The following is a 57,671-nucleotide window of genomic DNA, read 5'->3' on the forward strand; positions in this document are numbered from 1 at the left end:
AGTCCTCCGGCAAGACACAACGGCGGCGCCTAAACCGCGGTGGCCACCGCCAGGCCAACGCCGCCCTCTACCGGATCGTGCAGACCCGCATACGCTGGGACGAACGCACCCAGGAGTACCTGCGGCGACGCACCGCCGAGGGTATGTCCAAGCGCGAGATCATCCGATGCCTCAAGCGGTACGTCGCCCGCGAGCTCTACCGGCACATCCAGCCCCGGGCTACCAACCAGGCACCTTCTGCGGCTTGACGAAACTTAGGGGCTTCTGGGCCACCCACAACACCGCCGAGATCAGGACGTGGCTCGGAAAACACCCACGCTTCCACGTCCATTTCACCCCCACCGGCTCCTCATGGATGAACCAGGTGGAGCGGTGGTTCGGCCTGCTGACCGACAAGCTCATCCGCCGCGGCGTCCACACCTCCGTCAAGGCACTGGAGGACGACATCACTGTATGGATCGACAACTGGAACAAGAACCCGCGGCCCTTCACCTGGACCAAAACAGCCGACGAGATCCTCAACTCCCTCGCCGACTACCTCACCAAGGTCGGAACCACCGGCCAGAAAACAGAGCAGAACTAACCTTCAGGACTTCTGGTGCATCACACTAGGTTGGTGACTGCCTCAGCATGCATCACTGGTCTGACAGCCTCAGGCGATGCCCGGGGCCACAGTCTTCCAGGGCTACCGGACGATGCTCCAACAGCCGAGGGACGCGAGCCAGCTTCCGAGGTTGGCTCCCAAACGGCTCCCTAGAGGCCCGAGAAACGAGTCAGGGGCCTGATCCGCTCTCGCGGATCAGGCCCCTGACCTGGTACTTCAGCTGTCGGGGTGGCGGGATTTGAACCCACGACCTCTTCGTCCCGAACGAAGCGCGCTGCCAAGCTGCGCTACACCCCGATGCCGCCACTCACCGTGGCGACGTCGATTACTTTAGCCCACCGGTGGCTGGAGACGAAATCCGGTTTTGGCGCGGTGCCGGACGGGGTTCGGGCGGATGTGATCCAGCGCGACCAGCACCACGGCGGCGGCAAAGAGCGCGAGGCCCAGGAGCAGCGCGTTGGCCAGGACACCCCGGTAGCCGTGCTGATCGACGTTGAGGAAGGGGTAGAGGTACCGGCCCGCCGTCCCCGGCAGCAGAAGCTCCCCGCGGCCCAGGGAAAAGGCCAGGTAGGCGAGGGGATAGAGGAGCCACGGAGCCGTCTGGCGCAGATGGAGCCGCCCCGGCGTGGTGAACAGCAGCCAGTCCAGCAGGGCCAGGATCGGCGTGACCGTGTGCAGCAGAATGTTCGCCGCCGTCGCCCAGCCCGTAGCCTGCGGCTGCCCCACTACTCCAGCGACTCCCACTGCCCCCGTCGCCCCCGACGTGCCCGCCGCCCCCGGAGTCGCCGAGGTCCCCACCGCCCCGGTCATCCCGAACCCGCTCGCCCCAGGCTCCAGCAGCAGGTGGTAGACGAGCGAGGTCGCGACGATATAGAGGAGCGCCGCCCCCGACACCCCGCCGGAGAGCGGGCGGCGGGCGCTCCACGCGCGGCGGGCCGACGCCAGCATGACCAGGGCGAGCAGGACGTTCGCCTGGACGGTGAAGTAGCTCAGGACCCGGAGCGGATCACCGAGCAGGAGATAGACGGCGATGCCGGTGGCCACGGTCGACGCGACCAGCACACGGAAGGCGGCGGCCAGCGGACGCCGGACCGGCGCCACCACCGCGGCGGCCGGAACGGGCGACGGAAACAGCGAGGGCACACCCGGGACCGCAGGAAGGTCGGGCATGTCCCGGGGTATCGGGGCGGTCATGCCCCCAGGCTAGGCAAAACGGAAATATCGGGCGACACGGGTAGGTGATACGGGTGAGCTGAGCCGAGCCCAGCCGAGTGCGCTACGACTTCCCCATCACCCGCGCCGAACGCCGAACGCCGCCCCCTCGAGCCTACGCCGCCCCCCTCACCGAACGCCCCGCAGACCTCCCCAGACGCCCCCTCCACTCCCCGCTCCCTCCCTACTCCCGCCCCACCAACGTCAGCAACGTAGCCTCCGGCGGACAAGCGAACCGCACCGGCGTATACCGATTCGTCCCGCACCCCGCCGACACATGCATGTACGCCGTCCGCCCCTCCGCCGTATGCGTGGACAGCCCCTTCACCCGCCCCGTGTCCAGATCACAGTTGGTGACGAACGCTCCGTAGAACGGCAGACACAGCTGCCCCCCATGGGTGTGCCCGGCGAGGATCAGCGGGTAGCCGTCCGCCGTGAAGGCATCCAGGCTGCGCAGGTACGGCGCGTGCACCACGCCCATCGAGAAGTCGCCCGACCCGGAAGGACCGCCCGCCACCTGCTCGTACCGGTCCCGCTTGATGTGCGGGTCGTCCACGCCCGTCAGCTCCACCGACACCCCCGCGGCCTTCAGCACACCCCGCGTGTTCGTCAGGTTCAGCCAGCCGGCCTCGTCGAAACCGTCCCGCAGCTGCTGCCAGGGGTTGTGGATCGCGCCGACGGCCGGGGGGTTGCCGTTCAGCCCGTAGCGGCCCTGGGCCTTCTCGAAGAGATAGCGGGCCGGGTTGCGCAGCTTGGGGCCGTAGTAGTCGTTCGAACCGAAGACGTACGCGCCCGGGAACTCCAACAGCGGACCCAGCGCGTCCAGGACCTCCGGGACGCCCTCCGGGTCGGACAGGTTGTCCCCGGTGTTGATCACGAAGTCCGGCCGCAGCCCGGCCAGCGCCCGCAGCCACCGCTGCTTCTTTCGCTGCTCGCTCACCATGTGGATGTCGGAGACATGCAGTACGCGCAGCGGACGCATCCCCGCGGGCAGGACCGGGATCGTCACCCGCCGGAGGCGGAACGAGCGGGCCTCGAATCCCGCCGCGTAGAGCAGTCCGGCGGCACCCGCCGCCGTGATTCCCAGGGGTACACCGTATCGAGCGCGCATACGACCCATCGTGTCAGAAGCGGCCCGTACGCCGACGCCCGCCCGCACCCACCGACGACCGGACGCCCCCACCCTTCCAGCCGACCTGACGCCCCCGTCCCACGCCCCCGGCCGACCCGACGCCCCCGCCCGTCCCCGTCCCCCCGGCCGATCCGACCTCCCCGCCCCGAAAACCCCCCGCACCCCTCACCCCGCACCTGCGACAATCAACCCCATGACCACGCTCAAGTCGAAGCTGAAGGATGACCTCAACGCCGCGATCAAGGAGCGCGACGAGCTGCGCTCCTCGACGCTGCGGCTGACGCTCACCGCGATCACCAAGGAGGAGGTCGCGGGCACGGCCAAGCGTGAGCTGTCCGACGACGAGGTCCTCAAGGTGATCACCCGCGAGGCGAAGAAGCGGCGCGAGGCCGCCGACGCCTTCGCCAAGGGCGGTCGGGCCGAGCAGGCGGCCCGGGAGGCGGCGGAGGGTGAGCTGCTCGCCGAGTATCTGCCCAAGCAGCTCGCCGACGCCGAGCTGGAGCGGATCGTCGCCGAGGCGGTGGCGGAGGCCAGGGCCGCCGGAGCGGAGGGGCCGCGGGCCATGGGTGCGGTCATGAAGATCGTGAACCCCAAGGTCGCCGGCCAGGCGGAGGGCGGCCGGGTCGCCGCCGCGGTCAAGAAGCAACTCGCCGGCTGAACCAGCTCGCCGACCGAGGACCATCTCGCCGGCTGAGAAGGCAGCTCGCCGACTGAGCAGACAACTCGCCGACTGAGCAGACAACTCGCTGGCTGAGGAGCCAGGTACCGGCGCCCGGGGTTCCACCACCCGGGCGCCACCACACTCAAGTTCCCCACACAGGGCTTCCCACGGCCCCCGGAAGCCACTAGAGAACCCCCTACAGAACCCCCTAGAGACCCCCCGGAGTCCCCTGGGCCCCCCTAGGGCCAGCTCCCCCCACTCCCACTCCCATCAGTCCCCCCGTTCTCGTTCCCCTCGATCCACCCCTCAGGAATCGAGAACGACGGCGAGGGCACGGTCCCGCCGCCCCCACCACCGTCCGCGCCGCCGCCACCCCCACCGGTGGGCCACCCTCCGATCACCCCGGAGATGTCCCCCTGGTCACTGTCACCACCATCCCCGTTGTCCCCGTTGTCCCCGTCATCGTTCCCCCCGTCGTTCCCGCGGTCGCGGTCCCGCTCGGGAGCGTCCGGGATGTTGATGAGGTTGAAGTCGGGTGCCGCCTTGTCGGCCAGCGCGCCGGACATCATGTCGCGCCAGATGGGACCGGGGACCTGGCCACCGAAGACCTTGTCGTGCCAGACACCGCCGATGGTGATGTCGGACATCTGACGGTCGTGCGCCGGGTCGCCGACCCAGACCGCGCCGGCCATGTTCGGGGTGTAGCCGACGAACCAGGCGGCGTACCGCTCGTCCGTCGTACCCGTCTTGCCGGCGCTCGGACGGCCGCCGAGACCGGCCTGCGCGCCCGTACCGTCCTCGACCACACCGCGCAGCAGGGTGTTGATGGTGTCGGCGGTCGTCTCGGACATGGCCCGGGTGCATGTCGACTTCGGGACCGCCAGGGACTTGGTCTGCTCACCGACCCGCTGGCTGATGGACTCGATGGCGACCGGCGAGCAGTACGTCCCGCGCGAGGCGAAGGCGGCGTACCCGGCGGCCATGGTCAGCGGGGACATCTCCTGGCTGCCCAGGGCGATGGCGGGACCCTGGTCGATCGGCTCTCCGTCGGCCCGGCCGATGCCCATCTTCTCGGACATCTCGATCACCGGGCAGACACCGATCTCGCTGATCATCTGCACGAAGTAGGTGTTGACCGACAGTGCGGTCGCCTCCTTCATGGCGTACGGCCCTTCCTCGGACTCGTTCTCGTTGGTCAGCTCGACGCCTTCCTCGTCCCACATCTTCCCGTCGCACTGGGCGACCGGAGTCGGGTAGTCCATCTTGTACGGCGAGGAGTACGACTTCGTGGCCGGCATTCCGCCCTCTATGGCCGCCGCCGCCACGATCGGCTTGAACGTCGAACCCGGCTGGTAGCCCGCGCCACCGCCCATCGACTGGTCCACCGAGAGATTGATCTGCGTCTCGTTCTTCCCGAAGCCGTACGGCCGGGACTGGCCCATCGCGAGGATCTTGCCGGTGCCCGGCTCGACGATGGTCGCGGCGGTCGCCACCTCGTCGTTCTGGTACACGTGGTCCTTGATCGACTCCTGGACCGATTCCTGCGCGGTCGGGTCCAGCGTCGTACGGATGGTCAGACCGCCCTGGTTCCAGGTCTTGGCCCGTGCCTCCTTGGTCTTGCCGAAGGCCGGGTCGCTGAGGAACACCGCGCGGACGTAGTCACAGAAGAAGCCGGCGCCCTTGACGGCGGTGATGCAGCCGTTCTTGGGCTGGCTGACCTTGAGGCCCAGCGGGGCCTTCTGGGCCTCGGCGGCCTCCGCCGGGGTGATGTCGTCGACCTCGGCCATCCGCTGGAGCACGGTGTTGCGGCGCTTGGTGGCCTCCGCCTCGTCGTTGACCGGGTCGTACCGGCTGGGCGACTGGACGATGCCGGCCAGCAGGGCCGATTCCTGGAGGTTCAGGTCCTTGGCGGACTTGGAGAAGTAACGCTGGGCGGCGGCCTCGACGCCGTACGCCTGCTGGCCGAAGAAGGTGATGTTGAGGTAGTTCTCCAGGATCTTCTTCTTGCCGAGTTCCTCCTCGACCTGGATCGCGTACTTCAGTTCCTTGATCTTGCGGCCGAGGGTCTGCTGGGTGGCCTGGGCGACCTTCGTCGGGTCGTCGCCCGCCTCCTCCACGAAGACGTTCTTCACATACTGCTGGGTGAGCGTGGACGCGCCCTCGGCGACGCCGCCGCTCTGCGCGTTCCGGTTCAGGGCGCGCAGCACGCCCTTGAGGTCCACCGCGCCATGCTGATAGAAGCGCGCGTCCTCGATGGCCACGATCGCCTTCTGCATGTACGGCGAGATCTCTTTGAGGTCGACCACCGTGCGGTCGCGTGAGTACACCGTGGCGATCTGGCCGCCGTCGGCGTCGAGGATGGTGGTGCGCTGGCTCAGCGGCGGGGTCTTCAGGTTGGCGGGCAGCTCGTCGAAGCTCTCCACCGAGCCCTTCGCCGCGAGGCCGAGGGCGCCGACGGCGGGGAGCGCGATCCCGGCCATGACGGCACCTGCGAGCACACTGACACCGAGGAACTTGGCGGCCTGCTGCGTCGGCGACAGACCACCGCCCGAGCGGTTCTTTGGCATGGGGGCAGCCTACGTTCTCATTCGCCGGACACGCGTATATGCCTTGGCCTAAGCTGCTCTCAACTGTCACAGCAGTAGGGCTACGTATCAATACGTCCGGTGACCCCGAATCGTTCCGGAGGTTCCCCGAAAATTTCCGAGGGGGCGTGTCCGAAACCGCCTTGAGTGTCAGGTGGCGTCCGTTGTGACTCAGTAGAAGTGCCCCGCTTTGCCGGGATGATCACGCATGTCGTCCGCTCACTCCCCCGGGTGATCTGCCGCTTACGCATAGTCCGTTCGGGCCATTCAAGATTGGGCCCGAAGGGGGTGTTGCGCTGTCCCCGCCTTCCGTAACGTCCTCAACTGGCGGCGGTGAATATGCCGCTGCCGCCGTGGGGGAGCCTCGATTCGGGAGAGGACGGCGCCGGTATGGGCTGGGTAACCGACTGGAGTGCGCAGGCGGCCTGCCGCACTACCGATCCGGATGAATTGTTCGTTCAGGGAGCAGCGCAGAACAGGGCCAAGGCGGTGTGTACCGGCTGCCCGGTGCGCACGGAGTGCCTGGCCGACGCGCTGGACAATCGCGTGGAGTTCGGCGTGTGGGGAGGGATGACCGAGCGGGAACGCCGTGCCCTGCTGCGCAGGCGCCCCACCGTCACCTCCTGGCGCCGACTGCTGGAGACCGCGCGCACGGAGTACGAGCGGGGGGCCGGACTGGTGTCGCTCGACGACGACGAGGTGTACGAGAACTACGCGGCGGTGGGCTAGACGGGCCCGCCCCGCGGGCGGGGCGTGTCGCGGTCGGTCGCCGCCCACGGGTCGTTTGGCGGTTGTCCGGGGGTCGGCCGTCGGTAGTCCCGTCGGTGTATCCGTCTCCGCGCGGGGCCGTCTGTACTGCTGCGTTGTGCGCCGCTCGTGTCGTCGCCGCGTGTCGCGCTTCTCGTTCCGCTGGTCCGTCCCGCTGATCCGCCGATTCCGCTCGCCGTGCCTTCGTGGCGCGCTGGGCGCCCTTGAAGCGCTCGTGCCGGTCACGCCGGTCGGGCGCCTTGTGTCGGTCGTAGGTGTGGTCATGTGCGGGTTCTGGCGTGTCGGGCTGGACTTCTGCCGGTGTTCGGGTGTCCGTCATCCGCCGTCGCGGCGGGTCACGTGATGCTCCTCACTCGCCCTCAGGTCTCTCCATGTGCTCGGCGTTGGCCGCCAGGTGGTCGCCGATGTTCCGCAGCCCCGCCAGGTCGTGCACGTCCCCAGGCAGCGCGGGCACCTCGGCCGTCGCCACCTCGGGATGGCGTGCCGTGAAGCGGTCGCGGGTGCGCCGCTCGCGGGCGAGCAGATGCATCCGCTCGGCGTGCAGCCGCAACAGGCCCGCCGTGAGCAGATCGATCGCGCGTTCGGAATCTCCCGGGGCATCCCCTACGGCGTCCGTCGACCCAGGGGCGTCCGGAGCCGCCCCATGGTCCGATTCCGGTACGGCGTCCGAGGTGACCGGGGGGGCCGGCGTGGCGGGGGAGCCTGCGTCGGGTGCGGCGCTCTCGGGGTCGTCCGGGGCTGAACTGCCGTGGGTTTCGGGAGAGTTACGAAGTCCAGCTTTCCCGCCGTCCTGATCCACAATGCGGGAGTCCTCAAGATTTTCCGCGGCGGCGAGCGCCCGCTCGGCCGACAGCCGTACCGCGTCGCTGCCATGTACTCGATTCAGTACCAGCCCCGCCAGGGGCATGTCCTCCGCGGCCAGCCGCTCCACGAAGTACGCCGCCTCCCGCAGCGCGTCCCGCTCCGGCGCCGCCACCACCAGGAACGCCGTACCGGGCGCCTGGAGCAGCTTGTACGTGGCGTCCGCGCGGGTGCGGAAACCGCCGAACATGGAGTCCATCGCCGCCACGAACGTCTGGACGTCCTTCAGCAGCTGGCCGCCGAGCACCTTGCCCAGTGCGCCGGTCATCATCGACATCCCGACGTTCAGGAACTTCATCCCCGCCCGGCCGCCGACCTTCGCCGGGGCCAGCAGGACCCGGATCAGCTTGCCGTCCAGGAACGAGCCGAGCCGCTTGGGCGCGTCCAGGAAGTCCAGCGCCGAGCGTGAGGGCGGGGTGTCGACGACGATCAGGTCCCACTCGTCCCGGGCGCGCAGCTGCCCGAGCTTCTCCATCGCCATGTACTCCTGCGTGCCGGCGAAGCCCGCGGACAGCGACTGGTAGAAGGGGTTCGACAGGATCGCCGCCGCCCGCGCGGGGTCCGCGTGCGCCTCCACGATCTCGTCGAAGGTGCGCTTCATGTCCAGCATCATCGCGTGCAGCTCGCCGCCGCCGTCCACGCCCTTGACCCGCCGCGGGGTGTTGTCCAGCGAGTCGATGCCCATGGACTGGGCGAGGCGGCGGGCCGGGTCGATGGTGAGGACGACCACCTTCCGGCCGCGCTCGGCGGCGCGCAGGCCCAGGGCCGCCGCCGTGGTCGTCTTGCCGACCCCGCCCGAGCCGCAGCACACCACGATCCGGGTGCCGGGGTCGTCCAGCAGCGGGTCGAGGTCGAGCACCCGCGCGGGGGCCAGCGGACGGGCGCCGTCCTGCCCGGAGGAGGCCGGGTCCGCAGTCAGGTCCGGCGTCATGAGATCCCCTGCTTCCGCAGTTCGGAGGCGAGTTCGTACAGGCCCGCCAGGTCCATGCCCTCGGCGAGCAGCGGCAGTTCGTGCAGCGGCAGGTCGAGGGCGGTCAGGACGGCCCGCTGCTCGTGCTCCAGCGCGTGCCGCTCGGCGTACTCCTCGGCCTGGGCCAGCAGCGGGTCCACCAGGCGCTCCGCGTGCTGGCCGCGCCGCGCCCCGCCCAGCCCCGCCGCCGACAGCGACCGCGCGACGGCCGCCCGCCCGGCGGTCCGTACGAGGTCCAGGTCCGACGCGTCGAGCAGCTCGGGCCGGACCATGTTGACCATGATCCGGCCGACCGGGAGCCGGGCCGCGCGGAGTTCCGCGATGCCGTCGGCGGTCTCCTGGACCGGCATCTCCTCCAGCAGCGTCACCAGGTGGACGGCCGTCTCCGGGGACTTCAGCACCCGCATCACGGCCTGTGCCTGATTGTGTATCGGGCCGATCTTCGCCAGCCCCGCCACCTCGTCGTTCACATTCAGGAAGCGCGTGATGCGGCCCGTCGGCGGGGCGTCCATCACCACGTAGTCGTAGACGAACCGGCCGCTCTTCTCCTTGCGGCGGACCGCCTCGCACGCCTTGCCGGTCAGCAGGACGTCCCGTACGCCCGGGGCGACCGTGGTCGCGAAGTCGATCGCGCCGAGCTTGCGCAGGGCGCGGCCCGCGCCACCCATCTTGTAGAACATCTGGAGGTAGTCCAGAAGGGCCAGTTCGGTGTCGATGGCCAGCGCGTACACCTCGCCGCCGCCCGGGGCGACGGCGATCTTGCGTTCCTCGTAGGGCAACGCCTCCGTCTCGAAGAGCTGGGCGATGCCCTGCCGGCCCTCGACCTCGACGAGGAGCGTCCGCTTCCCCTCCGTCGCGAGGGCGAGCGCGAGTGCGGCGGCGACCGTCGTCTTTCCGGTCCCGCCCTTGCCGCTGACGACCTGGAGCCTGCTCACGTCTTCGAGCGTAACCAGTCCGCGCCCGGAGCGATCGGGAGGCTCGGGAGCCTGTGGACAACCCGGGGCTTGTGGACAAGCGCGGGGCCCTGCTCCGGGGGCGGGCCGGGGGGTCCGTCCCAGCGGCTACAGTCGCCCCATGACCAAGTGGGAATACGCAACCGTGCCGCTGCTCGTCCACGCCACGAAGCAGATCCTGGACACCTGGGGCGAGGACGGCTGGGAGCTGGTGCAGGTCGTGCCCGGCCCCAACCCCGAGCAGCTGGTGGCCTACCTGAAGCGCGAGAAGCAGGCGTGAGCGCGGTCGAGGAGCGCCTCGCCGAGCTGGGGCTGACCCTGCCCCAGGTGGTGCCGCCGCTGGCCGCCTACCAGCCGGCCGTGCGGACCGGGCCCTATGTGTACACCGCGGGCCAGCTCCCCATGGTGGACGGCAAGCTGCCGGTCACCGGCAAGGTGGGCGCCGAGGTCACCGCGGAGGAGGCCAGGGAACTGGCCGCGACCTGCGCGCTGAACGCGCTCGCCGCGGTCAAGTCCGTCGCCGGGGACCTGGACCAGATCGCGCGGGTGGTCAAGGTCGTCGGGTTCGTCGCCTCGGCGTCCGACTTCACCGGCCAGCCCGCCGTCCTCAACGGCGCGAGCGAACTGCTCCGCGAGGTGCTCGGCGACAAGGGCGTGCACGCGCGGAGCGCGGTCGGCGTGGCGGTGCTGCCGCTGGACGCTCCGGTCGAGGTGGAGATCCTGGTCGAGTTGACCGCCGACTGAGCCGTTCCACCCTGCTGACCTGCCACGACCCGGGGCGGATGATCGACGGCCCTCGAACATCCGCTCCCCAGGGGATAGCCTCCGCCCATGGCTAACGGGCAGTGGTACCCAGCGGACTGGCCGGACCGGATTCGTGCCCTCACCGAGGGCCGACTCACCCCGGTCGAGCCCAGAGCGGCGGCCACGGTGATGCTCCTCAAGGACACCGCCGCCGGTCCCGTCGTCCACATGCTGCGCAGACGCGCCTCCATGGCCTTCGCCGGAGGCGCGTACGCGTATCCGGGCGGCGGTGTGGACCCGCGTGACGACGACACCCGCATCCGCTGGGCGGGGCCCCCGCGCGGGTGGTGGGCCGAACGCCTCGGCGTCGACGAACGCCGGGCCCAGGCGATCGTCTGCGCGGCCGTACGTGAGACGTACGAGGAGTCGGGCGTCCTGCTCGCCGGACCGGACGACGGGTCCGTGGTGGGGGACACCACGGGCGAGGCATGGGAGGCGGACCGGGCGGGCCTCGCCGCGCGGGAGGAGTCCTTCGCGCGGTTCCTGGACCGGCGCGGTCTGGTGCTGCGCTCCGATCTGCTGTCCGCGTGGGCGCGCTGGATCACCCCCGAGTTCGAGGCCCGCCGCTACGACACCTGGTTCTTCGTCGCCGCCCTGCCCGCCGGGCAGCGCACCCGCAACGCCTCCACGGAGGCCGACCGCACGGTCTGGATCAGGCCCCAGGAGGCCGCCGCCGGGTACGACCGGGGCGAGCTGCTGATGATGCCACCCACCATCGCGGCGCTGCGTGAGCTGGCCGTCCACGGTTCGGCGGCGGACGTGCTGGCGGCGGCGCCCGCGCGGGACCTGACGCCGATTCTGGCCAAGGGGCGTCTCGAGGAGGGGCAGATGGTGCTGTCCTGGCCGGGACACGAGGAGTTCACCCTGCACATCCCGACCGGAGGTGCCCCGGAATGACCGACGCGAGCGCTCTTCCCGGCCAGCCGCGCGGGGGCGTGCTGTCCGGACCGGCCACCGCGCGGGCCGTCAATGTCCTCGCGCCCAACCCGTCCGCGATGACCCTGGACGGCACCAACACCTGGATCGTGGCCGAGCCCGGTTCCGATCTGGCCGTGGTGATCGACCCCGGCCCCCTGGACGACCGCCATCTGCGCCATGTCGTCGCCACCGCCGAGCAGACGGGCCGGCGGGTCGCCCTCACCCTGCTCACCCACGGCCACCCCGACCACGCCGAGGGCGCGGCCCGCTTCGCCGAGCTGACGTCGACGCCGGTACGCGCGCTGGACCCGGCCCTGCGGTTGGGGGACGAGGGGCTGGGCGCCGGGGACGTGGTCACCGTCGGCGGTCTGGAACTGCGGGTCGTGCCGACGCCCGGCCACACCGCCGACTCCCTGAGCTTCCATCTCCCGGCCGACCGGGCCGTCCTGACCGGCGACACCGTCCTGGGACGCGGTACGACGGTCGTGGCGCACCCGGACGGCCGTCTGGGCGACTATCTGGACTCCCTACGGCGGCTGCGCTCCCTCACGGTCGACGACGGCGTCCACACCGTCCTGCCGGGCCACGGCCCCGTCCTGGACGACGCACAGGGCGCCGTGGAGTTCTACCTCGCCCACCGCGCCCACCGCCTCGCCCAGGTCGAGACGGCCGTCGAGGACGGCCACCGCACCCCGGCGGAGATCGTCGCCCATGTCTACGCCGACGTGGACCGCTCCCTGTGGCCCGCGGCGGAACTCTCGGTGCGGGCGCAACTGGAGTACCTGACGGAACACGGGCTCATCTAGGAGCGGTGTCCCCGGCAGGGGCGGTGGGGAGCGGGTCCCCGGTGGGGCGGTGGGGGGCGGGTCCTCGGTGGGGGCCGGTGTTCGTGGACGGGGGACATACGGGCCCCGTCCGCCGGTACGGCCGTCAGGGTCTGGGTGCCTTCACGCCGTGCACGCGGGTGTACTCGGCCGCCAGCCAGGGGCCGAGGTCGTCCACATACGTCCGCAGCACGGCCGCGTCCCCGCGCGGGGCGAGGCCCCGGAGAGCCGCCTCCCGCAGCTGCCCCGCGCGGGCGGGGTAGTACATGCCGAACGCGTCGGCCATCTCGCGCAGATCACTGGTCCAGCCCTGCCAGCGGGGCATGACCAGGGTGAAGCCGGTCCGCACCAGATGCCGGGACATGTACCGCACCAGGGGCCGCAGGGCCTCCTCCGAGCCGTCCACGGTGGCGATCCGCTCCCGCCAGCGGGGCAGCAGCAGGGCGAGGTCGCCGTTGGTCTCGCGGGCGAGCAGGGAGTCGGGGCGGTAGCGGGGGAGCCGCGCGGCCAGGTCCTCGCCGAGGAGCGGGGTGCACAGACAGGCGACGAACCAGCCCAGGTCGTGCCGCTCCAGGTCGCTGAGCACCTGCTCCCGGCCGAGCACCAGGGTTCCGGCCCCGTCGATCTGCGGGAACTCCCGGTCCAGGGCCGTGTCCAGGGCGCGGGCGTCCGCGCGGTCGGTGTCGGTGGGCTCCTCGTGCAGGACGACCAGGAGATCGAGATCGCTGCGGCCGACCCGCGCGGTCCCGCGCGGGATCGATCCATAGACGTAGGCGCTGCTCAGCCGGGTGCCGAAGGTCGGGGGGAGGCGTTCGCGCGCGGCGGCGAGGACGGGGCGGAAGGGGGGCGGGACGCGGGCGAGGGAGCCTTCGGGGGTGATGTGGCCGTCCGGGTCGAGCCCTCTGTGGACGGGGGTGGCGTGGGAGGTGTGGCGCGGTTCGTGTGGGTGCTGGGGCATGTGGTCACTGTGCCGGGGTCGCCGGGTGCCGGGCCCGCGCTTTTCGGGAGGTCTCGGAAGGCTTCCGGGGGGTTTCGGGTGGGGCGGGCGGGCCGCCGCGCGGGGAGCGTAGGACGAGCCCGGAGGCGGGCCTCGCCGCCCGTTGAACGGCCGAGGGGCCCACGGCGGTGTGCCGGGGCCCCAGGGGCGGCGTAGGAGCCGCTGGTGTCGCGGAGGGCGGCGTCCGTGCGCCGCCGGTGTCAGCGGGAGCGCTTCGCCAGGCGCTCCACGTCCAGGAGGATCACCGCGCGGGCCTCCAGGCGGAGCCAGCCGCGCTGGGCGAAGTCGGCGAGGGCCTTGTTGACCGTCTCGCGGGACGCGCCGACCAGCTGGGCCAGCTCCTCCTGCGTAAGGTCGTGGACGACGTGGATGCCTTCCTCGGACTGCACGCCGAAGCGGCGGGAGAGGTCCAGCAGGGCGCGGGCGACGCGGCCGGGGACGTCCGAGAAGACCAGGTCCGACATGGCGTCGTTGGTCTTGCGCAGCCGCCGGGCGACGGCCCGCAGCAGCGCGGCGGCGACCTCGGGACGCGCGTTGAGCCAGGGCTGGAGGTCGCCGTGGCCCAGGCCCAGCAGCTTGACCTCGGTCAGCGCGGTGGCGGTCGCCGTACGCGGGCCCGGGTCGAACAGCGACAGCTCGCCGATCAGCTCTCCGGGGCCTACGACGGCGAGCATGTTCTCCCGGCCGTCGGGGGAGGTGCGGTGCAGCTTCACCTTGCCCTCGGTGACCACGTACAGCCGGTCGCCGGGGTCGCCCTCGTGGAACAGCGAGTCGCCGCGCGCGAGGGTCACCTCGCTCATGGAGGCACGCAGCTCAGCGGCCTGCTCGTCGTCAAGAGCCGCGAAGAGCGGGTTGCGCCGCAGAACGTCGTCCACGTGTTCTCTCCTTGTCGACCTGCTCAGGGGATCTTTCTCCCCCGTCTATCAGGGGTCCGTGGTCCCCATTTTGCCGGACAGTCCAAACAGTGTGATCTGTCACAAGGATGCCGCACTGGTGTGCCCTGGTAAGCGGCAGGGGTCCAATTGGGGGCCGATCTTCGAGGTCCGGGGCGGATGTCGGTGCCGGGTCGTAGGCTGGCCGGGTGTCCAAATCGCCGGTGAGAGCGCAGGCCGAGGGGGCTGGACGAGTGGCAGCAGGGCGTGATTCCGCTGTGGGCGAACAGCAGTCCGAGGGCGGAGGAAAAGCGAATAAAAGGATAAATCGGGCTGACGGGGGAGTGTCGACGCCGGGGCGGACGGTGGCGGTGCGGAAGGTGGCGGGGAAGGCGGCTGCCGTGAAGAAGGCGGTGCCGAAGAAAGCGACCTCCGCGGGGGAGGCCGCGCCTGCGAAGAGGGCGGCTGCCGTGAAGAAGGCCGCGGGGGAGGAGGCGACCTCCGCGCGGAGTGGTGCGCCTGCGAAGAGGGCGGCTGCCGTGAAGAAGGTCGCGGCGGAGAAGGCGACCCCGGCGCGGAGCGGTGCGCCCGCGCAGGAGACGGCTGCCGTGAAGAAGGCGGCTCCCGCGCGGAGCGCTGTGCCTGCGAAAAAGACCGCGGCGAAGAAGGCCGCTGTCACGAAGACGGCCGCCGCGAAGAAGACCGCTGTCGTGAAGAAGCCCGCTACCGCGAACAAGCCCACCCCCACCCCGCCCCCCGTCAAGAAGCCCGTCATCCGCAAGCCCGAGTCGCACACCGCCCTGGTCCGCCGCGCGCGCCGGATCAACCGCGAACTGGCCGAGATCTATCCGTACGCCCACCCCGAGCTGGACTTCGAGAACCCCTTCCAGCTCCTGGTGGCCACGGTGCTCTCCGCCCAGACCACCGACCTCCGGGTCAACCAGACCACCCCGGCGCTGTTCGCCAAGTACCCCACGCCCGAGGACCTGGCCGCCGCCAATCCGGAGGAGGTCGAGGACATCCTGCGCCCGACCGGCTTCTTCCGGGCCAAGACCAGGTCGGTGATAGGGCTGTCGAAGGCCCTGTCCGAGGAGTTCGGCGGCGAGGTGCCGGGCCGTCTGGAGGATCTGGTCAAGCTGCCCGGCGTGGGCCGCAAGACCGCGTTCGTGGTGCTGGGCAACGCGTTCGGCCGCCCCGGCATCACCGTGGACACGCACTTCCAGCGGCTGGTGCGGCGCTGGCAGTGGACCGACCAGACCGACCCGGACAAGATCGAGGCGGCGGTGGGGGCGCTGTTCCCCAAGAGCGAGTGGACGATGCTCTCGCACCATGTGATCTTCCATGGCCGCCGGATCTGCCACGCCCGCAAGCCCGCCTGCGGCGCCTGTCCCATCGCCCCGCTCTGCCCGGCGTACGGCGAGGGCGAGACGGACCCGGAGAAGGCGCGCAAGCTGCTCAAGTACGAGAAGGGCGGCTTCCCCGGACAGCGGCTCAACCCCCCGCGGTCCTATCTCGACGCGGGCGGCAGGCCGGCGCCTCCGCTGGGGTCCGGATGAGCTGTCACCGGCCGGAACGATCGCGGGCCCGCCGTGCGTTGGATCGGACAGAACGACGGGGGTGTCGATGACGCGTGCGAGTGGGACGCAGGGCGGGGCGGTGGCGGTCAGCAAGGACGGGCTGCCCCAGTGGCTCGATCCGGTGGTGCGATGCATCGAGACGGTCGAGCCGCCGCAGCTCAGCCGGTTCCTGCCGCCCGAGGACGGCGGGGGCCGCCAGTCGGCCGTGCTGATCCTCTTCGGGGACGGGGCGGGCGGCCCCGAGCTGCTGCTGATGGAGCGGGCCAGCTCGCTGCGCGAGCATGCCGGACAGCCCGCCTTCCCGGGCGGCGCGCTCGATCCGGAGGACGGCGATCCGCAGGGCGACGGCCCGCTGCGGGCGGCGTTGCGCGAGGCCGAGGAGGAGACCGGGCTCGATCCCGCCGGGGTCCAGCTCTTCGGCGTGCTGCCCAGGCTCTACATCCCGGTGAGCGGGTTCGTGGTCAGCCCGGTGCTCGGCTGGTGGCGGGAGCCGACACCGGTCGGCGTGGTGGACCCCGAGGAGACCGCGCGGGTGTTCACCGTGCCCGTGGCGGATCTCACGGACCCGGAGAACAGAGCGACCGCGGTCCACCCCCGCGGCCACACAGGACCGGCATTTCTGGTCAACTCGGCCGTCGTCTGGGGATTCACGGCGGGAATCATCGACCGCCTTCTCCACTACTCGGGCTGGGAGCGCCCCTGGGACCCCGACAAGCAGGTCCCACTCGACTGGCGGTCGTGACAGGGTGGTCGCCGTGCTGTGTTCCGCCGGGAACGGCCATGTCCGCGCGCCCGCGCGCGCCGGGCGGGGCCCGGCCCCGTGGCGGGGTCCCCGTGACCGGAGAATGACGAGGCGAGGCCGAAAACGGTGAACGTGCTGGACATCCTGCTGCTGCTCGCTGCCGTCTGGTTCGCGATCGTCGGCTATCGCCAGGGTTTCGTGGTCGGCATCCTGTCGGTGATCGGTTTCCTGGGGGGCGGTCTCGTCGCCGTCTACACCCTCCCGGTCATCTGGGACGCGCTCACGGACAACTCCCAGGTGAGTACGACGGCCGCGGTGGTCGCGGTCATCATCGTCATCGTCTGCGCCTCCATCGGCCAGGCCCTGACCACCCATCTGGGCAACAAGCTGCGCCGGTACATCACCTGGTCCCCGGCCCGCGCGCTGGACGCGACGGGCGGCGCCCTGGTCAACGTGGTGGCGATGCTCCTGGTCGCGTGGCTGATCGGCTCCGCCCTGGCCGGTACGACACTGCCGACCCTCGGCAAGGAGGTGCGCAGCTCCAAGGTGCTGCTCGGGGTCTCGCGCGCGCTGCCCGCGCAGGCCGACACCTGGTTCGCCGACTTCTCCTCCGTCCTCGCGCAGAACGGCTTCCCGCAGGTCTTCAGCCCGTTCTCCAACGAGCCCATCACCGACGTACAGCCGCCCGACCCGGCCCTGGCCAACAGCGCGGTGGCCACGCGGGCGAAGAGATCCATCGTCAAGGTGATGGGCACCGCGCAGAGCTGCGGCAAGGTCCTGGAGGGCACGGGCTTCGTGTTCGACGACCGCCGGGTGATGACGAACGCGCATGTCGTCGGCGGGGTCGACGAACCCACCGTCCAGATAGGCGGCGAGGGCCGCCGCTACGACGCGACGGTCGTCCTGTACGACTGGAAGCGGGACATCGCCGTTCTCGACGTGCCCGACCTCGACGCGCCCGCGCTGGAGTTCACCTCCGAGGACGCCACCAGCGGCGACAGCGCGATCGTCGCCGGGTTCCCGGAGAACGGGGCGTACGACGTGCGCGCCGCGCGGGTGCGTGGCCGTATCCCGGCCAACGGCCCGGACATCTACCACCGGGGCACCGTGCACCGCGATGTGTACTCGCTGTACGCGACCGTCCGCCAGGGCAACTCCGGCGGTCCGCTGCTCACCCCCGACGGCGAGGTCTACGGCGTGGTCTTCGCCAAGTCCCTCGACGACGCCGAGACGGGGTACGCGCTCACCGTGGACGAGATCCGCGAGGACATCGCCCAGGGCCGTACGGCGAACCGGCAGGTCGACAGCGACAGCTGCGCGCTGTGAGGTGAGAGTCGCGCACCGCCCGGAAGGCGGTGCGCGAGGTGGGAGGGGAGAAGCGTCGGCGCGTCAGCCGCGCGGGTGACGCAGCCGTACCGACACCCAGCGGGCCCGGCGGCGCAGGATGCGCGGAATGCCCACCCTGGGGTCCGCGCCCTGGAGTTGCGGAGTGCCCCGCTGGTAGGAAGTCGGACCGCCCATCGAACGGCGGTCACGTGCTGCGTCACTGTAATCGTGCGTCCAGCCCATACCGGGACGTGTGCCCCTGGCCCAAGGTCGATAACCTCGCCGCGGCCCCCCAATTGGCCTATGCGTCGGGCAAGTGGCCGTTCGTAGTACAGGTGTTCAGATCCGGATACCGGGCGCGAGGGCGCGCTCACCCAGCGCGGTCGCGGTCATTCGGCCAGGCGGCCGGGATTGAACAAGGGTCAGCCGGGGGTTGCCTGGGCGGTCGGGCGGGCGGCGTCCGCGCGGATGGGCCGTCGGGGACCTAGGGGGCGTAGGGGTGTCGTGGGGGGTGTCGTAGGGGTGTCGTAGGGGCGCTGCCCGGCGGGCGGGCCGGCGGGTGCGCCGGAGCGTTTCCGGCGGGCAGGGCGCGGGGGCTGCCGGAGCCGTCGGGAGGCCTGCTCGGCGGGCGGGTGGGCTCTCGGAGCCGTAGGGGTACGCCCGTCGGGTAGGCCGCCACAGCCGTAGGCGTATGCATGGGAAGGTCCTCGGAGCCGTAGGGAATGCTCGACCGGAAGGCCGTCGGAGCCGTAGGGGAATGCCCGGTGGGTGGGTCGTCGAGGTTGCCGGGCCGCCTCCCGCGAGCGGGCGTCACCGGTCCGGTTCCGGGTCCTTCAGCCAGTTCACCAGCTCGCCCGAGAAGCCCACCGGGTCCTCCTCGTGCGGGAAATGGCCCAGCCCGTCGAACAGCCGCCACCGGTACGGCGCTTCGACGTACTCACCGGAACCGGCCGCGCTGCGGGTCCGGGTCACCGGGTCCAGCGAGCCGTGCAGATGCAGGGTCGGCACCCGCACCGGCCGTTTCATCCGCCGGTTGAACTGGATGCCGTCGGGTCGGGCCAGCGAGCGCACCAGCCAGCGGTACGGCTCGATCGAACAGTGCGCGGTGGACGGGATGCTCATCGCCCGCCGGTAGGTCTCCACCGCCGCGTCGTCCGGCAGCTTCGGGCCGGACCAGTCCCGGATCAGCCGGCCGACCAGCGCCGCGTCGTCGGCGACGAGTTGCCGCTCGGGAATCCAGGGCCGCTGGAACCCCCAGATGTAGGAGCTGGCGGCGGTCTGCCGGGCGTCGGTGAGCATCGCCGAGCGCCAGCGCCGGGGGTGCGGCATCGAGGAGACCACCAGCCGTCGTACCAGCTTGGGGCGCATGACCGCGGCCGTCCAGGCGAGATAGCCGCCCAGGTCATGGCCGACCAGCGCCGCGTCGGGCTCGCCGAGGGAGCGGATCACGCCGGTGATGTCGAGGGCGAGGTTGGCGGGGTCGTAGCCGCGCGGGGTGCGGTCGCTGCCGCCGACACCGCGCAGATCCATGGCGACCGCCCGGAAACCCGCGTCGGCGAGCGCGGTCAGCTGATGCCGCCAGGTCCACCAGAACTGCGGGAAGCCATGCACCAGCATGACCAGCGGACCGTCACCGACTTCCGCGATGTGGAAACGGGCCCCGTTGGCCGCCACATCGCGGTGCGTGACCGCCCGCCCGCCTGGTAGATCGACCCGTACGACCGAGGAGGGATGCGCCGAAGGAGTGGCCGGATCGGTCATGACGAACCGCGCGCCCCGGCCTCGATGGCCTCCGGAACCCGGCCGTCCGCGGCCGTCAGCGCCGGACGGTCCTGGGCCGGCTCCGGGCGCGGGTGCGGCTTGGCGTTCTGGAGCACGCCCGCGGTCTCCTTCACGGACGCGGCGACCTTCTGCGGGCCCTTGCCCTTCTTGGCCTTCTTCGCGAAGAACAGACCGATCATCGCGAGAGCGACCGCCACCAGCACATTCGCCGCGAACGACAGCAGGAAGCAGAGCGCCAGATTCCAGCCGCTCCAGGTGCGGATGCCGTACGCCAGTGCGAAGTTCAGCATCGGCAGGGAGAACAGCAGGACGACCGCGGCCACGCTGAACGCGCCACCGCTCATCGCGCCCCGCTTGACGTCCTGCTTGAGCTGCGCCTTCGCCAGCGCGATCTCGTCGTGCACCAGCGCCGACATATCGCTGGTCGCCGAGGCGAACAGCTGGCCGATGCTGCGTTCCGCGCCGACCGGGCTGCCGTCGGGTGCGCTCATCGCGGTCTCCCTCATGTGCGTACGGTCCGTCCCGCGCGCCTGTGTCCAGTCTCGCTGTCCAGCTCGGCCGACGCGTCCGGTGCCGCTCTTTTGTACCGTCTCGTCAGATCATGCCGGACCGCGGTTCTCATCGCCTGCCCCGCCCGGCACTTCGGCAACCGCGTCGCGGGCCGCGAGGGCACGTTCTTCGGCGATCCTGCGGTGCTCGGCGGCCTTGCGCTCGTAGATCTCCGCCATCCGCAGGTGGTACGCCGGGTCGTGCTCCTCGTAGATGTCGGGGATGCCGTCGAGGTCGTCGTCGCGGTCCTCGTCCTCGACCATCCGGCGGTACTTGGCGTTCCGTATCTTCAGCAGGACGGTGGCGAGGACGGCGGCTATGAGCGAGCCCATGAGCACGGCGGCCTTGATCTCGCCGGTCAGCGCCGGGTCGCCGTCGAACGCGAGTTCGCCGATGAGCAGGGAGACGGTGAAGCCGATACCGGCGAGCGAGGCGACCGCGAAGACATCGCCCCAGGCCAGATCGTCGCTGAGGGAGGCCCGGGTGAAGCGGGCGGTGAGCCAGGTGCCGCCGAAGATGCCGACCGTCTTGCCGACCACCAGCCCCAGCACCACGCCGAGCGTCTCGGGCTGTGTGAAGACGTCCCGCAGTGCGCCGCCGGACACCGCCACACCCGCGCTGAACAGGGCGAACAGCGGCACCGCGAACCCTGCCGACAGCGGCCGTACGAGATGTTCGATGTGCTCGCCGAGCGACTGCTTCTCGCCGTCCCGGGTGGTGCAGCGCAGCATCAGGCCCATCGCGACGCCCGCGATGGTGGCGTGGATGCCGCTGTTGTACATCAGCGCCCAGATCACCAGCGCCAGCGGGACGTAGAGGTACCAGCCGCGTACGCCCTTGCGCAGCAGCACCCAGAAGACCACCAGGCCGAGTACGGCGCTGCCGAGCGCGGCGAAGTTCAGCTGGTCGGTGAAGAAGATCGCGATGATCAGTATCGCGAAGAGGTCGTCCACGACCGCGAGGGTCAGCAGAAACGCGCGCAGGGCGCTGGGCAGCGACGTACCGATCACCGCGAGCACGGCGAGCGCGAAGGCGATGTCGGTGGCCGTCGGCACCGCCCAGCCCGCGAGCGACCCGCCCCCGGCGGACGCGGTCAGCGCGTAGACCAGCGCCGGTACGGCCATCCCGCACAGGGCCGCGACCACGGGCAGCGCGGCGGCCTTCGGATCGCGCAGATCACCGGCGACCAGCTCACGCTTCAGCTCGATACCGGCCACGAAGAAGAAGATCGCCAGCAGGCCGTCGGCCGCCCAGTGGGCCAGGGAGAGATCGAGACCGAGCGCCGAGGGACCGATGTGGTACTGCGCCACGGACTGATAGCTGTCACCGAAGGCGGGTACGTTCGCCCAGATCAGCGCGGCGACGGCGGCGACCAGCAGCAGCACACCGCCGACCGTCTCGGTGCGCAGGGCGTCCGCGACGAAGGTCCGCTCGGGCAGCGACAGACGTCCCAGCACCTTGCGGGGACCGGTGCCCCCGGCGTTCTCTGCGGCGTTTTCCTTGCTGCGGTGGACAGGCGCGGACACGGTGAGACCTCCGGTCGGTGAGCATGACGGGACATTTGCCGACCAGACTTCCCGGCACACCAGTTGCAGATCTCCGCGACAACGGGTCGCGATCTTGTCGCATTGTTGACGCGCTTCTTATTTTAACCGTACGAGATGAGGGGCGTAGGGGGATGGGGGAGGGGGGCTGTGGAGTGGGGGGTGTATGGGGGGTGGGGGTGTGCGGGATGGGGGGTGTGTTGGGCTGGGGTCGGAGGGGGTGTGGAGGGTGGAGGCGGGTGGAGGGGGAGAGGTGTGCGGGATGGGGCCCGCGGGATCGGGGTCGGGCGAGGTGAGGGGCGTGCGGGATCGGGGTTGTGTGGAGTGAGGGGCGGCTGGGGGAGGCGCTCGCGGGGTGGGGGTCGTACGGGGTGGGGGCCGCGCGGGATCGGGGTCGTGCGGGGTGAGAGGCGGCGGGATCAGGGTCGTACGGGGTCGGGGTCGGGGTCGGGGTCGGGCGAGGTGAGGGGCGCGTGGGACCGGGGTCGTACGGGGTGAGAGGTGTGCGGGGTCAGGGTCGTACGGGGTGAGGGGCGCGTCGGATCAGGCCGGACGAGGTGACGAGGTGAGGGGTGCCGGAAAAGGAAAGAGGCACCCCGGGTGGGGTGCCTCTTTCGGCCGTCGCGGCGCTGGTGGGCGCGGCGGCCTCGCGGTGCGGGTCGGTCAGTCCTCGCTGGGGGCCGACGGGAGCTGGGCCTGGATGAGGTTCATCACCGTGGAGTCGGCGAGCGTGGTGACATCGCCGACCTGCCGGTTCTCCGCGACATCGCGCAGCAGCCGGCGCATGATCTTGCCCGAGCGGGTCTTCGGCAGCTCGGCCACCGGCAGCACCCGCTTGGGCTTGGCGATCGGGCCGAGCGTGGTGCCCACGTGGTTGCGCAACTCGTTGATCAGGCCCTCGTCCTCCGTGGCCGAACCGCGCAGGATCACGAACGCGACGATCGCCTGACCGGTCGTCTCGTCGGTCGCGCCGACGACCGCCGCCTCGGCGACCGCCGGGTGCGAGACGAGCGCCGACTCCACCTCCGTGGTGGAGATGTTGTGACCGGACACCAGCATGACGTCGTCCACCCGGCCGAGCAGCCAGATGTCGCCGTCGTCGTCCTTCTTCGCCCCGTCACCGGCGAAGTACTTGCCCTCGAAGCGCGACCAGTACGTGTCCAGGAACCGCTGGTCGTCGCCCCAGATGGTGCGCAGCATCGACGGCCACGGCTCGGTCAGCACCAGATAGCCGCCCCCGCCGTTGGGCACCTCGTTGGCCTCGTCGTCGACGACGGTCGCGGAGATACCGGGCAGCGGGCGCTGCGCGGACCCCGGCTTGGTCTCGGTGACCCCCGGCAGCGGAGAGATCATCATCGCGCCGGTCTCGGTCTGCCACCAGGTGTCCACGATCGGCGTGCGGTCGGCACCGATGTGCTTGCGGTACCAGATCCACGCCTCGGGGTTGATCGGCTCCCCGACCGAGCCCAGCACGCGCAGGCTGCTGAGATCGAACTTCGCGGGGATGTCGTCGCCCCACTTCATGAACGTACGGATCGCGGTGGGCGCGGTGTAGAGGATCGTCACCCCGTACTTCTGCACGATCTCCCAGAACCGCCCCTGGTGCGGGGTGTCGGGCGTGCCCTCGTACATCACCTGCGTGGCGCCGTTGGCGAGCGGCCCGTAGACGATGTAGGAGTGCCCGGTGACCCAGCCGACGTCGGCGGTGCACCAGTAGACGTCGGTCTCCGGCTTGAGGTCGAAGACCGCGTGGTGGGTGTACGACGCCTGGGTGAGGTAGCCGCCCGAGGTGTGCAGGATGCCCTTGGGCTTACCCGTAGTACCGGAGGTGTACAGGATGAACAGCGGGTGCTCGGCCTCGAACGCCTCCGGCGTGTGCTCCGCCGACTGCCGTCCCACGATCTCGTGCCACCAGGTGTCCCGGGTGTCGTCCCAGGCCACGTCCTGCTCGGTGCGGCGTACGACCAGGACGTGGTCGACATTGCCCGCCTTCTGCACCGCCTCGTCCACGGCGGGCTTCAGCGCGGAGGGCTTGCCCCGGCGGTAGCCGCCGTCGGCCGTGATGACCACCTTCGCGTCGGCGTCCTGGATACGGGTCGCCAGCGCGTCGGAGGAGAAGCCGCCGAACACCACGGAGTGCGCGGCGCCGATCCGGGCGCACGCCAGCATCGCGACCGCCGTCTCCGGGATCATCGGCATGTAGATCGCGACCCGGTCGCCCTTGGTCACGCCCAGCTCCAGCAGCGCGTTGGCCGCCCTCGACACCTCGTCCTTGAGCTGCGCGTAGGTGAGCGCCCGGCTGTCGCCCGGCTCGCCCTCGAAGTGGATGGCGACCCGGTCACCGAGCCCGTTCTCCACATGCCGGTCGACGCAGTTGTACGCCACATTCAGCGTGCCGTCCTTGAACCACTTGGCGAACGGCGGGTTCGACCAGTCCAGCGTCTCCGTCGGCTCCTTGGCCCAGCTCAGCCGACGGGCCTGCTCGGCCCAGAAGCCGAGCCTGTCAGCCTTGGCCTGTTCATACGCCTCCGCCGTGACGTTGGCGTTCGCTGCCAGGTCGGCGGGGGGTGCGAACCTGCGCTCTTCCTTCAGCAGGTTGGCCAGGCTTTCGTTGCTCACGACATCTCCCTTTCCAAGGGTGTCCGTTGTGTCCCAAGCCACAGCTCACCAGAACCGAGGGGCCGATGACAAGGGCCGACGGGCAAATGGTTTAGACCTGTGAGGAGGGATTTCCCGGGGCACCCCTGAATCTCCGGTGTGTCCCAGCCGCATCCTCGGGACATCCCTGAACCGGTCCCTCCGCCTTCCCGTCGGCCACGGGGCACGTCGTACTCACTGTTCACGCTCTAGGTTCACGGCTCCATTCCTCCCTTCCCACGGACGCCGCCCCTGCCTGGTTCAGGGCGTGTCTTCCATGTCACACGTGGCGCCGCGGTGGGGTGGTGGTGCGACATGCGGGCGGCGTCAGATCACCGCGTCCCGCGGTCCCGCCGCGCCGCCGCCCCGCCGTCGCGCCGTTGCGATCCCGTCGTACGGTCCCGGCGGGGGATTGCGGAGCAGCACCGTTCCCTCAGGCCCGGCTGCGCAGCCCGTCCGCTCCTTCCACATCGTCGAACACCCGGTCCTCGCCCCGCTCCGTGAGCAGATACGCCTGCGCCTCACCCACATGGAAGTACATTCCATGCAGCTCCAACGCCCCCGCTCCCAGCGCCTGCGCCACCGCCTCATGGGCCCGCAGATGCTCCAGCTGCTGCACCACATTCGTCAGGCACAGCTGCTCGACCGCGTCCGCCGGACGGCGTCCGGCCAACCGGGGCCAGGGGCGCTCGGCGTCGGCCATCCGCTCCAGACTGGGCCTGCCGTGCCGCAGCCACCGTCTGAGCGGCGTCATCGCCCCGCCCGGCTCGGCGTTGAGCAGCGCCTGCATCCCACTGCACCCCGAGTGCCCGCACACCGTGATGGACCGGACCCGCAGCACATCCACCGCGTACTCGATCGCCGCCGCGACGGAGTCGTCCCCGCTCTCCGCCCCTGGCAGGGGAACCAGATTGCCCACATTGCGCACGACGAACAGATCACCCGGACCACTGGACGTGATCATCGAGGTGACGACCCGTGAGTCGGCGCAGGTGAGGAACAGCTGCGACGGCCGCTGTCCCTCCCGCGCCAGCCGGGCCAGCTCGCCCCGCACGAGCGGCGCGGTGTTCCGCTGGAACGCGCTGATCCCTCGGGCGAGCTGGTGGCTGCTTGGGGGGTGGGGTGTGGGGGGAGCGGGAGCGGAAGCTGTGGGTGAGATCGGGTCGGCGGAGGTGGGGGCGGTCGGGGCGGTGGGGGGATGGGCTTGGGTGATGGGGGGCGGGGCGGTGTTGGGATCGGGTTCGGGTTCGGGGGCGGTGTGAGCGGTGCTGTTGTCTTTGGCGGGGGTGGCAGTGGTGGCGCCGGTGTCAGCGCCGGTTCCGATGCCGGCGTCAGCCGCGGTGCCGGTGCCGGTGCCGTTCCCGGTGCTGGCGCCAGCACCGGTCGGGTCGGCCCCCGCGCTCGCCTCCGCGTCGGCCTTGGTGCCGGTGCGAGCGCTGGCACCGGTCGTGCCGACTCCCGCGTCGGCCCCGATGTCCGCGCCAAGGGCCACGGTGACGCCGTCTGCTCCGGTGTCACGCCCAGCCGCCCCGGCGGGGGACGGAGTCAAGCCGCCCCGTCGTCCGCCCCCATGCGTACGCCGGTCGGGTCCGGCGAGAGGGTCCGGCGCGGTGCCGTCCGGTGCCGTCCGGTCGGGCGACCCCGGCCCGAACCGGGACCCCGCCCCCGGAAGACCCACCGACCCCGACCACTCGGCCGACTCAACCGACCCCGGTGACTCAGACGCTACCGCCGACATCGCTGACGCGCCCTCCGTATACGCCCCCTCCAAGTCCTCCCCTCTCCATGGCGAACCGGTCGGCTCGCACTGATGGTTGCGCCAAGGCGTCCAAGGTCGACAGCGGCAGTCGGCGATGGGAGCGTCGCTTCCCACCAGGCCGTCTACCTCGCCTGCTCTCAGCGCTCCGTCGATTCCGGCGCTCCCCGGTACGCCCAGCGCTTCCTCTCTTCCGGCGCCCTCCGGTTCGCCCATCGTTCCCTTGGTTCCGGCGCCCCCCGGTACGCCCACCGCTCCCGCCGCACAGCCCTCTCCCAAGGCCCGCCCGGCGCCCGCCACCGCGTCGATGCCGCCCGCTCCCGGCACTTCGGCGACCCCGGTCGTCCCGGTGATCCCCGGGTCCCCGCTGAACCCATCGGACCCATCGGACCCATCGGACCCGTTGAACCCATTGGACCTGGCAGGCCCGTTGGACCCAGCAGACCCTGAGGACTGGGCCCCAGCGGTCCCGACAGACCCAGTGGACGCGGCGACTCCCGTACCCCCACCGCCGCTACCCCCGCACCCCCCAGCGTCACCCGCCCCCTCCGACCTCGCGCCCACCGCAACCCCCACCCCTACCCCCGCCCCCGCCCCCGACGTCGGCGAGTCGAGGTCGAGGAGTGGGGTGATGGTGGGCCCGGTGAGCCGGGGACCGCGGCGGCCGGTGAGATGGACGGTGCCGCCCTGGGCGGTGTGGGTGTTGCGCCAGTCCTGGAGCGTCTCGTAGGCCGCGTGGTCCATGAAGGAGCCGTCCAACTCGACGACGGCATGGGCCCCGTGCGGCACATGGTGCAGGGCGCGGCTGAGGCGGGGCACGGCGAGAAACGTCAACTGGCCTCTGACCTGGATGTGGTGGGCTCCTTCCTGTTCGTCGTGGGTGATCCGGGTGCGGGCCAGGCGGTTGAGGGCGACCGCGACGGCGACGGCGATCCCCAGCGTCACGCCCTCCAGGACGCCGAGGAGCACCACGCCCAGCGTGGTCACCGCGTAGACCAGCACTTCGCGGTGGCGGGTCACCGTACGGATGTGGTTCAGGGAGACCATCTGGATGCCGACGGCCATCACCAGGGCGGCGAGCGAGGCCAGCGGGATCAGCTCCAGCACCGGAATCATCAGCAGTGCGGCGACTACTACGAGAACGCCGTGCAGCATCGTGGAGTTCCTGCTGACGGCACCCGCGTTCACATTCGCCGAACTCCGTACGGCGACCCCCGCGACGGGCAGTCCGCCGAGCGCCCCGGAGGCGATGTTGGCGGCGCCCTGGCCGAGCAGTTCGCGGTCCAGGTCGGAGCGGCCGACCTTGGCGGTGAGGCCGGGACGGGCGGCGGCCAGCTTGTCCACGGCGACGGCGCCGAGCAGCGACTGCACACTGCACACCAGCGTGGTGGTGAGGACGGCGGTGGCGAGGCCGAGCGCCGGGCCCTCGGGCAGTCCGGCCAGCGCGTGGCTGTGCCAGGACGGCAGCTCCACCTTGGGCAGGGCGATCCCGGCGAGCGAGGCGGTAGCGGTGGCTCCGGCGACGGCGATGAGCGGGGCCGGGATTCTGCGCAGCAGTTGTCCGGCACGGCCGGGAATCCGGGGCCAGAGGAAGAGCAGGGCGAGGGTGAGCGCGCTCATCGAGACGGCGGCCGGGTGCAGCTGCGCCAGCTGGGCGGGGAGCGCGGCGAGGTTGTCCAGGACCGCGCTCTGCGGGGTGCCGCCGAGGACGATGTGCAGCTGGGCTACGGCGATGGTGACGCCGATCCCGGCGAGCATGCCGTGCACGATGGCGGGGCTGACGGCGAGCGCGGAGCGCGCCACGCGCAGACAGCCGAGGCCGAGCTGGGCGATCCCGGCGAGGACGGTGATGGCGCAGGTGATCCGCCAGCCGTAGCGGTGGATCAGGTCGGCGGTGACCACGGTCAGTCCGGCGGCGGGCCCGCTGACCTGGAGCGCCGAGCCGCCGAGCCGTCCGGCGACCAGTCCGCCGACGGCGGCGGCGACCAGCCCTGCCTGGAGCGGGGCGCCGGTGGCCAGGGCGATGCCCAGGGAGAGCGGCAGGGCGATCAGGAAGACCGCGATGGCGGCCGAGACATCGGCGCCCGCGACCCGGAAGCGACCGTGCCGTCCTGCCGGGGGCGGGCTGTGGGGCTGGTGGGCATGGCGTGAGCGCCGGGAATCGACGAGGCGGGTTCCCTTGGCCCGTGCGGTTTCCAGTGCTTGGGGCAATGTGCGGAAGGCAGACATCGAGTCCCGTCTCCTCCGGGGCGGCGCGGTCGCGGAACAGGTGGTCCCCGTGTGGGGCGGGGGTCGGGTCGCGGCCGTGGGGCACGGCATGCAGCGGCGGGATGAAATGAGCGCTTGGTAAACGGATCGTAATCCAGAGTAAAGGTCAAGCATGGACTTAAGGGGCAAATGGGCTAGTAGATCACCTTGATGAGCGAATCAGTAATTCAGTCGGCTTGTCGTACTAATTACTTCTTCATTCCATGCGAGCTTGACCGCGCCGCCGGTTCTTCCGGCGGACGCCGCCCGGTCATCGGCGGCGCGTTGGCCCGAGAGAAGGAAGAAGGTGGGCGGACATGGCCGCCACCCAGAGGATCGCCGCGGGCGCCGTGGTCGCCGCGGTCTGCGCCGCCTCGCTCGCCGGCTGCGGCATCGGCACCACCGGTTCCGGGGAAGGCGTGGGCGGACCGGACAAGGCCCAGCCCGCCCAGGCGCCCAAGAGCGCGGTCCGGCTCATCGGCGACGGCTCCACCGCGTTCACCGGCGCCCAGCCGCACCTGCCCCGTCCCGAACGGCTGAAGCCCGGTCAGAAACCGCCGCAGTTCGTGGTGTTCTCCTGGGACGGCGCCGGTGAGGACAGTCAGCGGCTCTTCTCGCACTTCCGCGAGGTCTCCAAGAAGAACAACGCCACCATGACGTACTTCCTCAGCGGCGTGTATCTGCTGCCCGAGGAGAAGAGCGACCTCTACAGGCCCCCGCAGCACTCACCGGGCCGCTCCGACATCGGCTTCAACGACGCCCAGGGCATCGCCGACACCGTGAAGCAGCTCCGTCTGGCCTGGCTGGAGGGCAATGAGGTCGGTACCCACTTCAACGGCCACTTCTGCGGCGAGGGCGGCGGCGTCGGCGAATGGTCGGTGGAGGAGTGGAAGGACGAGATCGCCCAGGCCAAGCAGTTCGTGAAGTCCTGGAAGACCAACACCGGCATGCGGGACGCGGACCCGCTCCCGTTCGACTACGACAAGGAGCTGATCGGCGCCCGCACGCCGTGCCTGGAGGGGCAGCAGAACTTCACCAAGGCCGCCGCCGAACTGGGCTTCCGCTATGACACCAGCGGCGTCAACAACCAGGTCTGGCCCGGCAAGAAGGAGGGCCTGTGGGACCTGTCCATGCAGCTCGTCCCCTTCCCCGGCCACACCTACGAGCAGCTCACCATGGACTACAACTTCATGGTCAACCAGTCCGGCACCACCACCCAGGGCGACCCGTCCCAGTACCAGTACTGGGGCGACCAGATGCGTGACGGACTGCTCCAGGGCTTCCAGCGGGCCTACGACGGCAACCGCGCGCCGCTGATCATCGGCAACCACTTCGAGTCCTGGAACGGCGGCACCTATATGCGCGCCATCGAGGAGGTCGTCGAGGGGGTCTGTACGAAGTCGGAGGTGCGCTGCGTCTCCTTCCGGCAGCTCGCCGACTGGCTGGACGCCCAGGACCCGAAGACCCTGGACAAGCTGCGCACCCTGAAGGTGGGCGAGGCTCCGCGGCAGGGCTGGGAGCCGTTCCTGTCGGCGAGCCCGGCTCCGGCGCCCAAGGGGGTTCCGGGAGCACCGCCCGCCGACCGGAAGTGACCCGGACGGCCGGCGGCCCTGTCCGCCCACCACGACAGCGGGCTACGCGGGAGCGGTGACGCTCTCGCCGAGTACGAAACCGGGGTCGACCTGGGCCGCCAGGTCGGCTCCGGTGCGCTCGTTGCCCCACGACCGGGCGTTCTTCAGATGGAAGTGCACCATCTGGCGGGTGTAGTTCTCCCAGTCGCGCAGCGCGTAGGTGGCGTCGGCGGCGGTGCGCAGCTGCTCCAGGGCCCGGCGGTTGGGGTCCTCCAGCAGCTCGAACCGGGGCGGCCGGCCCTTCTCCATGGCCCGTACCCAGTCCGAGTGTCCGACCGTGACGAGCAGGTCGTCGCCGACCTCGGCACGCAGGAAGTCGAGGTCGTCCTGGCCCTGCACCTTGTTGCCGACGACCTTGAGGGTGACGCCGAAGTCGCGTGCGTACTCCTTGTACTGGCGATAGACGGAGACCCCCTTCCGGGTTGGCTCGGCGACGAGGAACGTGATGTCGAAGCGGGTGAACATGCCGGAGGCGAAGGAGTCGGAACCCGCCGTCATGTCGACCACGACGTACTCGTCACGCCCGTCGATCAGGTGGTTGAGGCACAGCTCCACCGCTCCCGTCTTGGAGTGGTAGCAGGAGACCCCCAGATCGGCTTCGGTGAAGGGCCCCGTGACCATCAAACGGACGGCCCCGCCGTCGAGTTCCACCTGCCGGGCACAGGCGTCGTAGACGGGATTGTTCTCGCGGACCCGCAGCAGCCGGGAGCCTTCGCCGGGTGGGGTCGTCTTGATCATCGTCTGCGCGGAGCCGATGCGCGGGTTGCTGCCGCGCAGGTAGTCCTTGATCAGCGGCAGCCGGTCGCCCATCGCCGGCAGCGCGGCGGCCTGGTCGTCGTCCAGCCCGAGCGCGGGTCCCAGATGCTGGTTGATGTCGGCGTCGACGGCGACCACGGGGGCGCCGGTGGCGGCCAGATGGCGGATGAAGAGGGACGACAGGGTGGTCTTGCCGCTGCCGCCCTTCCCGACGAAAGCAATTTTCATGTTCAGTAAGCCTAGTGGTGCGCGACGCGTGGCGGGCCCGGGGACGTGAAGAAGACCACTCCTTCGTGGGGTGCGCGCCCCGGGTGCGTAGGGTCGTACCCATGAGTACGACTGGCGCGACCGACGATCCGCTCGCGGCCCTGGGCTCGCTGCCCGGTGTGGCCGACTCCGTCGAGTCCGTGCGCAAGGCCGTGGACCGGGTCTACCGGCACCGGGTCATGCGGCGGCGCAGCAACGAGATCACCTCCGAGGCCGCGTTGCGCGGGGCGCGGGGCTCGGCGGCGCTCTCCGGTGCCGACTGGGCGCTCGAAGAGGTGCGCAGGCGCAGCGACTTCGGGGTGGACGGCGAGGCGCGTGTGATGGGCGCCGCGCTGCGGCTGACCGCCGAGGCGGGTCAACTGCTGTCCATCTGGCGGCAGTCGCCGCTGCGGGTGCTGGCCCGGCTGCATCTGGTCGCCGCGGCGACCCAGCAGGACACGGTGGGCCGCCCGCGGCTGGCGGGCGAGCCGGTCGAGGAGCCGTTCGTCGAGGTGCCGCTGCCGGGCGCGGACGAGGTCGCGGCCCGCCTGGAGGGGCTGAGTGAGCTGATCGTCGCCGGGGGTTCGGCTCCGGCGCCGGTCACGGCGGCCGTCGTCCATGGGGAGCTGCTGGCGCTGCGGCCCTTCGTCTCGTACAACGGGCTGATCGCGCGGGCGGCGGAGCGGATCGTGCTGGTCGGCAGCGGTCTGGACCCGAAGTCGGTGTGCCCGGCGGAGGTCGGGCACGCGGAACTGGGCCGTGCGGCCTACCTCGCCGCCTTCGACGGTTATGTCTCCGGGACGCCGCAGGGGATGGCGGCCTGGATCACGCACTGCGCGCGGGCCGTCGAACTGGGCGCGCGCGAGTCGACGGCCGTATGTGAGGCGTTGCAGCGCGGTGCCGCCTGAGTGGGTGACACGCCCGGCGGTCCGGCCCCGCGCCCAGCGGTGCGCTCCCGGGCGGGGTCGCTCCTCAGGGGCGCCTCTCTAGGGCGGGATACGGAGAACGGCCCCGCGCGGGGCCGGTCGGCCGGTGGCCGGACAGGGATGCGGCGGTACGAGGTCTCGTACCGCCGCTGGCATGCGCACCTGGTTACCAAGCGTCCTCGATGTATTGCCCATCAGGTCGGGAGCCTTGCCCGTCACCTGGTGCGGCTGGCCCGTAATCGACGGGTCGACGTCGCGTGGGTGCCCTGTGCTCATGCTCGGTCCGTGGGGCCAGATGCGTTGTTGAAGGTGATCCTCTCGGATATGTCCTTGGTCTCGCGGGCCGTTGAGTCCTTTGTACTCCCGCCCCGCGGGGAGCGGAAGGGCTGGCTACGGTTCTTTACTTTTAGGTTCAAAAAGGATCAAAGCAACAGTAATGAGGCACCTGTGACCGGCGTATCCGGTGGCGTCGGGAAAGGGGCAGGTCAGGCGGCGGATCGCAGGGCTGCGGCACGACGGCGGCTGGCGTACCAGACCAGGCCCGCGGTGGCCGCGGCGGCTCCTATGGCGGCGGCGGCGACCAACGCCGGGCGCGGCGGTACGGAGAACGAGGGCAGCCGCTGCTTGAGCCGGACCGGACGGTGGAAGTCCAGGATGGGCCACCCGCGCGCGAGGGCCTCACGGCGCAGCGCGCGGTCCGGGTTCACGGCGTGGGGGTGGCCGACGGTCTCCAGCATCGGCAGATCGGTCGCCGAGTCGCTGTAGGCGAAGCAGCGGGCGAGGTCATAGCCCTCGGAGGCGGCGAGCTGCCGGATGGCCTCGGCCTTGGTGGGGCCGTAGGCGTAGTACTCGACCTCGCCGGTGAAGCGGCCGTCGTCGCCGATCACCATCCGGGTGGCCACCACGCGGTCCGCGCCGAGCAGTTCGCCGATCGGCTCGACCACCTCGGCACCCGACGTGGACACGATCACCACATCGCGGCCGGCGATGTGATGGTCCTCGATGAGGGAGGCGGCCTCGTCGTAGATCAGCGGGTCGATGATGTCGTGCAGGGTCTCGGCCACGATCTCCTGCACCTGGCGGACGTCCCAGCCGCGCACCAGCTGGGAGAGGTAGGCGCGGGTGCGTTCCATCTGGTCGTGGTCCATGCCGCCGACGAGCAACACGAACTGGGCATATGCGGTACGCAAGACGGCCCGGCGGTTGATCAGACCGCCTTGGTAGAAGGACTTGCTGAAGGAGAGCGTGCTCGACTTCGCAATGACCGTCTTGTCCAGATCAAAGAAGGCCGCTGTGCGGGGCAAGGAGTGGTTATCCACGCCCTTGAGCATAGGGGCAGCCCATTCGGCGTAAGGTGAGGCGCGTGGGTTTGCCTGAGAGGGCTCTCGGGTACACCATGGAAGTCACGGATCGTTCGCGACCGTGCTAACCCGGTCCGGCTCCTCCCCCCCCGAGTCGGCCGTGGGGACGACCCCCGCTCTCCCCCCCGGCGGGGGTCGTCGCATGTCCGGACGGCGTTTCGCGTTCTTCCCCTGATCTTCCACGGTCGTCGTACCGTGCCGGGGCGGCTGAGGCCGCCCCTTTCGCATGTCCATGATCGGTGACTCTGCGTAATGCTGGGACTGCTCTGCGGGAGTCGCGCGGGATGTGGTGAGGGATCTGTGGACCGTCACCGGTATGGGTGACGGAGATATTCACAGCCGCCGAGTTGTCCACAGTTTTCGACCAAGATCCACATCATTTCCACGGTTCGCTGCACGCTCATTCCAACGCGCCACGAACGAGGCGAGTTCGCCATCGGCGGACCCGTTTCTCGGACGCGTTTGGCCGGTTTCCTTCGGCCGTTCATATGGAGGCCCGTTCCCCGGTTCTCCACACCTACGGGAATCGCGGCGCCGCATGGGCCGCGCGAGCCGAACAGCGAGGGGGAGTCCCATGTCCACCACCGTCACCCACGATCCACCGCAGCCCGGCCGTGGCCGCCGCGCCGGACCGCTGATCCTCACCGAGGACCCCGACCTCCTGGACGATCTGCTGCGCCTGTGCGCGGCGGCCGGCGCCACTCCCGAGGTCCACCACGCCGTACCCGAACGCACCGCCCGCTGGGAGGCCGCGCCGCTGGTCCTGGTCGGTGACGACGCCGCCGGACGCGTACGCGGCACGGCCCTGCGACGCGGGGTCGTCCTCGTCGGACGCGACCAGGACGATCCGGGGGTGTGGGAGCGCGCCATCCGGATCGGCGCCGACCATGTCCTGCTCCTGCCCGACGGCGAGCAGTGGCTCGTCGACCGGATCGCCGATGTGGTCGAGGGCGTCGGACGGCCCGCCCTCACCGTCGGGGTGATGGGCGGCCGGGGCGGGGCCGGTGCCTCCACGCTGGCCTGCGCGCTCGCCGTCACCTCCGCGCGGGAGGGACTGCGCACCCTGCTGGTGGACGCCGATCCCCTGGGCGGCGGACTCGACGTACTGCTCGGCGGCGAGAGTGCGGAGGGGCTGCGCTGGCCCGCGTTCGCCGCCTCGCGCGGGCGGCTCGGCGCCGGCGCGCTGGAGGAGTCACTGCCCGAACTGCACGGGCTGAGGGTGCTCAGCTGGGACCGCGGCGACCAGGTGACCGTCCCCGCACCGGCCGTCCGCGCGGTGCTCTCCGCCGCCCGGCGCCGCAGCGGCACCGTTGTGGTCGATCTGCCCCGGCGCCTCGACGACGGGGTCACCGAACTGCTCTCCCAGATCGACATCGGCCTGATCGTCGTCCCCGGCGAACTCCGCGCGGTCGCCGCGGCCGGACGCATGGCCTCGGCCGTCGGCATGGTCCTGCGCGACCTGCGAGTCGCCGTCCGCGGGCCGTACACGCCCGGACTCGACGACCACGAGGTGGCCCGTCTGCTCGGGCTGCCGCTCGCCGGGGAGGTTCCCGTGGAGGGCGGACTGCTGCGGCCCGACGGGAGCAGGACACCGCCCGCGGCCGGTGGACGAGGCCCCTTGGCCCGCTTCTGCAAGGGATTCTGGGAACGCGCCCTGATCGAGGCGAACGCCGCATGAGCGCCCGTTCCGGGCCCGCCCTGCTCGACGGGGTACGGCGGTGGCTCGCGGAGAGCGGCGCCGAACCCACGCCCGCGCGGGTGGCGCAGGCCCTGCGAGAACAGGGCCAGGTCCTGGGAGACGCCGAAGTGCTCGGCGCGGCCCGCCAGTTGCGGTCCGAACTGATCGGCAGCGGCCCTCTGGAGCCGCTGCTCGCCGACCCCTCGGTCACCGACGTCCTGGTGTCGGCCCCGGACCGGGTCTGGGTCGACCGCGGCGGCGGCCTGGAACTGACCCCGGTCACCTTCCCCGATCCGGCGGCCGTACGGCGCCTCGCCCAGCGCCTCGCCGCCGTCGCCGGGCGCCGCCTGGACGACGCCCGGCCCTGGGTCGACGCCCGGCTGCCCGACGGAACACGGCTCCACGCGGTACTGCCCCCGGTCGCCGTCGGCTGCACATGTCTGTCCTTGAGGGTCGTCCGCCCGCGCGCCTTCACCCTCGGCGAACTGACCGCGGTCGGCACGGTCCCGCCAGGCGGCGACCGCGTCCTGCGCGCGCTGCTGCGGGCCCGGCTGTCCTTCCTCATCAGCGGTGGCACCGGCAGCGGCAAGACCACCCTGCTCAGCGCCCTGCTCGGCCTGGTCGGACCCGGTGAGCGGATCGTGCTGGCCGAGGACTCGGCGGAGCTGCGCCCCGACCATCCGCATGTCGTACGGCTGGAGGGCAGGCCCGCCAACCAGGAGGGCGCCGGGCTGGTCGCGCTGGAGGACCTGGTGCGCCAGGCGCTGCGGATGCGCCCGGACCGGCTGGTCGTCGGCGAGGTGCGCGGACCCGAGGTGGTGCATCTGCTCGCCGCGCTGAACACGGGCCATGAGGGCGGCTGCGGGACCGTGCACGCCAATGCCGCCGCCGATGTCCCCGCCCGGCTGGAGGCCCTCGGAACGGCTGCGGGGCTGGACCGCGCGGCCCTGCACAGCCAGCTCGCGGCGGCGCTGTCCGTGCTCCTCCATGTGGTCCGCGACCACGACGGGCGGCGGCGCATCGACGAGGTACGGGTGCTGGAACGGGACCCGGCCGACCCTTCGGGCCTGGTGCGGACGGTCCCGGCGCTGCGCTGGGGGACGGAGGCGTTCACGCGCGAACGGGGCTGGGCGCGGCTGGAGGAACTGCTCAGGGGGACGGCAGCGGGACGGCAGGGACAGCAGTGGTGGAGGGAGAACGAGTGATGGGAGTGAGTGGGATGGGTGAGGTCGGGACATGGGCGGCTCTCGCGTGTGTCGGGGTCGTGGTCCTGCTGATGGGCGGCGGGCAGTTCCCGGCCCGGCGGGCACGGCTGCTGTTCGCGGGCGGGGGTGGCGTGGGGCACGGGCCGCCCCGGTGGCCCTGGCAGTGGTCGGCCTGGCCGAGGTGGTGGCGGGCGGGACCGGGGGTCGAGTGGTGGGCGCCGGTGGCCGGGCTGGTGCTCGGCATGCTGGGCGGCTCGCTGCTGCCGGTCGTCGCGGGGGCGGCCGGTATGCCGGTGGTACGGCGGATCAGGCGCGCGCGGGAAGCCCGCCGGCGCCGGGAACGGCGGGCCGCCGAAGTGATCGCGCTGTGCGGTGCGCTGGCCGGGGAAGTACGGGCGGGGCGGCAACCGGGCGACGCGCTGAGGTGCGTCGCGCGGCACTGCGACGGGCTCGGTACGGCACATGCGGCGGTCCTCGCGGCGGCCCGGTTCGGCGGGGACATCCCCGGGGAACTGGCCGGTGCGGCACGGCAGCCGGGCGCGGAGGGGCTGCTGGGGCTGTCGGCGTGCTGGCGGGTGTCGGTGGACCAGGGCGCGGGACTCGCGGCGGGGCTCGACCGGCTGGACGCCGCTCTGCGCGCCCAGCGGGACCGGCGGGCGGACCTGCGCGCCCAGTTGGCGGGCGCCCGCGCGACGGCGCTGATGCTCGCCGGGCTGCCGGTGGCGGGCCTGCTGCTCGGCACAGCCCTCGGCGCGGACCCGCTGCACGTCCTGCTGCACACCGGCCCCGGCCTGGTCTGCCTGGCCGTCGGCCTGGCCCTGGAGGGCGCCGGGCTCTGGTGGGCCCTGCGGATCGTCCGCCGGGCGGAGGCGGCATGACCGGCGAAGTTGTCCACAGCCTGGGGGCGATCGTGGGGACGGTCCTGTTGCTCACCTGGACGGTACGGCGGGTCCGGGCCGTACGGCGGCAGCGGCGGGTCCGGCGCCGGATCGCACGGCTGCTGGCGCTGGACGCGGCGGTGTCCGGACCGTGGGTCCCGGCGCGGACCGCGCGGACCCTGCTGCGGCGCTGGGCGCCCTGGGGCGGTGTCGTGGGTGCCGGATGGGTGCTGCTCGGCGGCACCGCGGGAGTGGCGCTCGGTGTGGCTGGCGTCGTCGGTCTGTGGTGGTGGCGCCGACGGCAACTCGCCGACCGGGCGGGCACGGAGGCCGTCCTGACCGACGCCGAGAGGACGGAAGCCGGTCGGCAACTGCCGCTCGCCGCCGATCTGCTGGCCGCCTGCATCGCGGCCGGGGGAGGGTCGGTGACGGCCGCTCACGCGGTCGGCGAGGCGCTCGGCGGTCCCCTGGGCGACGCCCTCGCCCGGGGTGCGGCCGAGGTCCGGCTCGGAGCCGAACCGGCCACTGCCTGGCGGACGCTGGCCGGACTGCCCGGCGCACAGGGACTGGCCCGACTCCTCGAACGGGCCGACATGTCCGGCCTCCCCGCCGCGGCGTCGATCGCCCGGCTCGCCGAGGACACCCGCGCGGAATGGACCCGGGAGGCGACGGCGCGGGCCAGGAAAGCGGCGGTGCTGATCAGCGCGCCGGTGGGGCTGTGTTTCCTGCCCGCGTTCATCGCGGTGGGAGTGCTGCCGGTCGTGATCGGGATGGCGGGGGAGGTGTTGGGAGGGGGCGGGTGACGGGGACCGGGCGGTGGGGGCAGGGGCTGGCCGATGACGGCCGCGCCAGGCCGATGACCGCCGGTGTGTGGCAGCCGACGGCTGACAAGTGATCTACGAATGATCGACAAGTGAGTGAAGACCTACGGGGGTTGTGATGTATGGACGGGTATGCGCACGGCTGCGTGCGCTGGTGTGGCGGGCGCGGGCGATGCGCGGAGTGCGGAGTGACGCCGGAATGGTGACCTCCGAATACGCGCTCGGCCTTGTGGCGGCAGCCGGGTTCGCCGTCGTGCTCTACCGGGTGCTGACCAGCGGAACGGTCGGCGCGAAGCTCCAGTCGATGGTCGAGAAGGCCCTCGATGCGGGCATGTGAGCCGGACAGGCGGCGGAACGAGGGCGGTGCACGGCGGTCGGACGGCGGCTTCGTGGCGGTGGAGACGGCCGTTGCGCTCCCGGCGCTGGTGATGTTCGCGATGGCCCTGGTCTGGGCGCTGCTCGTCGCGGCGGCGCAGATCCAGTGCGTCGACGCGGCCCGGATCGGCGCCCGCGCGGCGGCCCGCCAGGACCCGGACGGCGCGGTCGTCGAGTTGGCGCGAGCCGCCGCTCCGCGCGGGGCGGAGGTCACGGTCGCCAGGGAAGGGGACCGTGTGCGCGTCGTGGTCGTGGCCCGGCCACCGGTGCTGGGGCGGCTCGCCTTCGACCTGCGGGAGGAGGCTGTCGCGGTGGTGGAGGGGACGGTGGGGGACGGCGTGACGGGAGTGCCGGAGGGGATGAAAGGGGGCGGCGTGGTAGGGCCTGTGGAGGGGATGACGGGGGACGGCGTGACGGGGCTTGTGGAGGGGATGACAAGGGACGGCGTGACGGGGTTTGTGGAGGCGGTCCCATGAGCCGGTCGTTCGGGCGCAGGACAGTGGCCGCCGTGGTCAGGGTGATCAACGCGGTCGGGAGGTGCGGCGCTGTCCGGAGGGCCGAGGTGAAGGGGGGCGGCAGACGGACCGAGGTGGCCGCGTCGGGCGGAGTCGTCGGAGACGTCGGCGCGGGACCCGCGCGGGATCGTGGTTCCGCGACCCGGGGCCCTGACTCCGTGACCCGGGGCCCTGATTTCGCGATCCAAGACGCTGGCCCCGCGACCCGGGACCCTGACCCCGTGACCCAAGACGCCGGCGCCGCCGCCCGGGACCGTGGGTCCGCCACCGTCCTCAGCCTCGCCGTCGTCGCCGTCCTCTGCGTGGTCTTCGGCACCGTGCTCGCCCTGGGGCAGGCCGTCGTCGTCCGGCACCGGGCGGCGGGCGGGGCCGATCTCGCGGCGCTGGCGGCGGCCGAGTACTGGGCCCAAGGGCCCACGGCGGCCTGTGCGCGGGCCGAGGAGGCCGCGCGGGCGCACGGGGTGCGGCTGGTGCGGTGTGTGGTCGCCGGGCAGGTCTCGGACGTGACGGCGGCGTCGGGGCGGGGGCCGTTCGAGACGGAGGTGAGAGCGCGGGCCGGACCGCCGACGCCGTACGAAGAGCCGGGACGCTGAACGCGGCCCGGAACCTCGGGGCGGCCGTGCCGACGCCTGGGGGACCGTCCGGGCCATGAGCCCGCCCCGAGCCCCCTGCCCCGCCTCCGGGCTTGCTAGGGCGTCGCCCCAGGACCCGCCGCAGGGCTGCCCTCCAACCCCTCTGGAGCGCCCCTCAGCAGCTCCGTGAGGAGTCGTACGGCGCCCCTCTTGTGCAGGGGGTCGTTGCCGTTGCCGCACTTGGGGGACTGGATGCAGGACGGGCATCCGGCGTCGCACTCGCAGGAGGCGATGGCCTCGCGGGTGGCGGTGAGCCAGGTGCGGGCGGTGTGGAAGGCGCGCTCGGCGAATCCGGCGCCGCCGGGATGGCCGTCGTAGACGAAGACCGTCGGGAGGAGGGTGTCGGGGTGCAGGGGGACCGACACTCCGCCGATGTCCCAGCGGTCGCAGGTGGCGAAGAGCGGCAGCATGCCGATGGAGGCGTGTTCGGCGGCGTGCAGGGCGCCGCCGAGGATCTCCGGGGGGATGCGGGCGGCGTCGAGCTGGTCCTCGGTGACGGTCCACCACACCGCGCGGGTGCGCAGGGTGCGGGGCGGGAGGTCGAGCTTGGTCTCGCCGAGGACCTCGCCGGTGATCAGCCGGCGGCGCAGGAAGGAGACGACCTGGTTGGTGACCTCGACCGAGCCGAAGCAGAGCCGCCCCGCTCCCCAGGGGATCTCGGTATCGGTGTCCAGGACCGAGATGGCGGTGGTGTCGCGGGCGACGGTGGAATAGGGCGGTGACGCCTGTTCGACGAGGGCCACGTTGTCGTCCAGGTCGAGGGAGCGGACCAGATAGGTGCGGCCCTGGTGGAGGTGGACGGCGCCCTCGTGGACGGTGGTGTGGGCGGCGCCCGCGTCGACCGTGCCGAGCAGCCGGCCGGTCACGGCTTCGACGATCTGCACGGGGCTGCCGCCCTCGCCGCGGATGTCGGTGAGATCGGCGGCCCGCTCGCGGCGCGTCCAGTGCCACGCGGTGGCGCGGCGGCGCAGCAGCTTCGCGGCCTCCAGCTGAGGCAGCAGATCGGCGCTGCCGGGGCCGAACAGGGCGAGGTCGTCGTCGGTCAGGGGCAGCTCCGCCGCCGCGGCGCACAGGTGCGGGGCGAGGACGTACGGGTTGTCGGGGTCGAGGACGGTGGATTCGACGGGGCGGTCGAACAGCGCCTCGGGGTGATGGACCAGGAAGGTGTCCAGGGGGTCGTCGCGGGCGACCAGGACGGCGAGGGCGCCCTGCCCGGCCCGTCCCGCGCGGCCCGCCTGCTGCCACAGGGAGGCGCGGGTGCCCGGGTACCCGGCGATGACGACGGCGTCGAGACCGGAGATGTCGATCCCCAGTTCGAGGGCGGTGGTGGCCGACAGGCCGAGGAGTTCGCCGGAGTGCAGGGCCTGCTCCAGGGCGCGGCGTTCCTCGGGGAGGTAACCGCCTCGGTAGGCCGCGACACGCCGGGACAGGGAGCGGTCGATCTCGGCCAGGCGCTCCTGTGCGATGACCGAGATCAGCTCGGCGCCACGCCGGGAGCGTACGAAGGCGACCGAGCGGACTCCCTGGACGGCCAGGTCGGTCAGCAGGTCGGCGGTCTCGGCGGTCGCGGTACGGCGGACCGGGGCGCCCTTCTCGCCCTCCAGATCGGTCAGCGGGGGCTCCCACAGGGCGAAGACCAGCTCCCCGCGCGGAGAGGCGTCGTCGGCGACCTCGACCACGGGCAGCCCCGTCAGCCGCCGGGCGGCGACGGCGGGCTCGGCGGCGGTGGCGGAGGCCAGCAGGAAGACCGGGGAGGAGCCGTAGCGGGCGCACAGGCGGCGCAGCCGGCGCAGCACCTGGGCGACGTGCGAGCCGAAGACGCCCCTATAGGTGTGGCACTCGTCGATGACGACGTACTTGAGGGCCTTGAGGAAGGAGGACCAGCGGGGATGGGAGGGCAGCACACCGCGGTGCAGCATGTCTGGATTCGTGAGGACGTATGTGCCGTACTGGCGAATCCACTCGCGTTCCTCGAACGGCGTGTCGCCGTCGTAGACGGCGGGGCGTACGGCGGTGCCGAGGGGGCGGGCGAGGTCCTTCACGGAGCGGCACTGGTCGGCGGCCAGGGCCTTGGTGGGGGACAGGTAGAGGGCGGTGGCGCCGCGGCCGTTCGGGGCCTCGGAGCCGTCCAGCAGGGTGGACAGCACGGGGACCAGATAGGCCAGGGACTTGCCCGAGGCGGTGCCCGTGGCGACGACGACGGAGTCGCCGTCCAGGGCGTGCTCCGCGGCGCGCGCCTGGTGGGCCCAGGGGTGCTCGATGCCCGCTGCCTGCACGGCCGCGACGACCTCGGAGCGGACCCGGTCGGGCCAGACGGCATGGCGGCCCGCGCGTGCGGGCAAGTGCTCCGTATGAGTGATGCGCGCGGCCCGGCTCGGGCCCGAGGCGAGCCGCGCCAGGACCTCGCCCGGGGCGAGGCGGGGCGCGGAGTCCGTCGGGAGTCGATCGGAACGGTGATTCTTGGCCATCGGCACCGAGTGTGTCATTGGAGTGACGGACAATGGGCTCAAGGCGTCGTACACGCCTGCCGGTAAGTGATTGAATGCCATCGCGGCTGGCGAACCGTCCCGGGGGCTCCGCCGAGGTGCCCAAGGGCGACCGCTCGATAGCAAGGTGCTGGAGGATCAGTGGACCTGTCCCTGTCGACCGAGACCATCGGCGATCGCACGATCGTCAGGGTCGGTGGCGAAATCGACGTATATACCGCGCCCAAGCTGCGCGAGCAGTTGGTCGAGCTGGTGAACGACGGGAATTTCCACCTCGTCGTCGACATGGAGGGCGTGGACTTCCTCGACTCCACCGGTCTCGGCGTGCTGGTCGGCGGCCTGAAGCGGGTGCGTGCCCATGAGGGCTCCCTGCGTCTGGTGTGCAACCAGGAGCGCATTCTGAAGATCTTCCGCATCACCGGCCTGACCAAGGTGTTCCCCATCCACACCACGGTCGACGAAGCGGTCGCGGCCACCGACTGACCATCCGGTCCGGATCGCCCCGCGCGGCCCGGACCGGCAGTTTCACTGGGGGACCGGGCGTTCGGCGGCCCGGCCCCCGCTCGCCCGCCCGTAGCTCCGAGGGGGATGCATGGCCACCGTCGAACTCCGCTTCAGCGCGCTTCCCGGGCACGTCCGTACCGCCCGGCTGGTGGCGGCTGCGGTGGCGCGCAGGGCCGGGGTCGACGAAGCCGTCCTCGACGAGGTGCGGCTCGCCGTCGGTGAGGCGTGCAGCAGGGCCGTGGGCCTGCATCAGAGCGCCGGGATCACGGCGCCGGTGCGGGTGGCGCTGGTCGAGGAGGAGAAGCAGTTCTCCATCGAGGTCGGCGACGAGGCCCCCCGTTCGGTGCCCGGTGGCGGCGCGGCGGGCGACGCCGCGGACGCCGAGGCCGAGGAGGACGAGATGGGCCTCGCGGTCATCAGCGGGCTCGTGGACGACGTGGAGGTCACCTCCGACGCCCACGGTGGCTTGATCCGGATGACCTGGCAGACGACTCCACCGGAGGCGGTTCCGGCGTAGCCGCGGGGCGCCGCCTGGCGGTCCGTGCCACACCGGTCGCGCGCTCTGCGTGCCACATGGGTGCGCTTCTCGAGGGCCCGGCCTTCGACGCCGTCTGAACCTTCGCAGCCGACAGGGAACGCTCTAGGCCGCGCGCCAATGCCGCTCAGGGCCGTCTCAGGCGTCCCTCAAGCTGCCCGAGACCGCGCTCAGGCTGCCGTCTGATCCCCCTCACTGCCCAGCGCGGCCCCCAAGGCCGCCCGAGGCCGTTAGGGCCCGTTTCAGGCACTCCGCGGCCCTCCAGGGATCCCTGCGTCCTCCAGAGTCCCCGAGTTCCTCCAGAGACCCCCTACGCCGCTGAGCAGACCCCCGGTCGAACGACCGTGCTACTCCGCAGTTGTATCCCGCGCATAGGGACCCCTCCCCGTGCCGCCCCGCCCGGGTGTCGGCGTGTCGGCGCCGACCGAGCCGGCGCGGGGGTTCTGCGGCAACGGCCCTTGATTCTTTTCCGCAGTCCATCAGATAGCGCGCTTCCACGACACTTCAGATAGCACGCCTCCACGGCACTCCAGATTGCGTGCCTCCGCAGCACTCCGGATAGCGCGCCCCAGCGTTCCGCTGCCACCGCAGATTTCGTGAATGAATTCACGATCGTGTATTAATTCCTTCGGCGCATTACGACTTTCCGGATCATGGTTTCTGGGCGATCATTTGCTGAAGGTCATGTGAAGGCGAATTCCACTTGCCGCGCACTGTTTTGATCGGAGTCAGATCCCTACAATCCGTCCACATCTTGAGCTCAGCCCAAGCGTCAAGGAGGACGAATGGCGGGGCTTTCTTCCCCTCATCAACTGGACCATCCTTCAACCTTTGCGGCAGCGGTGCTGACCGACGACAACCGGGTCATGGTGATGGTGATCGCGGCCGTCGCGCTGGCCGCGCTCGTGGTCGCTGGTGTGCTGCTGCGGCAGGTGCTCGCCGCGGGCGAGGGCACCGACAGCATGAAGAAGATCGCGGCGGCCGTGCAGGAAGGCGCGAACGCCTATCTGGCCCGGCAGTTGCGCACTCTCGGCATATTCGCCGTGATCGTTTTCTTCCTGCTTCTGCTGCTGCCCGCGGACGACTGGAATCAGCGCATCGGACGATCCGTGTTCTTCTTGATCGGTGCGCTGTTCTCGGCGGCCACCGGCTATATCGGGATGTGGCTGGCCGTGCGCAGCAATGTGCGGGTCGCCGCGGCGGCCCGGGAGGCGACACCGGCGGAGGGCGAGCCGGAAAAGGATCTGACCGAGGTCTCGCACAAGGCGATGAAGATCGCTTTTCGCACCGGTGGCGTCGTCGGCATGTTCACCGTGGGGCTCGGCCTGTTCGGCGCCTCCTGTGTGGTGCTGGTGTACGCGGCCGACGCACCCAAGGTGCTGGAGGGCTTCGGCCTCGGGGCGGCGCTGATCGCCATGTTCATGAGGGTCGGCGGAGGCATCTTCACCAAGGCCGCCGACGTGGGCGCCGACCTGGTCGGCAAGGTCGAGAAGGGCATCCCGGAGGACGATCCGCGCAACGCCGCGACCATCGCCGACAACGTGGGCGACAACGTCGGCGACTGCGCCGGTATGGCCGCGGACCTGTTCGAGTCGTACGCCGTGACCCTGGTCGCCGCGCTGATCCTGGGCAAGGTCGCCTTCGGTGACGCGGGGCTCGCCTTCCCGCTGCTGGTGCCCGCGATCGGCGTGGTCACCGCGATGATCGGGATCTTCGCGGTCGCCCCCCGCCGTAGCGACCGCAGTGGCATGACCGCGATCAACCGGGGCTTCTTCATCTCCGCGGTGATCTCGCTGGTGCTGGTCGCCGTCGCCGTCTTCGCCTATCTGCCGTCGTCGTACGCCGATCTCGACGGGGTCACCGACGCGGCGATCGCGGCGAAGAGCGGCGATCCGCGGGTTCTCGCCCTGGTCGCGGTGGCGATCGGCATTCTGCTGGCCGCCGTCATCCAGCAGCTGACCGGCTACTTCACCGAGACCAACCGGCGCCCCGTCAAGGACATCGGCAAGACCTCCCTGACCGGCCCCGCGACCGTCGTCCTGGCCGGGATCTCGGTCGGCCTGGAGTCGGCCGTCTACACCGCGCTGCTGATCGGGCTCGGCGTGTACGGGGCCTTTCTGCTGGGCGGTACGTCGATCATGTTGGCGCTGTTCGCCGTCGCTCTGGCGGGCACCGGGCTGCTCACCACCGTCGGTGTGATCGTCGCCATGGACACCTTCGGACCGGTCTCCGACAACGCCCAGGGCATCGCCGAGATGTCCGGCGACGTCGAGGGCGCGGGCGCGCAGGTGCTGACCAACCTGGACGCCGTCGGCAACACCACCAAGGCCATCACCAAGGGCATCGCCATCGCCACGGCCGTCCTCGCGGCATCGGCGCTCTTCGGGTCGTACCGGGACGCGATCACGACCGGGGCGCAGGACGTGGGGGAGAAACTCGGCGGGGAGGGCGTCCCCCTGACTCTGATCATGGACATCTCCCAGCCCAACAACCTCGTCGGCCTGATCGCGGGCGCTGCGGTCGTCTTCCTCTTCTCGGGGCTGGCGATCAACGCCGTGTCGCGGTCGGCGGGCTCGGTGGTCTACGAGGTACGCCGGCAGTTCCGCGAGCGGCCCGGGATCATGGACTACACGGAGCAGCCCGAGTACGGGAAGGTCGTGGACATCTGTACGAGGGACGCGCTGCGGGAGTTGGCCACGCCGGGGCTCCTGGCGGTGCTGGCGCCGATCTTCATCGGGTTCACGCTGGGCGTCGGCCCGCTCGGCGCGTATCTGGCGGGCGCGATCGGCGCGGGCACGCTGATGGCCGTGTTCCTCGCCAACTCCGGGGGTGCCTGGGACAACGCCAAGAAGCTGGTCGAGGACGGTCACCACGGCGGCAAGGGCAGTGAGGCGCACGCCGCGACGGTGATCGGCGACACGGTCGGCGACCCGTTCAAGGACACCGCCGGGCCCGCGATCAACCCGCTGCTCAAGGTCATGAACCTGGTCGCGCTGCTGATCGCCCCCGCGGTGATCAAGTTCTCGTACGGACCGGACGAGAACCTCACGGTCCGCATCCTGATCGCCGTACTGGCGTTCGTCGTGATCGGCGGGGCGGTGTACGTGTCCAAGCGGCGCGGGATCGCCGTGGACGATGACGACGGCGGGGACGCCGGGGGTGCGGGGGCGTCGTCCACGCCGGCGAATCCGGCGGTGGTGCCGTAGGGGGCGGGGCATGGGCGTAGGAGGCTCATATAGGAGCCTGTTGGGTCTGTTGGGTCTGTCCGGCCGGTGGTCGGGCTGGTCGCGTCGGCTGGGCTTGATCGGGCTGATGGGCTCGCCGGACCTCGGGAGGTGAGGGGGCGGGCGGAGGGCGTGCGTCGGCATGTCGTCCGCCCGTCTCGCGCCGTTCACGCCGTCTACGCCGCTCCTTGTCGCCGCTTCTCGCCGCTCCCTGTCCCTCGTTGCCCCTCGCCTTCTGTGGCTCCCTGTCCCTCTGGACCGCCTCTCGGTACTCCTGCCGTGCCCGTGAGCCTTCTCTCGCTGGTGCGAACACTGGCAAAAGTGTGCTTAACCGACGTACGTCGGCGTGGTGCTGTGTGCGTGCCGTGTATGTTCCGGGGCCGAGGGCCGTGGAAGGGACCAAACCGGTGAACAAGAAGCTCGGGACCGCGCTGTCCGGCGGTGCGGTACTGGTACTGGCGCTGACCGGGTGCAGCAGCGACGACAGCAACGAGAAGCTGGACGCCTGGGCCAAGCAGGTGTGCGACGCGGTGCAGCCGCAGGCGAAGAAGATCGAGGCCGCCAACACCGCGATCCAGAAGGAGACCTCCGACAACAGCACCCCGGCGCAGGTCCAGAAGACCGACGCGACCGCCTTCCAGGACATGTCGGACGCCTACAAGGCGATCGGCGCCGCCGTCACCAAGGCCGGACCCCCGGACGTCGAGAACGGCGAGAAGAAGCAGCAGGACGCCGTCAAGGAACTCAACGGCATCGCCGCCTCGTACGCGTCCTTGAAGACCAAGGTCGATGAACTCGACGTCAAGGACCAGGCCAAGTTCGCCGACGGGCTCAAGGACATCGCCACCGAGCTGGACAAGCTCAGCCAGAGCGGCAACGACGCCCTCAAGACGCTGGAGGAGGGCGACGTCGGCCAGGCCATGGCGACGCAGGAGAGCTGCAAGAGCGCTTCGGGGGCTCCGGCTTCGTCCTCGGCGGGGTGACGCCGGGCGGGGGAGCCTCGGGGTGCTCCAGAGACGCGTAAGGGTGGCGGCCCGACCGCGCGGGGCCGGGTACGCGTCCCGGCGGGCTCAGCGGACACAATGGGGGCGTGAGTGACGCGAGCCTGCTGCCCCTGCCCTCCGCCGATCGTCCCGATGTCGCCGCCCGGCTGCGGGAGGCCCTCCTAGGGGCCGCCTTCACCGCGGACGGCCTGCTCGACCTGCTCGGCGCCCCCGCGTACGCGGCGCTGGCGCGCAGCGAAACCGTGCCCGCGCTCCGGGCGACACGTGGCGACACGCCGCTGGAGACCCTGGTACGGCTGTTCCTTCTCCAGCAACCGGCGCCCCGCGCGCGGGTGGCGGACGTACTGCCCGTGGCCGACTGCCTGGACAGCGGCTGGCTGACGGTCACCGGCGCCGACGAGGTGACCGCGACCGTGGACGTCCGGCCGTACGCCGGGTCCGACGGCGAGGACTGGTTCATCGTGTCCGACCTCGGCTGCGCCGTGGGCGGCGCGGGCGGGATCGGGCGCCGCGCGGAGGGCGTCGTCCTGGGCGTCGGCGGCGCGTCGACCACGCTCGCCGGGATCACGGTCCGTACGCCCGTCTCGTCCGCGCTGGACCTCGGTACCGGCTCCGGTATCCAGGCACTGCACGCCGCGCAGCACGCCACGCGGGTGACGGCGACCGACCTCAACCCGCGCGCCCTGCACATCACCGCGCTCACCCTCGCGCTGTCCGGCGCGTCGCCCGCGGACCTCCGTCAGGGTTCGCTGTTCGAGCCGCTCAGGGACGGGGAGAGGTACGACCTGATCGTGTCCAACCCGCCCTTCGTGATCTCGCCGAGCCAGCGGCTGACGTACCGGGACGGCGGTATGGGCGGGGACGATCTGTGCCGCTCGCTCGTTCAGGGAGCGGGGGAACGGCTGAACGTGGGCGGGTTCGCGCAGTTCCTCGCCAACTGGCAGCACGTGGAGGGGGAGGACTGGCAGGACCGGCTGCGTTCCTGGGTGCCGCGCGGGTGCGACGCCTGGATCGTGCAGCGCGAGGTCCAGGACACCACGCAGTACGCCGAGCTGTGGCTGCGGGACGCCGGGGACCACCGGGGCGACGTGGCGGAGTACGAGGCGCGGTACGACGCCTGGCTGGACGAGTTCGAGGCGCGCAAGGTGCGGGCGGTCGGCTTCGGATGGATCACGCTGCGGCGGACGGACGCGGCCGTGCCGTCGGTGACCGTGGAGGAGTGGCCGCACCCCGTCGAGCAGCCGCTCGGCGACACCGTGCGCGCGCACTTCGAGCGGCTCGACTACCTCCGCTCGCGCGATGACGCCGCGCTGCTGGAGGAGCGGTTCCGGCTGGTCACGGAGGTGGTCCAGGAACAGGTCGGGCTGCCCGGCGCCGAGGACCCCGAGCATGTCGTGCTGCGGCAGAACCGGGGCATGCGCCGGGCGACCCGTGTGGACACCGTCGGCGCGGGCTTCGCGGGCGTGTGCGACGGCTCCCTGACCGCCGGGCGCATCCTGGACGCCATCGCCCAACTGGTCGGCGAGGACCCGGTCCTGCTGCGCGACCGCACGCCCGCGCAGATCCGGCTGCTGGTCGAACAGGGGTTCCTGGAGCCGGTGGGGTAGGCGGGTACCCGGGCGGCAGACACACCGGTCTCAGCGGACTCGCCGGTCACGAGAGACATGCGGGTCACGAGAGACATGCCGGTCTCCGGAGACACGCCGGTCTCGGCGGATGCGCGGGTCTTGGCGGGCACCCCAGCCGCGGCGGACACTCAGTCTCGGCAGACGCGCCGGTCGCGGGGGACACGCCGGGTCGGAGCCCCGCCCAGGCCGGCAGGGGCCGGGGACATACGCCCCGCTCCCACCCCTCTCCGTTCCTCCCCCGTCCCCTCCCTGCCCTCCCCGTCCCGCTCCCTCCCCGTCCCGCTCCGCCCCGCCCCGGCGTTCACCTCAGGTTCGCCTGAGTGCCGTACATGCGTGCCAGTCTGCGCGGGCTTGGTACGCGCGGACGGGACGAGAGAAGGGCGCGGCGGCACATGGAGAGCGGACCGGCGATCTTCACCGGAGTGGTCTTCGCGCTGTTCGGAGGCGCGCTGCTGCTGTGGACAGCGGTGCGGGTACGACGCCGGGAGCCCGTCGCCCTGGGCGTGCGTACGGGCACGTCCGCGGTGGTCACGACCGTCACCTCCCTGGTCGCCCTGGCGGTCGCCGCGTGGTGCTTCACACGGCTGTGAGGCACGGGCCCGGACAGCCATCGGGCTTCGTCGGTCTCGTTCCGGCGCCGCTGTGTGGTCACAGCCGCGCCGACACACCGCGCCGCTGTGACCGCCATATGACGCACGGCGACCACTGTGTGACGTACAGCTCTTGATCGCAGGGGGCGCGGGCGGAAATCCCGGTCCGGTCCGTCGGAAATCCGGGCCTTGATGTACGGCCGAAACTCGCCCATGGGGGCGGGCTCCACAGACCGTGGATCACGCTCCCGCGCGGGGGCCGCTTCCCCGTACACATCCGGCCCCGTACAGGCGTCCGAGGAATCCATGTCCCCCGGGTGGCGTCCACGCTTCCGCCCTGTTCGGCCCGCACATGCACCCGCTCCGCCACCCTGTCCCCACCCCTCGTCCCACCCCCGTCCGGCCGCTGCGGAGCGGCGCCCGGCGCCAAGCCGCCGATACGCGGCCGATCCCCTTCCCCCGCCATGATCGCCAGTATTCGGCAGGCCCCGCTCCGGTTCGGTCCGAACGGCCTGGTCGGCACTCCGGGCGGCAGGAAAGGCGGTAGTCGGGTTACCGTTCGAGTGGCCGTTGCGGGCTTTTCCCGTTTGACACGGGGGCGGGATGTACCGTCACACTCCGCAGCGTCACCACCACCCGACCCTGGGACGAAGCCCCTGGGGAGGCCCCAGCGTCGACCGGAGAGAAGAGCGAAGTTGTCCCCGACCAGCGAGACCGCACAAGGCGGTCGCCGACTCGTCATCGTCGAGTCGCCCGCCAAGGCGAAGACGATCAAGGGCTATCTCGGCCCCGGATACGTCGTCGAGGCGAGCGTCGGGCACATCCGCGACCTCCCCAACGGCGCCGCGGAGGTGCCGGAGAAGTACACCGGCGAGGTCCGCCGCCTCGGCGTGGACGTCGAACACGACTTCGAGCCGATCTATGTCGTGAACGCCGACAAGCGTGCTCAGGTCAAGAAGCTCAAGGACCTCCTCAAGGAGTCCGACGAGCTGTACCTCGCCACCGATGAGGACCGCGAGGGCGAGGCCATCGCATGGCACCTCCAGGAGGTGCTCAAGCCCAAGGTCCCGGTCAAGCGGATGGTCTTCCACGAGATCACCAAGGCCGCGATCCAGGCCGCCGTGGCCAACCCGCGCCAGCTCAACCAGAAGCTGGTCGACGCCCAGGAGACCCGCCGCATCCTCGACCGGCTCTACGGCTACGAGGTCTCCCCGGTGCTGTGGAAGAAGGTCATGCCGCGGCTGTCGGCGGGCCGGGTCCAGTCCGTCGCCACCCGACTCGTGGTGGAGCGGGAACGCGAGCGGATCGCGTTTCGTTCAGCTGAGTACTGGGACCTGACCGGGACCTTCGCGACCGGCCGCGCGGGGGAATCGTCGGACCCGTCGTCGCTGGTCGCCCGCCTCCACAGCGTCAATGGCAGCCGGGTCGCGCAGGGCCGCGACTTCGACTCCCTGGGACAACTCAAGAGCGCCGGCGTCCTGCACCTGGACGAGGCCAACGCGCGCGCCCTCGCCGCCGCGCTGGAGCAGACCCGGTTCGCGGTCCGCTCCGTCGAGTCCAAGCCGTACCGCCGCTCGCCGTACGCCCCGTTCCGTACGACGACGCTTCAGCAGGAGGCCAGCCGCAAGCTGGGCTTCGGCGCGAAGGCGACGATGCAGGTCGCCCAGAAGCTGTACGAGAACGGCTACATCACGTACATGCGTACGGACTCCACGACACTGAGCGACACCGCTGTGTCCGCCGCCCGCGCGCAGGTCACCCAGCTCTACGGGGCCGACTACCTCCCGGACCGGCCGCGTACGTACGCCGGGAAGGTCAAGAACGCGCAGGAGGCGCACGAGGCGATCCGTCCCTCGGGTGATCGTTTCCGCACGCCCGCCGAGACCGGACTGACCGGCGACCAGTTCAGGCTCTACGAGCTGATCTGGAAGCGGACCGTCGCCTCCCAGATGAAGGACGCCACGGGCAACAGCGTCACCGTAAGGATCGCCGGCACGGCGGCCGACGGACGGGACGTCGAGTTCAGCGCCTCCGGCAAGACGATCACCTTCCACGGCTTCCTGAAGGCGTACGTCGAAGGCGCCGACGACCCGAACGCCGAGCTGGACGACCGCGAGCGCCGCCTGCCGCAGGTCACCGAGGGCGACCCGCTGTCCGCCGAGGAGATCACGGTCGACGGCCACGCCACCAAGCCCCCCGCGCGCTACACGGAGGCCAGCCTCGTCAAGGAGCTGGAGGAGCGGGAGATCGGCCGCCCGTCGACGTACGCGTCGATCATCGGCACGATCCTGGACCGCGGCTATGTCTTCAAGAAGGGCACGGCACTGGTCCCGTCCTTCCTGTCGTTCGCCGTGGTCAACCTCCTGGAGAAGCACTTCGGGCGCCTCGTCGACTACGACTTCACCGCGAAGATGGAGGACGACCTCGACCGCATCGCGCGGGGCGAGGCGCAGTCCGTGCCGTGGCTGAAGCGGTTCTACTTCGGAGAGGGCAACGGCGACGGAGGCGCCGCCGAGGCGGGCAACGGCGACGGGGACCACTTGGGCGGCCTCAAGGAGCTGGTGACGGACCTGGGCGCGATCGACGCGCGCGAGGTGTCCTCGTTCCCGGTGGGCAACGACATCGTGCTGCGTGTCGGGCGCTACGGCCCGTACATCGAGCGCGGCGAGAAGGACACCGAGCAGCACCAGCGGGCCGACATCCCGGACGACCTGGCACCGGACGAGCTGTCCGTGGAGCTGGCCGAGGAACTCCTCGCCAAGCCCAGCGGCGACTTCGAGCTGGGCACCGACCCGGCGAGCGGACACGCGATCGTCGCCAAGGACGGCCGCTACGGGCCCTATGTGACCGAGGTACTGCCCGAGGGCACGCCCAAGACCGGCAAGAACGCGGTGAAGCCGCGGACGGCCTCGCTGTTCAAGTCGATGGCCCTGGACACGGTGACCCTGGAGGACGCGCTCAAGCTGATGTCCCTGCCGCGGGTCGTCGGCGCGGACGCCGAGGGCCAGGAGATCACCGCGCAGAACGGGCGCTATGGGCCGTATCTGAAGAAGGGCACCGACTCGCGGTCGCTCCAGAGCGAGGACCAGCTCTTCACGATCACGCTCGACGAGGCGCTGGCGATCTACGCCCAGCCCAAGCAGCGGGGCCGTGCCGCGGCCAAGCCGCCACTGAAGGAGCTGGGTCAGGACCCGGTCAGCGCGAAGCCGGTAGTGGTCAAGGACGGCCGCTTCGGGCCGTATGTCACCGATGGCGAGACCAACGCCACGCTGCGCTCCGGGGACAGTGTGGAGACCATCACGCCCGAGCGCGGCTTCGAGCTGCTCGCCGAGAAGCGGGCCAAGGGGCCCGCCAAGAAGACGGCGAAGAAGGCCGCCGCCAAGAAGGCGCCCGCGAAGAAGGCCCCGGCCAAGAAGACGGCCGCCGCGAAGGCGACGGCCGCGAAGAAGACGACGACGGCCAAGAAGGCCACCGCGAAGAAGACCACGACCAAGGCCGCGGCCTCGAAGAAGGCGGCGGCGGAGCGGACCGACTGAGCGGACGCAGGGCCGGGCGGCCCCTTGGCGGGGCGCCCGGACGGGGGCGGGTCTTCCGCCGGGACGGGGGCAGCGTGGCGTTTCGCGTGACCTACACGGTCGAGACCAAGGCGACCGCGGACACCATGGCCCCCGAGCGGCGCGGACTGCTGGAGCGCGGTCTCGCCAAGCTGGCGCTCGACCCGTACCACAAGGCCAGTACGCATATCGGCACCCATGAGGACGACCGGAAGGCGCAGGTCGCGCCGGGCTTGTTGATCGAGTACGTGGTCGCGCACGGGTTGCTGGTGGTCGTCGTGATCGAGATCTTCGACGAGGCGTTGATCGTCGGGGACTAGGGACCGCCCTGGAGGCTGGAGGGGGGACGTCGAGGGTCAGGGACCAGGCATCACGGACAGGGACAAGGGATCACGGACCAGGGACTGTCCAGGACGGTGGGACGTTGATCGTCGGGGACGAGGGACCGCCCCGGCGGGTGGGACCGGGGCCCAGGAGCCGCTGATCGAGCGAGGCTCCGCGCGGTGCGGAACGTCCGTGGAGGGCGTGCGGGTGTTCGGGTGAGCGCCGTGGAGTGTCGGTGCGTGCCGATAGGCTGAACGCATGACGCGAGCCGAGCAGCCAACGGCCCCCCCAGCAGCCTCCGACGACGCGCTGGTGGCCGACTCCCGTGAGCGTGCGGTGCGCGCGCTGCTGCGCCGACCCCAGCTCAAGCGGTTGTGGAGCGCGCAGCTCATCGGCGGGGTCGGTGACACGCTGGCGCTGCTGGTGCTGGTCGTGCTGGCGCTCCAGGCGGCGATCGCGACCGGCTCGTTCGGCGGCGGGTACCGCGGTGTGGCCCTCGCGGTCGCGGCCGTCTTCGCCGCGCGGGTCCTGGCGATCCTGCTGTTCGGGGCGGTCCTGCTCGGGCCGCTGTCCTCGCTCACCTCCCAGGACGGTCCGCTGGACCGCCGCTGGACCATGGTCGGCGCCGACGGTCTCCGCGCGGCGCTGCTGATCGTGGCGCCCCTGTGGATCGACTGGACGCCGGACAACGCGCTGGCGGTCCTGCTGGTCACCGCCTTCGTCGCGGGGGTCGCCGAGCGGTTCTGGACGGTGAGCCGGGAGAGCGCCGCGCCCGCGCTGCTGCCCGCCCCGCCGCCGGAGGGCGCGACGGTACGGCCGCTGCCGGACCACATGGACGCCCTGCGGCGGCTGTCGCTGCGTACGGCGTTCGTGGCGGTTCCGCTGGCCGGAGCCGCCCTGGTCGTCGCCTCGCTGCTGAACAACCTGCTGGGCGCCGGTGTCGAGTGGTTCGCCCAGCACCAGGCCGCGCTGGCCTCGTATGTGGCCGCCGGGCTCTTCGCGGCGTCGCTGTCGGTGCTGACCTTCCTGGAGGTGCCCGGCCTGCGCACGCCCCGCGCGCGGTCGCCGCTGGAGGGGCTGCGCCGCCCCAGGATCGGTACGAGCGCGGACAAGGGCCGTACGGGCGCCATCACGCTGCTGGTGTTCGCCTGCGCGGCGGTCGCGGGCGCCGTCGCCGCGGCGGTCGCCGTGTCCGTGCTGCACGCCAAGGACCTGGGCGGCGGACCGGTGACATACGGCCTGCTGGTGCTGGTGCTGACCGGCGGGGTCGTGATCGGGATTCGTACGGCGCCCGGACTGCTGGTGTCGCTGTCGCGGCGCCGGCTGCTGGCGCTGGCGATCGCTTTCACCGGAATCGCCCTGCTGGCCGCGGGACTGGTCCCGGATGTGGCGACGGTGCTGCTGATCGTCGCCCTCGCGGGCGTCGGCGCGGGCGTGGCGGCCAACACCGGGCACGCGCTGCTGGACCAGGAGACCGAGGAGTTCCGCCGCGCCCGGACGACCGAGCATCTGCACGCGGTCGTCCGTGTGTTCGTGGCACTGGGCGCGGTGCTCGCGCCCGTGGTGGCCGCGCTGATCGGGCCGCACCGGGTGGAGAACGGCAGGTTCGTGTTCGCGCACGGCGGAGCCGCGTTCACGCTGATGCTGGTCGGCGCGCTGCTGCTGCCGGTGGCGGCGCTGGTGCTGGCCAAGCTGGACGACCGCGCGGGCGTGCCCCTGCGGCACGATCTGCGGGACGCGCTGCTGCGCGGCGACGACCCGGTGCAGGCGCCCGCCGCCTCCGGTTTCTTCATCGCCCTGGAGGGCGGCGACGGCGCCGGGAAGTCGACCCAGGCGGAGGCGCTCGCCGAGTGGATCCGGGCCAAGGGCCACGAGGTGGTGCTCACGCGCGAGCCGGGCGCCACGCCGGTCGGCAAGCGGCTGCGGTCCATCCTGCTGGACGTGTCGAGCGCCGGGCTCTCGCACCGCGCGGAGGCGCTCCTGTACGCCGCCGACCGCGCGGAGCACGTCGACACGGTGGTGCGGCCCGCGCTGGAGCGCGGCGCGGTCGTCATCACGGACCGGTACATCGACTCGTCGGTGGCCTACCAGGGCGCCGGGCGCGATCTGTCCCCGACCGAGATCGCCCGGATCTCGCGCTGGGCGACCGCCGGACTCGTACCGCATCTGACGGTGCTGCTGGATGTCTCGCCGGAGACCGCGCGGGAGCGGTTCACGGAGGCGCCGGACCGGCTGGAGTCGGAGCCCGCCGAGTTCCACGCGCGGGTGCGTTCCGGGTTCCTCACGCTGGCCGCCGCCGATCCCGGCCGGTACCTGGTGGTGGACGCCGGACAGGAACCGGAGGCCGTCACGACGGTGATCCGGGCCCGTCTCGACCAGACGCTGCCGCTCTCCGAGGCCGAGGTGAAGGCGCAGGAGGAAGCGCGGCGCAAGGCCGAGGAGGAGGCCCGCCGCAAGGCGGAGGAGGAAGCCGCGCGCAAGGCCGAGGAGGAGCGGCTGGAGCGTGAGCGCGAGGCGCAACTGGCGAAGCTGCGCCAGGAGGAGGCCGAGCGCAAGCAGCGTGAGCTGGAGGAGGCGCAGCGGCGTGAGGCCGAGCGCCAGGCGGAGGAGGCCCGGCAGCGCGCCGAGGAAGCCCGCCGCCGCGCGGAGGAGGAGCGCGTCCGGCTGCTCGCCGAGGAGAAGGCCCGCGCGGAGGAGGAGGCCCGGCGCAAGGCCGAGGAGGAGCGCCGCCGTCAGCAGGCCGAGGAGGAGGCCCGGCTGCGGGCGGAGGCCGAGGCCCGTCGCCTGGAGAAGCAGCAGAAGGCGGAGGCCGCGCTGCTGCGGGCCGAGCAGGCTCGCCGGGCGGCGGAAGAGGCCGCGGCGGCGGCAGCGGCGGGCCCGCGCCGCCCGAGCGCACCCGCGCGGGGGCCGGAGGCGGCGACCGTGCCTACGCCGGTGGTGTCGCTGCCGGGGGAGGGCACAGGTGGCGGGGGCTCGGGGGCTTCTGGGACGCCGGGGACCTCTGGAACTTCTGGTACGGCTTCCAGGTCTTCGTGGTCGTTGGAGAAGGACGACTCCGGGGCGCCTAGGCGTGGCTCCCGTGGGGTCGGCGAGAACGAGGTGACGACGGAGCTGCCGCAGCCGCCGGTCCCGTCGGGCGCGGCGGACGAGACCGCCGTACTGCCTCCGGTCGTTCCTGGGGCCGCCGACGAGACGGCGGTGCTGCCGCCGGTGCCGTCGGGCGCGGCGGACGAGACCGCGGTGCTGCCTCCGGTCGTTCCTGGCGCCGCCGACGAGACGGCCGTGCTGCCACCCGTGCGGGACGGCGATCCCGCGGACCGGGTACCGCCGGGGTTCTTCAGGGACGAGCCGTCGGAGGGCGGGAGCCGACCGGGGGGCTTGGAGGACCGTACGCGGGAGATTCCGCAGATCGGCGAGGACGGCACCCCGAGGACGGCGGGCGCGCAGGAGGCTCCTCGACGTCGGCCGCGCTCGGACTGGGCGGAGGAGACCCCGCTCGACGACCTCCCGACGCTGGCGGACGAACTCCTCGGACGGCGGGACGAGGACGACGACTACGAGGACGACGACGAGCCGGGAGGCGGCGGCGCGGCCGGTGGGCGGGGCCGGGGCCGACGGGGCTGAGTGACAGGGGTGGTGGCCGGGGTTGGCGCGGCCGGGTGACCCGGGTGGTGGCCGGGGTCGACGGGGCTGAGCGACCGGGTCGTGGCTAGGGTCGACCTGAGCGCCCGGGGCCGTGGCCAGCGTTGGCGTGGCCGAGCGACCGGGGCTGGTGACGGGCGCGGCGGCGTGGATGCGGTCCGTGCCGGAGGCCGGTCGCCGGACGCCGGTCGCCGGTCGCCGCGCTGGACGGCCCGGAGCGGAGCCACCCGCGCCCGATTGTCAGTGGTGGGCCGCACAATGGAAGCCGCGGAGTGAGGCAGGTCCGGCGACGCGGGGCGAGACGGTGCGGCCGGAGGTACGGGAGCGGAAGGGCGGGGTGACCATGACCGTGTGGGACGACCTGGTGGGGCAGGAGCGGGTGAGCGCAGGGCTCGACGCCGCCGCCCGGGACGCCGACGCGCTGGTCACCGCGGCGGTGTCGGGCGGGCCGCCGCCGGAGGCGTCGAAGATGACGCACGCCTGGCTGTTCACGGGTCCGCCGGGGGCGGGCCGGACCCAGACCGCGCGGGCCTTCGCCGCGGCGCTCCAGTGCGTGAGCCCGGACCGGGCGCTGGGCGGCGCGCCCGGCTGCGGCTTCTGCGACGGCTGTCATACGGCACTGGTGGGGACGCACGCGGATGTGACGACGGTCGCGGCGGTCGGTACGCAGATCCTGGCCGACGACATGCGGGACACGGTCCGCAAGTCGTTCACGTCCCCGGCGAACGGCCGCTGGCAGGTCATCCTCGTCCAGGACGCCGAGCGGCTGAACGAGAAGTCGGCGAACGCGGTCCTGAAGGCGGTGGAGGAACCGGCGCCGCGCACGGTCTGGCTG

Annotated in this window: 45 protein-coding genes, 1 tRNA gene and 1 pseudogene (1 of these 47 running past the window's edge); 30 read left to right on the forward strand and 17 right to left on the reverse strand. The window is 71.6% G+C overall.

Annotated elements, in window-relative coordinates; genetic code table 11:
* The coding region (locus AB0D49_RS35255) for a transposase (RefSeq protein ID WP_362766022.1) at window positions 1-248 on the forward strand (248 nt) is incomplete at its 5' end.
* A 17-nt stretch (window positions 249-265) separates the two neighbouring features.
* Window positions 266-583 (forward strand): annotated as a pseudogene (locus AB0D49_RS35260) (IS630 family transposase); the annotation flags it as partial.
* Window positions 584-827: 244 nt separating this feature from the next.
* On the opposite strand, the gene AB0D49_RS35265 reads toward AB0D49_RS35260, so the two are convergent.
* The 3 genes from AB0D49_RS35265 to AB0D49_RS35275 form a co-directional block, all read right to left on the reverse strand.
* A tRNA-Pro gene (locus tag AB0D49_RS35265) sits at window positions 828-901 on the reverse strand.
* 33 nt (window positions 902-934) lie between these two features.
* Window positions 935-1,798 carry a Pr6Pr family membrane protein gene (locus tag AB0D49_RS35270; RefSeq protein WP_362766025.1) on the reverse strand — a complete coding sequence of 288 codons (864 nt, stop codon included), beginning with the start codon at window positions 1,796-1,798 and terminating at the stop codon, window positions 935-937.
* A gap of 202 nt (window positions 1,799-2,000) precedes the next feature.
* Window positions 2,001-2,927: a metallophosphoesterase gene (locus tag AB0D49_RS35275; RefSeq protein WP_362766028.1), complete on the reverse strand. Its 927-nt coding sequence runs from the start codon at window positions 2,925-2,927 to the stop codon at window positions 2,001-2,003.
* Between the two features lie 214 nt (window positions 2,928-3,141).
* Between AB0D49_RS35275 and AB0D49_RS35280 the strand changes: the two genes are divergently transcribed.
* A complete protein-coding gene (locus AB0D49_RS35280; RefSeq protein WP_362766030.1) occupies window positions 3,142-3,606 on the forward strand; it encodes a GatB/YqeY domain-containing protein in 465 nt (154 codons plus the stop codon).
* Between the two features lie 242 nt (window positions 3,607-3,848).
* Here AB0D49_RS35280 and AB0D49_RS35285 read toward each other — a convergent pair whose 3' ends face one another.
* A complete protein-coding gene (locus AB0D49_RS35285) occupies window positions 3,849-6,176 on the reverse strand; it encodes a transglycosylase domain-containing protein (protein WP_362766032.1) in 2,328 nt (775 codons plus the stop codon).
* Window positions 6,177-6,584: 408 nt separating this feature from the next.
* Between AB0D49_RS35285 and wblA the strand changes: the two genes are divergently transcribed.
* Window positions 6,585-6,923, forward strand: a complete 339-nt coding sequence (gene wblA / locus AB0D49_RS35290; RefSeq protein ID WP_362766264.1) for a transcriptional regulator WblA — start codon at window positions 6,585-6,587, stop codon at window positions 6,921-6,923.
* Window positions 6,924-7,311: 388 nt separating this feature from the next.
* Here wblA and AB0D49_RS35295 read toward each other — a convergent pair whose 3' ends face one another.
* Both AB0D49_RS35295 and AB0D49_RS35300 read right to left on the reverse strand, forming a co-directional pair.
* The gene (locus tag AB0D49_RS35295) at window positions 7,312-8,754 is read right to left on the reverse strand and encodes an ArsA family ATPase (RefSeq protein ID WP_362766034.1); all 1,443 of its coding nucleotides are present in this window, start codon (window positions 8,752-8,754) and stop codon (window positions 7,312-7,314) included.
* Window positions 8,751-9,728, reverse strand: coding sequence for an ArsA-related P-loop ATPase (locus tag AB0D49_RS35300; RefSeq protein WP_362766037.1), 978 nt, complete (start codon window positions 9,726-9,728; stop codon window positions 8,751-8,753). Before AB0D49_RS35300 ends, AB0D49_RS35295 begins: the two co-directional genes overlap by 4 nt.
* A 139-nt stretch (window positions 9,729-9,867) precedes the next feature.
* Here AB0D49_RS35300 and AB0D49_RS35305 point away from each other — a divergent pair, with 139 nt between their 5' ends.
* From AB0D49_RS35305 to AB0D49_RS35320, 4 genes are all read left to right on the forward strand, one after another.
* A complete protein-coding gene (locus AB0D49_RS35305) occupies window positions 9,868-10,026 on the forward strand; it encodes a DUF4177 domain-containing protein (protein ID WP_009189813.1) in 159 nt (52 codons plus the stop codon).
* Entirely contained in the window at window positions 10,023-10,490 is a 468-nt protein-coding gene (locus AB0D49_RS35310; RefSeq protein WP_362766040.1) for a RidA family protein, read from the forward strand. Before AB0D49_RS35305 ends, AB0D49_RS35310 begins: the two co-directional genes overlap by 4 nt.
* Window positions 10,491-10,577: 87 nt before the next feature.
* On the forward strand, window positions 10,578-11,447 hold the full coding sequence (locus AB0D49_RS35315; RefSeq protein WP_362766043.1) for an NUDIX hydrolase: 870 nt from the start codon (window positions 10,578-10,580) through the stop codon (window positions 11,445-11,447).
* Window positions 11,444-12,274 carry an MBL fold metallo-hydrolase gene (locus AB0D49_RS35320; RefSeq protein ID WP_362766046.1) on the forward strand — a complete coding sequence of 277 codons (831 nt, stop codon included), beginning with the start codon at window positions 11,444-11,446 and terminating at the stop codon, window positions 12,272-12,274. Before AB0D49_RS35315 ends, AB0D49_RS35320 begins: the two co-directional genes overlap by 4 nt.
* A 124-nt stretch (window positions 12,275-12,398) precedes the next feature.
* Here the strand turns inward: AB0D49_RS35320 and AB0D49_RS35325 are convergent, their stop codons facing one another.
* On the reverse strand, window positions 12,399-13,250 hold the full coding sequence (locus AB0D49_RS35325; protein WP_362766049.1) for a nucleotidyltransferase domain-containing protein: 852 nt from the start codon (window positions 13,248-13,250) through the stop codon (window positions 12,399-12,401).
* A gap of 239 nt (window positions 13,251-13,489) precedes the next feature.
* The gene (locus AB0D49_RS35330; RefSeq protein ID WP_029382547.1) at window positions 13,490-14,164 is read right to left on the reverse strand and encodes a Crp/Fnr family transcriptional regulator; all 675 of its coding nucleotides are present in this window, start codon (window positions 14,162-14,164) and stop codon (window positions 13,490-13,492) included.
* 467 nt (window positions 14,165-14,631) lie between these two features.
* Between AB0D49_RS35330 and nth the strand changes: the two genes are divergently transcribed.
* The 3 genes from nth (at window position 14,632) to AB0D49_RS35345 (ending at window position 17,806) form a co-directional block, all read left to right on the forward strand.
* Complete coding sequence (gene nth, locus AB0D49_RS35335) at window positions 14,632-15,717, forward strand: endonuclease III (RefSeq protein ID WP_362766053.1); 1,086 nt, start codon at window positions 14,632-14,634, stop codon at window positions 15,715-15,717.
* A gap of 67 nt (window positions 15,718-15,784) precedes the next feature.
* Entirely contained in the window at window positions 15,785-16,480 is a 696-nt protein-coding gene (locus AB0D49_RS35340) for a CoA pyrophosphatase (RefSeq protein ID WP_362766056.1), read from the forward strand.
* 126 nt (window positions 16,481-16,606) lie between these two features.
* Window positions 16,607-17,806: a MarP family serine protease gene (locus tag AB0D49_RS35345; protein WP_362766059.1), complete on the forward strand. Its 1,200-nt coding sequence runs from the start codon at window positions 16,607-16,609 to the stop codon at window positions 17,804-17,806.
* A gap of 63 nt (window positions 17,807-17,869) precedes the next feature.
* Here AB0D49_RS35345 and AB0D49_RS35350 read toward each other — a convergent pair whose 3' ends face one another.
* From AB0D49_RS35350 to AB0D49_RS35375, 6 genes are all read right to left on the reverse strand, one after another.
* Window positions 17,870-18,049 (reverse strand): hypothetical protein, encoded by a 180-nt coding sequence (locus tag AB0D49_RS35350; protein ID WP_362766062.1) that lies wholly within the window; start codon window positions 18,047-18,049, stop codon window positions 17,870-17,872.
* 567 nt (window positions 18,050-18,616) lie between these two features.
* Window positions 18,617-19,567 carry an alpha/beta hydrolase gene (locus AB0D49_RS35355; RefSeq protein ID WP_362766065.1) on the reverse strand — a complete coding sequence of 317 codons (951 nt, stop codon included), beginning with the start codon at window positions 19,565-19,567 and terminating at the stop codon, window positions 18,617-18,619.
* Window positions 19,564-20,079 (reverse strand): phage holin family protein, encoded by a 516-nt coding sequence (locus tag AB0D49_RS35360; protein ID WP_362766068.1) that lies wholly within the window; start codon window positions 20,077-20,079, stop codon window positions 19,564-19,566. Before AB0D49_RS35360 ends, AB0D49_RS35355 begins: the two co-directional genes overlap by 4 nt.
* A 108-nt stretch (window positions 20,080-20,187) precedes the next feature.
* Complete coding sequence (gene nhaA, locus AB0D49_RS35365; protein WP_362766267.1) at window positions 20,188-21,594, reverse strand: Na+/H+ antiporter NhaA; 1,407 nt, start codon at window positions 21,592-21,594, stop codon at window positions 20,188-20,190.
* A 750-nt stretch (window positions 21,595-22,344) separates the two neighbouring features.
* On the reverse strand, window positions 22,345-24,300 hold the full coding sequence (acs, locus tag AB0D49_RS35370; RefSeq protein ID WP_362766071.1) for an acetate--CoA ligase: 1,956 nt from the start codon (window positions 24,298-24,300) through the stop codon (window positions 22,345-22,347).
* 451 nt (window positions 24,301-24,751) lie between these two features.
* Window positions 24,752-28,303 carry a SulP family inorganic anion transporter gene (locus tag AB0D49_RS35375; RefSeq protein WP_362766074.1) on the reverse strand — a complete coding sequence of 1,184 codons (3,552 nt, stop codon included), beginning with the start codon at window positions 28,301-28,303 and terminating at the stop codon, window positions 24,752-24,754.
* A 335-nt stretch (window positions 28,304-28,638) separates the two neighbouring features.
* Here AB0D49_RS35375 and AB0D49_RS35380 point away from each other — a divergent pair, with 335 nt between their 5' ends.
* Complete coding sequence (locus tag AB0D49_RS35380) at window positions 28,639-29,913, forward strand: hypothetical protein (protein WP_362766076.1); 1,275 nt, start codon at window positions 28,639-28,641, stop codon at window positions 29,911-29,913.
* Window positions 29,914-29,955: 42 nt separating this feature from the next.
* Here the strand turns inward: AB0D49_RS35380 and AB0D49_RS35385 are convergent, their stop codons facing one another.
* Window positions 29,956-30,936 carry an ATP-binding protein gene (locus AB0D49_RS35385; protein WP_362766079.1) on the reverse strand — a complete coding sequence of 327 codons (981 nt, stop codon included), beginning with the start codon at window positions 30,934-30,936 and terminating at the stop codon, window positions 29,956-29,958.
* 101 nt (window positions 30,937-31,037) lie between these two features.
* Between AB0D49_RS35385 and AB0D49_RS35390 the strand changes: the two genes are divergently transcribed.
* Window positions 31,038-31,862 (forward strand): oxidoreductase, encoded by an 825-nt coding sequence (locus tag AB0D49_RS35390; RefSeq protein ID WP_362766082.1) that lies wholly within the window; start codon window positions 31,038-31,040, stop codon window positions 31,860-31,862.
* A gap of 503 nt (window positions 31,863-32,365) precedes the next feature.
* Here AB0D49_RS35390 and AB0D49_RS35395 read toward each other — a convergent pair.
* A complete protein-coding gene (locus tag AB0D49_RS35395) occupies window positions 32,366-33,211 on the reverse strand; it encodes an HAD-IB family hydrolase (RefSeq protein ID WP_362766085.1) in 846 nt (281 codons plus the stop codon).
* Window positions 33,212-33,815: 604 nt separating this feature from the next.
* On the opposite strand from AB0D49_RS35395, the gene ssd reads away from it, so the two are divergent.
* The 7 genes from ssd (at window position 33,816) to AB0D49_RS35430 (ending at window position 39,306) form a co-directional block, all read left to right on the forward strand.
* Window positions 33,816-34,919 carry a septum site-determining protein Ssd gene (ssd, locus tag AB0D49_RS35400; protein ID WP_362766088.1) on the forward strand — a complete coding sequence of 368 codons (1,104 nt, stop codon included), beginning with the start codon at window positions 33,816-33,818 and terminating at the stop codon, window positions 34,917-34,919.
* On the forward strand, window positions 34,916-36,124 hold the full coding sequence (locus AB0D49_RS35405) for a TadA family conjugal transfer-associated ATPase (RefSeq protein WP_362766091.1): 1,209 nt from the start codon (window positions 34,916-34,918) through the stop codon (window positions 36,122-36,124). Before ssd ends, AB0D49_RS35405 begins: the two co-directional genes overlap by 4 nt.
* Before the next feature lie 14 nt (window positions 36,125-36,138).
* The gene (locus AB0D49_RS35410; RefSeq protein WP_362766094.1) at window positions 36,139-37,002 is read left to right on the forward strand and encodes a type II secretion system F family protein; all 864 of its coding nucleotides are present in this window, start codon (window positions 36,139-36,141) and stop codon (window positions 37,000-37,002) included.
* Window positions 36,999-37,805: a type II secretion system F family protein gene (locus AB0D49_RS35415; protein ID WP_362766097.1), complete on the forward strand. Its 807-nt coding sequence runs from the start codon at window positions 36,999-37,001 to the stop codon at window positions 37,803-37,805. Before AB0D49_RS35410 ends, AB0D49_RS35415 begins: the two co-directional genes overlap by 4 nt.
* 136 nt (window positions 37,806-37,941) lie before the next feature.
* Entirely contained in the window at window positions 37,942-38,160 is a 219-nt protein-coding gene (locus AB0D49_RS35420; protein ID WP_362766100.1) for a DUF4244 domain-containing protein, read from the forward strand.
* Window positions 38,147-38,674, forward strand: a complete 528-nt coding sequence (locus AB0D49_RS35425; protein WP_362766103.1) for a TadE family type IV pilus minor pilin — start codon at window positions 38,147-38,149, stop codon at window positions 38,672-38,674. The genes AB0D49_RS35420 and AB0D49_RS35425 overlap by 14 nt, the downstream gene beginning before the upstream one ends.
* Window positions 38,675-38,934: 260 nt before the next feature.
* Window positions 38,935-39,306 (forward strand): Rv3654c family TadE-like protein, encoded by a 372-nt coding sequence (locus tag AB0D49_RS35430; RefSeq protein WP_362766106.1) that lies wholly within the window; start codon window positions 38,935-38,937, stop codon window positions 39,304-39,306.
* Window positions 39,307-39,401: 95 nt separating this feature from the next.
* Here the strand turns inward: AB0D49_RS35430 and AB0D49_RS35435 are convergent, their stop codons facing one another.
* Entirely contained in the window at window positions 39,402-41,894 is a 2,493-nt protein-coding gene (locus AB0D49_RS35435) for a DEAD/DEAH box helicase (protein WP_362766109.1), read from the reverse strand.
* A gap of 78 nt (window positions 41,895-41,972) precedes the next feature.
* Between AB0D49_RS35435 and AB0D49_RS35440 the strand changes: the two genes are divergently transcribed.
* From AB0D49_RS35440 to AB0D49_RS35485, 10 genes are all read left to right on the forward strand, one after another.
* Window positions 41,973-42,314 (forward strand): anti-sigma factor antagonist, encoded by a 342-nt coding sequence (locus tag AB0D49_RS35440; protein ID WP_355736290.1) that lies wholly within the window; start codon window positions 41,973-41,975, stop codon window positions 42,312-42,314.
* A gap of 109 nt (window positions 42,315-42,423) precedes the next feature.
* Complete coding sequence (locus tag AB0D49_RS35445; RefSeq protein ID WP_362766113.1) at window positions 42,424-42,852, forward strand: ATP-binding protein; 429 nt, start codon at window positions 42,424-42,426, stop codon at window positions 42,850-42,852.
* Between the two features lie 803 nt (window positions 42,853-43,655).
* Entirely contained in the window at window positions 43,656-46,076 is a 2,421-nt protein-coding gene (locus AB0D49_RS35450) for a sodium-translocating pyrophosphatase (protein ID WP_362766116.1), read from the forward strand.
* Window positions 46,077-46,483: 407 nt separating this feature from the next.
* Entirely contained in the window at window positions 46,484-47,077 is a 594-nt protein-coding gene (locus AB0D49_RS35455; RefSeq protein WP_362766118.1) for a small secreted protein, read from the forward strand.
* A 107-nt stretch (window positions 47,078-47,184) separates the two neighbouring features.
* Window positions 47,185-48,705 (forward strand): class I SAM-dependent methyltransferase, encoded by a 1,521-nt coding sequence (locus AB0D49_RS35460; protein ID WP_362766120.1) that lies wholly within the window; start codon window positions 47,185-47,187, stop codon window positions 48,703-48,705.
* Between the two features lie 413 nt (window positions 48,706-49,118).
* Window positions 49,119-49,316 carry a hypothetical protein gene (locus AB0D49_RS35465; RefSeq protein WP_362766123.1) on the forward strand — a complete coding sequence of 66 codons (198 nt, stop codon included), beginning with the start codon at window positions 49,119-49,121 and terminating at the stop codon, window positions 49,314-49,316.
* Window positions 49,317-50,011: 695 nt separating this feature from the next.
* Window positions 50,012-52,852: a type I DNA topoisomerase gene (topA, locus tag AB0D49_RS35470; RefSeq protein WP_362766126.1), complete on the forward strand. Its 2,841-nt coding sequence runs from the start codon at window positions 50,012-50,014 to the stop codon at window positions 52,850-52,852.
* Between the two features lie 74 nt (window positions 52,853-52,926).
* Complete coding sequence (locus AB0D49_RS35475) at window positions 52,927-53,190, forward strand: hypothetical protein (RefSeq protein WP_362766129.1); 264 nt, start codon at window positions 52,927-52,929, stop codon at window positions 53,188-53,190.
* A gap of 262 nt (window positions 53,191-53,452) precedes the next feature.
* On the forward strand, window positions 53,453-56,818 hold the full coding sequence (gene tmk, locus AB0D49_RS35480) for a dTMP kinase (RefSeq protein WP_362766132.1): 3,366 nt from the start codon (window positions 53,453-53,455) through the stop codon (window positions 56,816-56,818).
* Between the two features lie 361 nt (window positions 56,819-57,179).
* On the forward strand, window positions 57,180-57,671 hold the beginning of the coding sequence (locus tag AB0D49_RS35485) for a DNA polymerase III subunit delta' (RefSeq protein WP_362766269.1). Its footprint extends 714 nt past the window's final position; the window shows 492 of its 1,206 coding nt (coding positions 1-492); the start codon lies at window positions 57,180-57,182; its stop codon lies off the right edge, out of view.

It is taken from the genome of Streptomyces sp. NPDC048290, assembly GCF_040652095.1.
Lineage (GTDB): Bacteria > Actinomycetota > Actinomycetes > Streptomycetales > Streptomycetaceae > Streptomyces.

Excerpts from the sequence above, each read along its gene's own strand:
- AB0D49_RS35375 (WP_362766074.1), bottom strand. The coding sequence starts at position 28,303 with ATGTCTGCCTTCCGCACATTGCCCCAAGCACTGGAAACCGCACGGGCC.
- AB0D49_RS35390 (WP_362766082.1), top strand. The coding sequence starts at position 31,038 with ATGAGTACGACTGGCGCGACCGACGATCCGCTCGCGGCCCTGGGCTCG.
- AB0D49_RS35420 (WP_362766100.1), top strand. The coding sequence starts at position 37,942 with ATGTATGGACGGGTATGCGCACGGCTGCGTGCGCTGGTGTGGCGGGCG.
- AB0D49_RS35325 (WP_362766049.1), bottom strand. The coding sequence starts at position 13,250 with ATGCCCCAGCACCCACACGAACCGCGCCACACCTCCCACGCCACCCCC.
- AB0D49_RS35405 (WP_362766091.1), top strand. The coding sequence starts at position 34,916 with ATGAGCGCCCGTTCCGGGCCCGCCCTGCTCGACGGGGTACGGCGGTGG.
- tmk (WP_362766132.1), top strand. The coding sequence starts at position 53,453 with ATGACGCGAGCCGAGCAGCCAACGGCCCCCCCAGCAGCCTCCGACGAC.
- AB0D49_RS35270 (WP_362766025.1), bottom strand. The coding sequence starts at position 1,798 with ATGACCGCCCCGATACCCCGGGACATGCCCGACCTTCCTGCGGTCCCG.
- AB0D49_RS35465 (WP_362766123.1), top strand. The coding sequence starts at position 49,119 with ATGGAGAGCGGACCGGCGATCTTCACCGGAGTGGTCTTCGCGCTGTTC.
- AB0D49_RS35285 (WP_362766032.1), bottom strand. The coding sequence starts at position 6,176 with ATGCCAAAGAACCGCTCGGGCGGTGGTCTGTCGCCGACGCAGCAGGCC.
- AB0D49_RS35410 (WP_362766094.1), top strand. The coding sequence starts at position 36,139 with ATGGGTGAGGTCGGGACATGGGCGGCTCTCGCGTGTGTCGGGGTCGTG.
- AB0D49_RS35355 (WP_362766065.1), bottom strand. The coding sequence starts at position 19,567 with ATGACCGATCCGGCCACTCCTTCGGCGCATCCCTCCTCGGTCGTACGG.
- AB0D49_RS35445 (WP_362766113.1), top strand. The coding sequence starts at position 42,424 with ATGGCCACCGTCGAACTCCGCTTCAGCGCGCTTCCCGGGCACGTCCGT.
- AB0D49_RS35435 (WP_362766109.1), bottom strand. The coding sequence starts at position 41,894 with ATGGCATTCAATCACTTACCGGCAGGCGTGTACGACGCCTTGAGCCCA.
- AB0D49_RS35295 (WP_362766034.1), bottom strand. The coding sequence starts at position 8,754 with ATGACGCCGGACCTGACTGCGGACCCGGCCTCCTCCGGGCAGGACGGC.
- AB0D49_RS35380 (WP_362766076.1), top strand. The coding sequence starts at position 28,639 with ATGGCCGCCACCCAGAGGATCGCCGCGGGCGCCGTGGTCGCCGCGGTC.
- AB0D49_RS35340 (WP_362766056.1), top strand. The coding sequence starts at position 15,785 with ATGACGCGTGCGAGTGGGACGCAGGGCGGGGCGGTGGCGGTCAGCAAG.
- AB0D49_RS35425 (WP_362766103.1), top strand. The coding sequence starts at position 38,147 with ATGCGGGCATGTGAGCCGGACAGGCGGCGGAACGAGGGCGGTGCACGG.
- AB0D49_RS35315 (WP_362766043.1), top strand. The coding sequence starts at position 10,578 with ATGGCTAACGGGCAGTGGTACCCAGCGGACTGGCCGGACCGGATTCGT.
- AB0D49_RS35385 (WP_362766079.1), bottom strand. The coding sequence starts at position 30,936 with ATGAAAATTGCTTTCGTCGGGAAGGGCGGCAGCGGCAAGACCACCCTG.
- wblA (WP_362766264.1), top strand. The coding sequence starts at position 6,585 with ATGGGCTGGGTAACCGACTGGAGTGCGCAGGCGGCCTGCCGCACTACC.
- AB0D49_RS35360 (WP_362766068.1), bottom strand. The coding sequence starts at position 20,079 with ATGAGCGCACCCGACGGCAGCCCGGTCGGCGCGGAACGCAGCATCGGC.
- AB0D49_RS35280 (WP_362766030.1), top strand. The coding sequence starts at position 3,142 with ATGACCACGCTCAAGTCGAAGCTGAAGGATGACCTCAACGCCGCGATC.
- ssd (WP_362766088.1), top strand. The coding sequence starts at position 33,816 with ATGTCCACCACCGTCACCCACGATCCACCGCAGCCCGGCCGTGGCCGC.
- AB0D49_RS35450 (WP_362766116.1), top strand. The coding sequence starts at position 43,656 with ATGGCGGGGCTTTCTTCCCCTCATCAACTGGACCATCCTTCAACCTTT.
- AB0D49_RS35275 (WP_362766028.1), bottom strand. The coding sequence starts at position 2,927 with ATGCGCGCTCGATACGGTGTACCCCTGGGAATCACGGCGGCGGGTGCC.
- AB0D49_RS35350 (WP_362766062.1), bottom strand. The coding sequence starts at position 18,049 with ATGGGCTGGACGCACGATTACAGTGACGCAGCACGTGACCGCCGTTCG.
- AB0D49_RS35415 (WP_362766097.1), top strand. The coding sequence starts at position 36,999 with ATGACCGGCGAAGTTGTCCACAGCCTGGGGGCGATCGTGGGGACGGTC.
- AB0D49_RS35395 (WP_362766085.1), bottom strand. The coding sequence starts at position 33,211 with ATGCTCAAGGGCGTGGATAACCACTCCTTGCCCCGCACAGCGGCCTTC.
- AB0D49_RS35320 (WP_362766046.1), top strand. The coding sequence starts at position 11,444 with ATGACCGACGCGAGCGCTCTTCCCGGCCAGCCGCGCGGGGGCGTGCTG.
- AB0D49_RS35305 (WP_009189813.1), top strand. The coding sequence starts at position 9,868 with ATGACCAAGTGGGAATACGCAACCGTGCCGCTGCTCGTCCACGCCACG.